This window comes from Curtobacterium sp. MCPF17_001 (genome assembly GCF_003234615.1).
Lineage (GTDB): Bacteria > Actinomycetota > Actinomycetes > Actinomycetales > Microbacteriaceae > Curtobacterium.
Genome location: NZ_QKSL01000003.1, coordinates 167983 through 224685 on the forward strand (window position 1 = coordinate 167983; position 56703 = coordinate 224685).

Below are 56703 nucleotides of genomic sequence, written 5' to 3' on the forward strand. Positions count from 1 at the left end.
CGGGGGCTCCTCGCGCCCGGACCGGGTGCGCTGACCCGTGGAACGACCGGACGACCTGGCCGGCCGCGGTGGGCAGCCGGACGAACCGGTCACGGTCCCGGACGCCGTCGCCGAGGTCGCCGACGGCCGGACCCTCGTGCCGGTGTGGGTCAACTCCGCGGGCGGCACGACCTTCCGGATCGGCCCGTCACCCGACCGTGCCGAGGCGTACGTGAAGTGGGTGCCGCCGCACCACGCGCCCTGGATCGCCGCCGAGGTCGCCCGACTGCGGTGGACCGGCCGGTGGCTCACCGTGCCCGAGGTCGTCGACCACGGAGCGGACGGGTCCGGCGCCTGGATGACCACCCGGCCGGTCGTCGGGTGGAGCGCCGTCGACCCGCGGTGGCACGACGACCCGCGCACGGCGGTGATCGCGGTGGGGGAGGGGCTCCGAGCGATGCACGAGACCCTGCCCGTCGCGTCGTGCCCGTTCGTCTGGTCGACCGGGGAACGACTCGACCGTGCCCGGGCAGCCGGACGCGACGTCGACGCGATGGGACCGCAGCCCGAGACCGACCAGCTGGTCGTCTGCCACGGCGACGCCTGCACGCCGAACACCCTGGTCGGCGACGACGGGCGGTGGATCGGGCACGTGGACCTCGGCGCCCTCGGGGTCGCGGACCGGTGGGCCGACCTGGCGGTGGCGTCGATGAGCCTCGGGTGGAACCACGGCCCCGGGTGGGACGACCTGTTCCACGAGGCGTACGGGCTGCCGCAGGACCGGGACCGGACGGCCTGGTACCGCATGATGTGGGAGGTGGACGTCGACGACGTCGACGATCCGCGCGGTGCGGGAGGGGCCTCCCGGCCCTGATCGCAGGTCCGGCGGACTAGAAGCCGACCCCGCGAGCCGCCATGAACCCGACCGGGTTCACGGTGCCGCCGCCGACGTGCGTCTCGAAGTGCAGGTGGCAGCCGGTCGAGTTGCCGGTCGACCCGACGAGCGCGATCAGGGCACCAGCGCCCACCCGCTGTCCGGGGGCGACCCGGAACCCGCCGTCGACGATGTGGCCGTACGCCGTCTTGACGCCGCCGCCGTGGTCGATGCGGACGTAGTTGCCGTAGCCGCCGTACCGGCCGACGTACTCGACGGTGCCGGCGGAGGCGGCGACGATCGCGGTGGAGCAGCCGCTGCCCAGGTCGAGGCCGTCGTGCATGGCGACCGCGCCCGTGTACGGGTTCACGCGGACGCCGTAGCCGCTGGTGATCCAGCCACCGGCCGGGCGGACCCAGCCGGACCCGGAGCCGGAGCCCGGTGCCGCCCCGCCACCACCGGCGGACGGAGCGCCGCCACCGCTGCCACCGCCGCCCTGGTTCGCCGCAGCCGCGGCAGCCGCCGCCTGCTGGGCACGCAGCTGGCGGGCCAGCTCGGCCTCGAGCGCCTTGCGCTTGCGCTCTTCCTCGGCCTTGCGGATCCGTTCGCCCTTCTCGTACTGGGCCTCGGTCGTGGCACGGCCGGACGTCAGCGAGGTGAGCTGCGCCTCGAGCCGGGACTTGTTGTCCTCTTGCTCGTCGTAGGCGGCCTGGGCACGGTCGGACGCGGCCTGTGCTTCGCCCATCCGGTCCTGCGCGGCCTGGGCGAGGTCCTTCAGTGCGACGGCTGCCCGGTCGGCCTGGTCGGTGAGGGAGCGGGCGACGGATGCGTCGGTGGTGGCCGCGGTCTCGACGCGTTCGGCCTGCTCGGACAGCTTGCTCAGTGCTCCGAGGTCGTAGAGCAGATCGCGGGTGCCTTCGCCCCCGGTGATCACGCTGGTCGTGACGTCGCCACCGCCCGAGCGGGCCATCTGCGCGGCGAAGCGGCCGGCCTGCGCGGCGCTGGCGTCGGCGATCTCGGCGTGCTCCTCGGCGTCGTCGCGGAGCGCCTGCTCCTTCTCGGCGGCGCGGAGGGCCTTGCGCTGTGCGGCCTCGAACGCGGCACCGAGTCGATCCGCCTCGGCCTTCGCGGCGTCCGCCTCTTCCGACAGGCTGGCGATGATGCCGCGGATCTCGACGATCTGGGACTGCTTGGCGGACTCCTTGCCCCGGGCCGCGAGGACGTCGTCCCACGACGGGTACGAGGCGGCCTGCGCGACCGGTGCGTCGAGGACCAGCGAGCCGACCAGGCCGGCGATCGCGAGCGCGGTGGCGAGCAGGCGTCGGCGGCCCGCGGAGGCGGAGCGGGGACGGGAGGCGGGGACCACGGTGCGAGACATCGGAACGGAGCCTATACATCCACACAGGTGGAACCCTGCGGCGACGCTCCGCTGTGGACGACACGGGCGCGAGATCGGGATGTGGAGGGTCCGTACCCCGGTGCCCCGGACCGGGCGCGAGGGCTCCCGTCGCGCGGGACCCGCCCGTTCAGAACCCGCGGTCGCGCAGGATCTGCTCGGCCGACCCGACGACCCGCTGCCGCAGCACGTCGGCGCCCCGGGTGCCCGCGTAGTCGTACACGTCGTACCCGGTGCAGTGCGTGATGGTCGCCGGACGTCCGAGCGAGTCCTCGACGGGGGTCGTCCAGACGTCCCCGGAGCCGATCACGACGTAGTCCGGGCGGGCGTCCCGGTAGGCGCCGAGGTCGACGAGCCACGGGTAGGTGTCGAACGAGTCGCGGACCTGCAGCAGTCGGACGTCCTGCTCCGCGTAGGCCGCGAGCGGACGGACCGTCCAGAACTGACCGACGCCGACCGGGTCGCGACCCGCGTTCCGCTGCGCGTCGACCCAGCGGTCCAGGCAGGCCACCGGCGTGTAGCGCGCCGATGCCACGGCCCCGACCGTGCCGGGTGTCACGGCGATCCCGAGGACGAGCACCGCGGCGGCCGCGACCGCCAGCGCGGTCCGGAGACCGCGCACCGGTCGGTGCAGCCGGGTCCGACGGACGGCGGTCCGGGTGAGTTCGCACACGGCGACGACGGCCAGGAGCGGCATCGCGACGACCGGCTCGAGGTAGCGCGGTGTCTCCGAGCCGGCGACGACCACCCCGACCGACACGGCCACGATCGTCACCAGGGGCAGCGCGGTCGCCACGAGCACCGTCCGGGAGGTCCGTGCGCGCCACGCCCAGACCGTCCCGCCGGCGCTCAGCAGCACCCCGAGCAGCATGAGCAGCAGTCCGGCGTCCCCGGCCGCCGACGCCGCCCGGTCGTCGGTGAGCGACGCGAAGAACGCCGCGGTCGCCCCGGCCCGCTCCGGGTGCACGTAGGTCGAGGGGTCGAGGGAGACGAACGGCCGCAGCGGGATCCGCAGGAGGTACCCGACGACGGCACCGAGCGTCAGCGTCACCGAGACCCAGGTCGCCGGTCGCCAGGGCACCCGACGGGCGAGCGCGAGCAGTGCCAGCGTCACGACGACCGGTCCGGCTGACCACGGCACGTACAGCGGGTTGGAGGCCGTGCTCAGCGCCGCCACCAGCCCGAGCGTCACGAGGACGGGGACGGAAGCCCGCCCGGTCCGCGCCGTCCGGAGGACCAGGACGGCGGTCCCGAGCATCGCGAGCACCGCGCCGTAGTAGTAGGTCGTCGTGAGGAGCAGCGAGGCCAGCTCGAGCGAGGTCGCGGTCGCCGAGGACTCGGTCAGCACGAGCATGGTCAGCAGGACGACGGCGACCACGGACACGGCGACCCGAGCCGGGCGACCGGCCGACGGCATGAGTTCGTTCGCCGTTGCCCGGACGAGGGCGTACACGGCCAGCAGGACGAGGACACCGTTCAGCGCCAGGGCCTGCTGCGGTGTCGCGGTCACGGCCGCGGTCGCCAGGTAGACCGGCAGCTCGGGGAAGAAGAACAGCGCCGGGGACATCGCCCACTCGAACGGCTGTCCGAGCGCGATCGACCGCGCCACCAGCGGCAGGAGCACCGAGTCCCCGTCGTACCAGAGGAGCGCCACCCGGGCCGTGGCGAGCACGTGACGCAGGGCGAGGACCGCGAGCACCAGCGCGAGGACCGCTCCGAGGGCCTCCTGCGCGACCGCCCGGACGACGGTGGATCGGGGGCGGCGGTCGCCGGCCTCGATCGGTCGGACGCCGTCCCGCGGACGGGCGAGGGGCATGACCGGAGCGTACCGGCGTCGGCATCGGAGCAGCCGGACAGTGCGCCCGGGTGAGCGCGGAACGGCCGTCGCCGCTACCCTTGACCACCGTGACCCACGCGCGCGAGCAGTTGATCGAGCACATCAAGGCCGATGCGGTCTTCCACGGCGACTTCACGCTGACCAGCGGGAAGCAGGCCTCCTACTACATCGACCTCCGCAAGGTGAGCCTCGACCACCGCGTCGCGCCCCTGATCGGCCAGGTCATGACCGACCTCATCGCGAGCGTCCCGGACGTCGACGCCGTCGGTGGTCTGACGATGGGCGCCGACCCGATCGCGAGCGCCGTGCTGCACCAGTCCGCGGCACGTGGTGGCTCGTACGATGCCTTCGTCGTCCGCAAGGAGCCCAAGGACCACGGCCGCGGCCGTCAGGTCGAGGGCCCCGACGTCCGCGGCAAGCGCGTCATCGTGCTCGAGGACACCTCGACCACCGGTGGGTCCCCGCTCAAGGCCGCAGAGGCGCTCGAGCGCGAGGGCGCGGTCATCGCCGCCGTCGCCGTCGTCGTCGACCGGGACACCGGCGCCAAGGAGAAGATCGAGGCGGCCGGCTACCCGTACCTGGCGGCGATCGGGCTGGCCGACCTGGGGCTGTCCGCGTGACCGAGGAGCGTCCGGAGGGGCGCGACGAGTCCGACCGGTCGGTCGCGCCCGAAGACGGGGGCGACGGACAGGAGGCTCGGCGCGGTCCCGACCCGGACGCTCCGTTCCACGGTCTCCGCAGTGCGGCGGACATCTTCGGCGCGCCGATCACCGAGGAGGAGTGGCCGTCGCGCCGTGAGCGTCGTGAGGCTGAACGTGCCGCTCGACAGGCGGGACAGCCGGAGCCGGAGCCGTTCACGGCCCCCGCGTCGGTACCGGCCTCCGCGCCGCAGGCCGACCACGAGCACGAGCACGACGAGGTCGCTCACGGGCAGGCCGACGACGTGCACGGGCAGGCCGATGCCGCGGCGGAGCCGGACCCCGCGGCGACCCAGGCCATCTCGATGCCCGAGGAGCTGGCGCTGCCGGGCGGTGTCGCGGGCCGGGTGCCGCCGCCCGCCGCCGTGCCGCCGGTGTCGAACGCCCCGGACCCCCGCGCGATCTCGCTGCCCACCGCCCGGTCCGATCGTGACCTCCGTGCTGCCGAGGCCCGGGCGATCGAGGACGAGCGCCGCCGCACCGACCCGGACGGCGTCGGCCGTGATGACGTCGACTGGCTCGGCCGTGCCCGTCCGACCGCGGGCGCTGCCGGCGGGACGCCGGTGCCGCCCGCGTTCCGCGGTGGTCCCGACGCGCAGCCGGTCGGGGTGCAGGGCGCGCTGCCGCCCACGTCCGAGCCGCCGACCTTCACCGAACTCCTGCGTCTCGGGGACGACGTCGATGCCGCTCCGCAGGCCGACCGTCCGTTCGACTGGTCCCTGCTGGACGACCAGACCGGCGAGGTCCCGACGACCCTGACCCGTGACGCGTTCGACACGAACCTCGTCGCGGCGGACTCCTGGGCGACGGGCGCCCCGGTCGGTGCCGATCCGGTCGTCGACCCCGTCGTCGAGCCCGCTGCGGTCGTTCCGACGGAGCCGGCCCGTCAGCCCGGTCGGGGCACGATCCCCGAGCACGACCGCACCGATGACCGCACCGATGAGCGGACGACGCCCTCCGGCTCGAGCTGGTCCTTGAGCGACGACGCGGCCCGCACCGGCGAGGTGTTCCCCGGTGACGTCGAGGTCGTCGTGCACGACACGGCCCCCGGCGACGACGACTTGGCCGACGACGACTTGGCCGACGACGACCTCGCCACCGGCGACGACCGTGACGACGACGACCTCGACGACGACCGCGGCGCGGCCCCCACCGCCGCGTTCTCGCCGCGCTCGGCCGCAGCCGTCCCACCGCCCTCGGTGCTGCCGACGCCCGCGGTCCCGTGGTGGGAAGCCGAGGACGACGACACCGACCGACGCTCGGCCGTCCCGCCGCTCGTCGAACCCCAGCGCCAGCCCGAACGCCAGGCCCAGCGCCACCCCGAACGCCAGGCCCAGGCCGGGCCGCAGCCGCGCGGCCCGGAGTCGTCCGCCCCTCGTCAGGACCCGACCCCTGCGTGGCCGATCCCGGACTGGCAGACGCCCACGCCCGCTCCGACGGACCCGTCGTTCCGGCTCGACGGCGGCGTCGACGGCGCGCACGGCCCGGCTCCCGAGGACATCGACCAGTCCGAGTGGCAGGGCCGTGAGACGAGCGACACCGGCGTCATCAAGGACCTCTTCGGCACCGAGGCGATCCAGCAGCTCCGTGACGCCGACGCCTCCCGCCCGGAGGACACCAGCACCCGGATGATGCCCGCCGTCGTCGCGCCGCACGCCGGTGCCGCCGCGGACGGCCCGGGAGCAACCGGCGCCGACCGCGACAACTTCATCAACGAGGGCTTCGCCCGCCTGCAGAACGAGGGGCGCCGCGGCAAGCAGCTCCTGGTCTACGGCTCGATCGCGATCATCGTGGTGCTCCTGCTCCTCGTGCTGCTCATCACCTCGTGGATCCGCGGCAACACGATCGACGAGCACCCGGCCTCGCCGTCGAGCAGCCCGGCCGCGGCGCTCTCGGTGCAGCCACCGGCCGCACCACCCGTCACCGGAGACTGACCGCACGCACCACGTCACGGACGGGAGGCTCCCCACCCGCTGGTGGGGAGCCTCCCGTCCGACGGTCGGTCGCAGGGCGCGACCGTGACCCGGTCAGGACGCCGCGGGGACGGCCGCCGAGACGTCGGTGAGCGTCTGCAGCTCCTCGGTGCTGAGGTCGAGTTCGGCCGAGGCGAGGAGCGCCGGCAGCTGCTCGGTGTTGCGCGCCGAGGCGATCGGAGCGACGACGTCCGGCTGCGCCTGCAGCCAGGCGAGCGCGACCGTGGCGATCTCGGCGGAGTGCGCCGCCGCGATCTCGGACAGGGCGTCCACGACGGCCAGACCCTGGTCGGAGAAGTAGCCGGAGACCTGGCGCTCGCGGTCCTTGCCGGCGAAGTCCTCCTTCGTCCGGTACTTGCCGGTCAGGAACCCGGCGGCGAGGGCGAAGTACGGCACGACGCCCAGGTGCTCCCGCGCCGCGAGCGGTGCGATGTCGGACTCGTACGGCTCGCGGTTGACGAGGTTGTAGTGCGGCTGGATCGCGACCGGCACGGCCAGGTCGTGCTGCTTCGCGATCCGGATCCACTCCGCGGCGCGCTCGTCCGAGTAGTTCGAGATCGCGGTGTGGCGGACCAGGCCCTCGCGGACGAGCTGGTCGAACGCGCGGACGGTCTCCTCGAGCGGGGTGTCCTGGTCGTCGGCGTGCGCGTAGTAGAGGTCGATCCGGTCGGTACCGAGCCGCTGCAGGCTCGCACGTGCGGCCTTCGCGACGTTGTCCGCCGACAGCCCGGGGAACTGCGGGTGCTGCGACACCTTCGTCGCGATCGTCACGTCGTCGCGCTTGCCCGACGCGGCGAACCACGATCCGATCACGGTCTCGGACTCGCCGCCGGAGTTGCCCTCGCCCCACGCGGAGTACACGTCCGCGGTGTCGACGAAGTCGCCGCCGGCACCCGTGTAGGCGTCGAGGACCCGGTGCGAGGCCTCCTGGTCCGCGGTCCAGCCGAAGACGTTGCCGCCGAGGGCGAGGGGGAAGACGGTGAGGTCGCTGGAGCCGATACGGGGCATGGTGGAGTCCTTCCAGGTCGGTACGATCTCGTCCACGGTATGCCCCTCGCCGGGCTGCCACTCAGGTGCGCGGGGTGAGGTGGAGGAGCCATGCCGACGCTCGCCTCGTACCTCTCCGACCCCCGTCCCGCCGTCCGACTCCGGGCGGTGATGGCCGCCGGGACCACGCCGTCCGTGGACGAGCTCGACGTCCTCGTGGCGCAGTGCGCGGTGGAGCCGGACCTGCAGGTGCGGGAGATGCTCACGTGGGCGCTGGTGCGCCTCCCGGCCGACCTGGTGGTCCCGCGGCTGCTCGACGAACTCGACCGTCCGGAGGCGCAGGCGCGGAGCCAGGCGCTGCACACCCTCTCCAAGATCCGCGACGGGTCGGTGTACCCGGAGGTGGCGCAGCTGCTCGGCGACGTCGACCCGGGTGTCGCCCGGACCGCGTGGCGTGCCGCGGTGTTGCTCGCCCCCGAGGACGCCCGGCCCGCACTCGCCCGCACGCTCGCGGTGCAGCTCGGGCACGGGGACGCGGAGACCCGCCTGGCGCTGAGCCGTGCGCTCGCCGGGCTCGGGGCGGACGTCGCGTCGCCGGTGCTGGCCGCGGGGGCGGAGCACCGGAACCCGGACGTGCGGGAGCACGCGGCGGAGACGGCGCGGCTGCTCGAGGACCCGGACGCGGGGTCGGCGCTGGCGCTCGCGCGTGCCCGGCGCGAGGTCGCCCTCGGGCGGACGCGGTCCGCGAAGGGCTGACCGGGCGGTCCGGCGGGACGGGCGGTCCGGCGGGACGGGCGGTCCGGCGCGGCGGGCCGTCCGGCGCGGCGGGCGCGGCGGGCGCGACGGGCCGGAGCACGTGCCTCCCGAGATAGCGCAACACGCCGCAGGCACCCCGCCGCGGATGCAGGATTCGCGCATCTCGGGTTCCGAGATGCGCGGATCGCGGCATCTCGAGGGCCGCCGCCCGCGCGCGTCAGCGCGGCGGGCGCGTCAGCGCGACGCGCGTGTCAGTGGGGCGCGTCGGGAGTCAACCAGATGGCGGTCGCAGCGGCGGCCGGGAGGTCCACCATCGCCTCCGCCCCGCCGGCGTCACGCCGCGAGACCGCCACCACCCCCGCGTAGTCCCGCACCTGCTCGACCCGCAGGTGTGTCCCCAGCCCGACACCGAGCTCGTCGAAGTAGCGCAGCAGCGCCGGGTCGTCGTCCGAGACCCGCTCGACGGTTCCGCAGACGCCCGGGTCGACCGTGCCGAGGAGCGCCCCGGGGGAGTCCGGCACGACGCCGTCCGCGCTGGGGATCGGGTCGCCGTGCGGGTCGTGCGTGGGGTGCCCGAGGTCGGCGTCGACGCGGTCGAGGAACGTCTCCGACACGGCGTGCTCGAGTGCCTCGGCTTCGGTGTGCACCTCGTCCCACGAGTAGCCGAGTCGTTCGACCAGGAACGTCTCGATGAGCCGGTGCCGACGGACCATGGCGACGGCGGCCTGCTGCCCCAGCGGGGTGAGGACCACGCCGCGGTACAGCGTGTGCTCGATGAGCCCGTCGCGGTCGAGCTTCCGGAGGTTGCCCGACACGGTCGAGGCGGACACGTGCAGGGCGGCCGCGATGTCCCGCGTGGCGAGACCCCCTTCGCCGCCGCGTTCGCCGGCCTTCCAGACCAGCTTGACGTAGTCCTCCGCCATGGTGCTGAGGGAGGGCAGGCGCATGCGCCAATGCTACGGCCGACCCTGGTACAACCGTGAGGTGACCCCCGTGCAACCTCCCGCCGTCCGTCGCCGTCGACGGTGGTGGCCGGTCCCGCCGTCGCTGCTCGTCGGCATCGCCCCGCTGGTCCTCTTCGCCACCTACAGCATCGTCCGCTCGCGCCCGAGTGACGACTACGACTCGCTCGGCCTGACGACCGACAGCGTCCTGCACGACCTGGTGGTCCCGGAGTCGATCGTCGCAGCGGTCCTCGTGGTGGTCGTCACCGCGCTCGGCTGGTGGCGGATCGCGACGGTCGACCCGACGCATGGTCGACCGCGCTGGACGATGCTCGCACCGATCCTCGTCCTCGCGGTGTGCATCGGACGGCTGCCGCTGGTGGACTGGGCGGGGAAGTCCGCGGACTACTTCCTGCTCCTCACCGTCGGCGTGCTGCTCGTCGGGGTGTTCGAGGAGCTGCTGACCCGCGGCGTCCTGATCGTCGGACTGCGGTGCCGACTGCCCGAGGTCGGAGTGTGGCTCGCGTCGTGCGCCCTGTTCGGGCTGCTGCACTTCGTCAACGTCCTGGCCGGGGCCCCGGTCGGCCAGACGGTGGTGCAGGTGGTGTTCGCCGCTTCGTTCGGGTCGACGCTGTACCTGGCGCGACGCCTGACCGGCAACCTGCTCGCCCCGGTGCTGCTGCACGCGTTCTGGGACTTCGGGGCGATCGCGGTCAGTGCCTCGCGGGGCGCTGGGCTCGACTTCTTCCTCGTCGGGCTGCTCGGTCTGGCGGCGTTCGCGGTGCTGCTGTTCGGCGTCGTCGCCGGCGCGCTCGTCGCCTGGCGGGACGACCGCGCCTGGCGGTCGCGCCGACGGTGGCGGACCGTACCGGCGATGGACCGGCTCTAGATCTCGACCTCGTACGGCTCCGTGTGCAGGAGCTCGTGCACGCCCGCGATGACCTCGCTCGGCCGGAACGGGTACTTGTCGATCTCGGCCTGGTCGCTGATCCCGGTCATGACCAGGACGGTGTGCAGCCCCGCCTCGATGCCCGCCTGCACGTCGGTGTCCATCCGGTCGCCGATCATGCCGGTGTTCTCGGAGTGGGCACCGATCCGGTTCATCGCCGAACGGAACATCATCGGGTTCGGCTTGCCGACCACGTAGGGCTGCTTGCCGGTGGCCTTCTCGATCATGGCGGCGATCGCCCCCGTCGCGGGCAGGACGCCCTCGGCGCTCGGGCCGGTCGCGTCCGGGTTCGTCACGATGAAGCGCGCGCCGTCGCGGATCAGGCGGACGGCCTTCGTGATCGCCTCGAACGAGTAGTTCCGGGTCTCGCCGACGACGACGTAGTCGGGGGCGGTCTCGGTCATGATGAAGCCCGCCTCGTGCAGGGCGGTCGTCATACCGGCCTCGCCGATCACGAACGCCGAGCCGTTCGGCATCTGCGACGCGCAGAAGTCGGCGGTCGCCAGGGCCGAGGTCCAGATGCGCTCCTCGGGCACGTGCAGTCCCGACTGGCGCAGTCGGGCGCTGAGGTCACGCGGGGTGAAGATCGAGTTGTTCGTCAGGACGAGGAACTCGGTGCCCTGGTCCTGCCACTGCCGGATCAGCTCGGGGGCGCCGGGGAGCGCCTGGTTCTCGTGGACGAGCACGCCGTCCATGTCCGTCAGCCAGCACTCGACCTCGTCGCGGGATGCCATGGGGTCAGCGTAGTGCGGTGGACTCGCCCGGTCGGGCGTGTGCGTCCGGGCGTGTGCGGCCGGGCGGCGTCCGCACGGGAGGCGCGGCGGACGCACCGTACGCTGGTCACGTGACCCAGGGCCTCCCGTCCGGCGACCTGCCGGAGCCGACGCCGGCGCTCCCACCCACCCACGAGGCGACGACGCACGGCGTCGGACCGCACCCGCGGCCGTGGCCCGAGGGCCCGCAGTACGACCCGGAACTGCTCGAGCACGGCGACACGCGCAACGTGGTCGACCGCTTCCGGTACTGGAGCATGGCGGCGATCGTCGCCGACCTGGACACCCGCCGACACAGCTTCGACGTGGCCATCGAGAACTGGCAGCACGACCCGAACATCGGGTCCATCGTCCGGACCGCCAACGCGTTCCTGGCGGGGACCGTGCACATCATCGGGCGTCGCCGCTGGAACCGCCGCGGGGCGATGGTGACCGACCGGTACCAGCACGTGCGGCACCACGAGGACGTCGCCGCGTTCCTCGCGGTCATGCGCGCCGAGGGGCGTCCGGTCGTCGCGATCGACAACACACCCGGGGCATCGCGCATCGAGACGGCGTCGATCCCGGCGCGGTGCGTGTTCCTGTTCGGGCAGGAGGGGCCGGGTCTGACCGACGAGGCCGTCTCGGGCGCGGACGGACACCTGGAGATCACGCAGTTCGGGTCGACGCGGAGCATCAACGCCTCGGCGGCGGCGGCCATCGTCATGCACAGCTGGGTCGTCCGGCACGCGGAGCTCCCCGCCTGAGGGGGTGGCGGGGCGGCGGGGCGTCGGGGTGTCTCGCCGCTCGCGTCCCGTCGAGGTCGCACGACTCGCCGCTCGCGTCCCGTCGAGGTCGCACGATGTGCGCATTTCCGGCCGCGAGAGCGCACGATGTCGCGACCTCGGCGAACGGGGCCGGGCGTGGCGAACGGGGCCGGGTGCTCGGGCGTCCGGGCTAGCGGCGCGCGGTCGTCCGACGGGCGACGAGCCTCGGCTCGACGAGCACCTCGGTCGTCGGCAGCGTCGGGTCCGCGATGCGCTCGAGCAACCGGGCGCCGGCACCCCGGCCGATGTCGATGCTCCGGTCGTCGATGCTCGTGAGCCCGACGTACCGAGAAGCCGCGATCGGGGTGTCGTCGTACCCGATCACCGAGACGTCCTCGGGGACGCGGAGGCCTCGATCGGCGATCGCGGACATCGCGCCGAGGGCGGTCACGTCGTTCGCCGCGAACACGGCCGTCACGTCGGGGTGCTCGTCGAGCAGCCGGTGGGTGCCGCTGACGCCGGTCTCCTCGGTGACGTCGGCAGCCAGCACGACGGCCACCCCGGTCACGTCGTCGCCCACTCCGGCGGCGACGTCGATCCCGGCGCGCCAGCCCTCGAGTCGGGCGTCACTCGCGGCCGACCGTCCGCCGACGAAGCCGAGCCGGACGTGTCCGAGCTCGACGAGGTGCCCGGCAGCCATCCGGCCACCGGCCAGGTCGTCGTTCGCCACGGTGTCGGCCCGCGGCAGCGCTGCCCGTCCGCCGGCGACGACGACCGGGGTGCCGGCAGGGACGACGAGGTCCGGGTCCGGTTCGCCGGCGATCACCAGCCCCTCGACGCGCATGGACAGGAACCCCTCGACGGGGGACACGTCGAGCCCGGTGTTGAGGAACCGGTCCGCGACGACGAGTCGGTGTCCCTGGTCCTGCAGCGACTCGCGGAGGCCGGTGAGCAGGTCGACGAACCACTGGTTCCGGAAGTCGTCGAGCACCACGCCGATGGTCCGCGAGCGCGTGCCGGCGAGTGACACCGCCGCCGTCGAGGGGCGGTAGTCGAGCTCCTGGATCGCCGCGAGGACCGCTGCCCGACGCTGCTCGCTCACCCGCGGGGAACGCTGCAGCACGAGGGACACGAGCGACTTCGACACCCCCGCGCGAGCGGCGACGTCGTAGATCGTCGCGGGCTTGGTGTTCCCCATCGTCATCCTCGACCTCCGGCTGCGCACCCGCCGGGTGCGTCCCCTCGATCGTACCGCTGTCGCGCTCCACGCCCGGGGGCGGGCAGCGCGGGCCCGGTCGCGAGCAGAGGGGCTGTCACCTCACCATCGCCGTACGCGAGGGGGCACCGGAAAGCGATCGCTCGCAAGCTGTGGGGTTTCACATGGTGTTGTCCGGGTCGCCCGCTCTAGGTTCATGTCCGTAGGGAGAACAAATGCAAAAGCACTACAGAATTGCGACTGCAACATTCTTGTCAGTTGTCGCGATCGGGGGGGGTGGTGGGTTGCTCGGGTCATCCTGGAGCAACTGCTCACACGACATTGAGCGCGAAGGCCCCGATCGATCCGTTGGTCCGGATCACCGACAAGTCGGACGACTTCTACAGCGACGCACAGCCCGTGGTACACGAGCTCGGCCGCGGAACGAAGACGTTCGACATCGGCGGGCTCCCGGCTGGCACGAAACGCATCACGTTCTACGTCTCGTGCGCCCCGGACAGTCACTACGAGGTCACCATGGGGAAGACGTTCGCCGGTCCGTGTGAACGGATCGTCGGGAACAGCGGCGGCATTCCTCTCGACGGTGGGGGCGACGCACACGTCACCGTGAAACTGCCGGCCCAGACCCAGTTCTGGCTGGTTGGTATTCCTGACGAAGATTGACTGGAAAAAACAGGGGGAACAATTGAAGAAGATCATTGCAGTGTCGGTCCTGGCGGCTGCGCTCGTGGGTATCGGTGGGACGGCTGCCCACGCGGACACGACGGACGGAACGGACACGCCCGTGTCCACCGACACGACGGACGGAGCGGTGTTCTCCGAGTCGGGTGACGAGCAGACGCTGACCGATCCGCCGACGACGGGCACGGGGTGGACGAGCCCGGTGACGCATCCGGGAGACACGACGAACAGTCAGTGCGAGGGCGGCGTCACGTTCTACAAGGCGACGAACAACTCGACGACGTTCACGCAGGCGAGCGGTCGGGACTCGTCCGTCACCGGGAACAGCGGCATCACGCTCACCATCAGTCGGTCGACGACCTTCGGGGTGACCGGGACGTTCAGCGCCACCACGAGTGTGTCGGTGACCGCCGGCATCGCGGCGGTGAAGCAGGACTACGGCTGGTCCGTGGCCGTCAACAAGTCGGGCACCTCGTCGTCGAGCGGGGCGTGGAAGGTCCCGAACAGCTACAAGATCGGACGTCTGTCGATCGGCGCGCTGAAGCACCGCGGCTCCGTCCAGCAGTTCGTGCAGAACCGTGCGTGCAAGAACGTCGCCACCGGCAGCGCGGCGACGTACAACGTTCCCGAGAACGGCTGGAGCTTCCAGCACAGCAAGGTCTCCTGACCGCTGCACACGACGGGTGCCGCACCCCGGAGGGGTGCGGCACCCGTCGTGTCCGGGTCGCCCGGGAGCCCGCCCGGGTCAGCCGATCAGGCTCGGCCGCAGGTCCCGCAGCGTCCGCGTCCGCGTCTGCCGCGCCGTGACGACGTACGACACGAGCAACGCCCCGAGCAGCCAGCAGAGCAGGACGCCGGCGTCGCTCCAGGCCGTGGCGAGCGACCCGCCGTACATCGTCTGCCGGATCGCGTCGACGGAGTACGTCATCGGCAGGGCGAAGTGCAGCGCGGCGAGCGGCCCCGGCAGTGTCTGCCACGGGAACGTGCCGCCCGCGGTGACGAGCTGGATGAGCATGAGCACCAGCCCGAGGAACTGGCCGACCGAGCCGAGCAGCACGTTGAGCGTCATGATGATCGCCGCGAACGTCGCGGATGCCAGGACCATGATCCCGACCGTCCCGCCGGCGTGCACCACGTCGAGGTCCAGCGCGTACCGGACGATGAGGAACAGTGCCGCCATCTGCACGACTCCGAGGAGCGCCGGGGTCAGCCAGCCGCCGAACACGACACGCAGCGGGCGTCGGACGGCGGTGATCGCGCGCTTCGAGATCGGCTTGAGGATGAGGAACAGCGCGTACATGCCGATCCAGGCGGCCAGCGAGATGAAGAACGGAGCCAGGCCGGCGCCGTAGTTCGACGCGGCGGCGACGTTGTCGTCGCCGACCTTCACCGGGTCGGAGATGACCTTCGCCTGCGAGGCCCGCTGGGACGCGGTCGACGCCGGGATCTCGGTCCGTCCCTCGTCCAGCTGGGACGCCAGTTCCGAGGCGCCGGACTCGAGCGAGTGCAGGCCGGTGGCGAGGGACTTCGCACCGGCGTCGGCCGACGCCGCTCCGCTGGCGAGCTGCGACGCTCCCGAGGACAGCTGCGGGGCCGCTGCGGCGAGCTCCTGCGTCCCGCCGGCGACCTGCGCGGCGCCGTCGGACAGGGTCGACGCCCCGGAGGCGGCGGTCGCGATCCCGGAGGAGAGCGCCGGTGCCGCGTCCGCCAGGGTCGCGGCTCCCGCCGACACCTGCTGCGCGCCGGTGCTCAGCGTGTCGATCTTCGCCGTGGTGTCGCCCAGCTGCTGCTTGGCGTCCGTCCCGGCGCTGTTCGCCTGCTGCACGGCCGACGTCACGGTGGCGGTGAGCGCCTGCTCCTGCTCCGGCGTGAGGGTGACGCCCTCGGGCAGGTTCGACGTGATGTCGGAGATGACGGTGTCCACGTCGAGTGGCTGGATCGCCTGCACGGTCGTGTTCGCCGCGTCCACCTGCTCCGCGAGCTCGGCGTTGCCGGCCGCGACCTGCGCCGCTCCGTCCGCGAGCTGCCGGGTCTGGTCCGGCAGCGCGGCGGTCTGCTGCTGCGCGGACCGGAGGCCCGTGGCGAGCGAGGCGGCACCGCTCGCGACCTGCTGTGCGCCGGAGTCCAGCGTCGCGGTCTGCGCGGGCAGCGCGGCCGTGCTCGACGCCAGGGTGGAGGCACCGGAGGAGAGCTGCGCGGTACCGGACTCGAGGGTGTCGGCCCCGTTCGCGGCGGTCGTCGCACCGGAGGCGAGCTTGCCTGCCCCGTCGACGGCGTCGCCCAGACTGTCCCGCACGTCGGCGAGCCCGACGAGCAGGGTGCTGGCGGCCTCCTTCCCGACACGTTCGGCGACGGCCGTCCGCATGGTCTTGCCCGCCTGCTCCGCGATGGTCGAGGCGAGGTAGGAGTTCGTGTCCGCCGTGGTCATCACGAGTTCGGCGCGCTTCGGGTGGTCGGACTGCGCCGAGGCCAGGGACTCCGAGAAGTCGTGCGGGATCGTCACCACGAAGTCGTAGGTGCCGTTGCGGACACCGGAGCGGGCGTCGGCGGCGGTGGTGCGCTTCCAGTCGAAGTCACCGCCGTCGATGGCCTGCTCCGCGACGTCCTTGCCGTAGTCGACGTGTTGGCCGTCGAGGGTGGCGCCGGCGTCCTGGTCGACGATCGCGGCCGGGACCTGGTCGAGCTTGGCGTAGGGGTCGCGGTTGGCCCAGAGGTAGGCGCCCCCGTACAGCAGCGGCACGCACATCAGTGCGATGAACGCGAGGCGGGCGAGCGGGGTGGCGGTCAGGCGCGCGAGTTCGGCGCGGACGAGCGAGGGGATGGTCACGAGCGGGTCTCCAGGGGAGCGGTGGCGTCGGTGGTGTCGGTCGGCAGGCCGGTGTCGGGCCCGCCGGTCCGGGTCGCGTCCTCGGGACCCTCGGTGGTGCTGGTGCTGGTGCTGGTGTCGTCGCTGGCGTCGAGCGGGTCGTCGGCGATCGTGTCGAGCAGGGCCGAGGCCGTTTCTGCCGCGGCCTTCGAGGTCACGAGCACGACGGTCACCCCGCGTCGGGCGATCTCGCGGACGACGGCGAACCAGTCCGCGACCGCCCCGCCGTGCCGCTCCGGCGACGTGACCACGAGCCCGGTGACGTCGGGCCGCAGGAGTGCCAGTTCGGCGAGCAGCCGCACGCGGACGTCCGTCGGCACGCGCTGCACGTGGGTGTCGGCCCAGCTCGTCATGCCGAGCTCGTCGAGCACGGTCGCGACGTCGCCGCGCGAGGGCCGGCGTCCGGCGAACGCGAGCTCTTCGTGCACGATGCGCTTGAGGCTCATCACCGGGAACGGCTCGGCGACGCCCGGGGTGTCGACGAGGGCGAACGCACGGCGGATGCCCGCGGGGTCGTCGTGTCCGTCGAGCAGGACCCGTCCGGTGTCGGGCTTCATCCGGCCGCCGGCGACCAGGGACGCCAGCACGGGTGCCTGCTCGGTCTCGACGGCGACGATGCCCGGGTGACCGGGGGCCGCGACGGCGCTGACGGCGGGGAGCGCGGCGCCGGGTCCGGTGCCGATGCCGACGGCGGCGAGTTCGAGCGTCATGCGGGGTCCTCCGGGAGGGTGGCGGGGAGAGCGAGCAGGGCGGTGCGCCAGTCGACGCCCGCCATGCCGAGGGCGGAGAGGACGACCATCCGGCGGCCGGCGTCGTCCGGTGTGGCGGAGCGGGTGGCTTCGTCGAGGACCGCCAGGCACGCACCCTCGACCAGGCGGCCGAGGGTCGCGGCGTCGACGTCGTCGCGCATGGTGCCGTCGGCGATGCCGAGGGCGCACGCGTCGCGCACCTGCTCGCGGAGCGGGGCGAACACGGCGGCGACGGTCTCGACGAGGGGTCCGCGGACGGCGATGACCGCCATCGAGCGGACGTGCGAGACCTCGGTCCAGAGAGTCACCGCGATCGCGGCCAGCCGGGAGGCCGGGGGCAGGTCGGCGAGGGCGGCTCGGCTGGGCATCGCGGCCAGGATGCGCTCGGCTCCGCCGGTGACGACCTCGCGCATGAGGTCGTCGCGGGAGGGGAAATGTCCGTAGATCGCACGTCGGGACAGTCCGGCGTGCGCGGCGATCGACTCGAGCGACGCGTCCGGATCCGCCTGCAGGAGGGTCCGGGCAGCCTGGACGAGGGCGGCCCGGTTCTCGGTCGCGTCCCGTCGTGGCGCGCGTGCGGGCCGGTCGGTGGTGGTCATGCACCCATCGTAATAACCTGCACACCCGTGTGCAACTTCGGAGAACCACAGGTTCTGTCCTCTGAACTGCCGACTCCCTGCGCTGGGAACGAGCACATAGCTTCATCTGGACTTCACCCGGAGTTCGGACAACCCAGGAGTGTGCTGCGTGCCACGTGCGACACCACCCACCATCCCTTCCCGTCGGTACCGCTCCCCGCGACTGCTGACCTCGATCGTCGCCGTCGCGGCGCTGGCCTGCGGCGGACTCGCCGTCGGCGGTGCGGCCTCCGCGGCACCGGCCACCGCCGCCTCGGTCGGCCTCAAGCTCTCCGCCCCGCTGCGGAACGCGTCCCCGACCACGACGGTCAGCGCGTTCGTCCGCACGACCGGCGCCGGCGCGCTCGAGGTCGACGCGCAGGCCAAGGGCGGCGACCTCACCCGCTCGAGGACCCCGTCGTCCGCCGCGAAGAGCCGGCTCGCGACGATCCGCTCGACCAACGCGAAGGTCCTCAGCGCCGTCAAGGGCGCCGACCGGAAGGCGGCCGAGCTGTACTCGACCGAGTACACCGTCCCCGGCGTCGCGGTCGTCGCCGACGTCGCGGCCTTCAGCGAGCTCGCGAAGCGCTCCGACGTGCTGAGCATCGCCCCGCTGCTGCCGAAGAAGGTCGTCGAGCCCGAGCAGCGCACGTCGGCGGGCGCCGCACCCTCGGGCGTCGACCCCGACCTCGCGAAGCCCGGTGCCGACGGCGTCGCGCCGAAGAACGCCGCGAGCGACCTGTACACGAAGGCCGTCGACGCCTGGACCCAGACCGGGCACACCGGCAAGGGTGTCAACGTCGCCGTGATCGACACCGGCCTGGACTACACGCAGGCCGACTTCGGCGGTCCGGGCACCACGGCCGCCTACCAGGAGGCCCTCGCCAGCACCGGCGCCCCGGCCTCGAGCTGGTACGACCCCTCGAAGTTCCTCGGCGGCTACGACTTCGCCGGCCCCACGTACAACGCGGACCCGACGGACCCGGACGCCTACGATCCGGTGCCCGCGCCGGACGCCAACCCCATCGACGGCAAGGGCGGCGACCACGGCACCCACGTCGCCGGTACCGCCGCCGGCTTCGGCCTGGACGCGGACAAGACGACCTTCCGCGGTGACTACTCGACCCTCACCCCGCAGCAGGTGCAGGACATGTGGGTCGGTCCGGGCAGCGCCCCGCAGGCCGGTCTCTACTCGCTCAAGGTTTTCGGCGACCAGGGTGGGTCCACCGACCTGACCGGTGCCGCGCTCGACTGGGTCGGGCAGTCCCTCACCGAGGGCAAGAGCATCAACGTCATCAACCTGTCGCTCGGTTCCGACTACGGCGCAGCCGACGACCCGGACAACGCCAAGATCGACGCGCTCACTGCCCGCGGCGTGCTGCCCGTGATCGCTGCGGGCAACGCCGCCGACTTCGCCGACATCGGGGGTTCGCCGGGCAACTCGGCCGGCGCCCTGACCGTCGCCGCTGCCGCGACCGGACAGAGCCTCTTCGACGGTGTCGAGGCGACCGCCCCGGCGGACGTCGCGAAGACCTGGCGCGCGCAGTACTCGCAGAACCACCAGGGCCCGCTCCCCGTCGAGGGCGACGTCGTCGTCCCCACCACGGACATCGACGGCTGCACGGCCTTCAGCGCCGACCAGGCCGCCGCGATCGCGGGCAAGGTCGTCTGGCTGAAGTGGACCGACGGCGCCCTCGAGTGCGGTTCCGGTGCCCGCTTCAACAACGTCCAGGCGGCAGGCGGCATCGGCGTCCTCCTCGCCGGCACCGTGAACACCTTCGACTCGGGCATCGCGGGCAACGCGACCATCCCGGGTGCGGAACTGACCCGTGAGAGCGTGACGGGCCTCCAGGCCGCGGCGAAGGCCGGGACCCTGCACGTCCGGTTCGCGGACGAGCTCAAGGGCTTCCAGCTCGCCACGGACGCCGAGACGGTCAACACCCTGGCGTCCTTCAGCAGCCGCGGTGAGCACGGTTCCTACGGCGACGTCGTCAAGCCGGACATCGCCGGCCCCGGCGTCAACGTGATCTCGGCCGCCAACGGCACCGGCGACGACCGTCTTTCGCTCAGCGGCACCTCGATGGCCACCCCGCACGTCGCCGGCGTCGCCGCGCTGGCGTTCGAGGCCCACCCCGGCTGGACGGCACCGGAGATCAAGGCAGCGCTCATGAACACGGCCACGCACGACGTGCGCCAGAGCGCGAAGGACGGCCAGTCGGCGACCCTGCTCCGCCAGGGCACCGGTCGGGTCGACGCCCTCCAGGCCGTGCAGGACGGCACCACCGTCCGCAGCCAGGAGAACGGGCAGCTCGTCACGGCCTCCTTCGGCGTCGTCGAGGTCGGCGCGGCGACCACCGAGAAGCGCACCCTGCTGGTGCGCAACACCTCGGCCACCGCGCACACCTACCGCGTCGCGTACGAGTCGCGCATCGCGCAGCCCGGCGTCGTCTTCACGCTGAGCACCGACACGGTCACCGTCCCCGCCAGCGGCACCGCCACCGTCACGGTCACCATGACGATCGCCGACCCGACGCTCCTGCGGAAGGTCATCGACCCGACGCAGGTCGCGGTCGAGGGCGGCACCCCGCGGGAGTTCGTCCCGGCTGCCACCGGCCTGGTCACGTTCACCCCGGCCGCCGACGGCGTCACGCCGCTGCGACTCGGCGTCTACGCCGCGCCCGAGCCGGTCAGTGCACTGCACGCGGACGACGTCGTGTTCTCCGGCAAGGCGCGCACCAGCACCATCACGATGGAGGGCCGCGGCCTGTCCCAGGGAACCGGCACGACCGGCTACCGGGCACTCGTCGCACCGTTCCAGCTCGGTGGCACGGACCCGCAGGAGTCGTTCCCGGACGGCACCGCGAAGCAGACGCTCCGTGGCGCGGACATCCGTGCCTACGGCGCCAACTCCACGGCGCTCGGCCTGGCCGACAAGTCGAAGGGCCTGGTGTCGTTCGGCGTCCAGACCGACGGGGCCGAGTCGAACCCCGGCCAGTCGAACACCGTCGACGTGCTCATCGACACCAACCGTGACGGTGACCCCGACTACCTGACCTACGACACCAAGTCGGCGACGGCGGACGTGACGGTCGTGACGACGCTCGACCTGCACCAGAAGGACCCGAAGAAGCAGGTCGTGGACACGCGCCCCCTCGGCGGTGTCGCAGCCGGCGTCGACGTCAACACGTTCGACTCCGCGGTCAAGGTGCTGCCGGTGTCGCTCGCGGCACTCGGGTACACGGCGAAGTCGAAGACCGCGGTGTTCGACTACTCGGTCGTGACCGAGTCGTCCTACTCGCCGACGCTGCCCATGGCTGCGTCCTCGGTGGTCGACGAGACGAAGGTCGCGACCTACAACGCCTTCCAGCCGGCGGTGTCGTTCACCGCGAACGGGACGTCGAGCCTGACGTACCCGGACACGGCGATCAAGGTCATCCGGGCCTCGGCCACCTCGACCTCGGCGAAGGTGCTGCTCCTGCACCTGCACAACGCGCCGGGCGACCAGGCGGACCTGCTCAGCACGACCTCGGTGACGCCGAAGCTCGCGCTGGTGTCCGGCCGTGTGGTCGTCACCGGCTCGCTGAAGATCCGGGCGAACCTGAAGTCGCACACCGGCACCTGGAACGCGGACGGCGTCACGTTCACGTACAAGTGGCTGCGTGACGGCAAGGACGTCGGGGTGTCGCGGTCGACCTACAAGACCGGGCCGAAGGACGTCGGGCACAGGATCTCGTTCGTCCTGACCGCGAAGAAGTCCGGGTACGAGACCGCTTCGGTGACCTCGCCCCAGACGGGCAAGATCACGAAGTAGCACCGACAACAGCACAAGTGCGAGACGAGCGGGCGGTCCGGGAACGGGCCGCCCGCTCCGTCGTGTGACGCGGTGTGCCGTGGACCACCGGTGGGAAGTGCGCCTACAGGACACGTAGTTAGACGAACTAGGTACTTCGTGCCAGTGTTGCAGCATGCGAACGAACAGCCTGGCGCAGCTCCGGCAGAACCCGATGGAGTGGCGTCGCCGCGGCCTGACCCCGCCGGACGTCATCCGGGCCATGGTCGAGGAGCGCCTCGCCGAACCCGGTCACACCCAGGTGGTCGGAGACCCCTCGTACGCGGACTTCTTCCGCGGCTGACGCCGCTCGGTCGCGACGCGACCACACGACGGACGGGAGGCCCGGTACCAGCTGGTACCGGGCCTCCCGTCATGCAGGTGCTGACTCGTCGTCAGTTGCCGATCTTGTCGTCGGCAGCCTTCTCGGCCTTGTCGATCTGGTCGCCGTGGCCACCGCCGGTGGCCTTGTCGGCCGCGCCAGCGGCCTTGTCCAGGCCGGAGTCGCTGGCCTTCTCGCCCTTGTCGCTGTTCGCGAAGTCCTTGGCCTTGTCGCTGAGGTCGCTCATGGTGTTCCTTCCGTTCGTCGGATCACTGACGGGGTCGAGCGTGCTCGGACGGCCATCCGTGCACGTCCAGGCGTGCGCTGGCCGGATGCCGTCAGCGGCTCAGGCGTCGGGACGCTCGTCGGCGGCCTCGCGCCCGCGGTCGGTCTCGGGCATGACGTCCTGCGGGGCGCTCTCGACCGAACCGATGCCGCCGTCGGTGAGCTCCTCGGCCTGCTGGGTGTCCAGCAGGCGGTTCATGTCGTCGATGGGGTCGCTCATGGTGGTTCCTCTCGTCGGGGCGGTCGTCGTGCTCCTCCAGCGTGCTCCGGAGGGCCACCGCTCTCCACAGCTGGCGTCATGCCGGTGACGTGGAGATGACCAGTCGATAGACTCGGGTGGACCACCGGCCCGGACGGCCGTGTGCGGTCCTCCGCCAACGTGAGGAGAACCAGATGCCCGCAGCAGTCATCATCGGCGCCCAGTGGGGCGACGAGGGCAAGGGGAAGGCCACCGACCTCCTCGGTTCCCGCATCGACTACGTCGTGAAGTTCAACGGTGGCAACAACGCCGGACACACCGTCGTCGTCGGCGGCGAGAAGTACGCGTTGCACCTGCTGCCCTCGGGCATCCTCACGCCGGGCGTCACCCCGGTGATCGGCAACGGCGTCGTCGTCGACCTCGAGGTCCTGTTCCAGGAGCTCGACGCGCTGAAGGCCCGCGGTGTCGACGTGTCGAAGCTCCGCGTCTCGGCGAACGCCCACGTCATCACGCACTACCACCGCACCATCGACAAGGTGACGGAGCGCTTCCTCGGCAAGCGCCAGATCGGCACCACCGGTCGTGGCATCGGCCCGACCTACGCGGACAAGATCAACCGCGTCGGCATCCGCATCCAGGACATCTTCGACGAGAACATCCTGCGGCAGAAGGTCGAAGCGGCCCTCGACCAGAAGAACCACCTGCTGGTCAAGGTCTTCAACCGCCGTGCGATCGACGCCGAGGAAGTGGTCGAGTCACTGCTGTCCTTCGCCGACCGCCTGCGTCCGATGGTCGCCGACACGGCGCTGGAGATCCACCGGGCCCTCGAGCGGGGCGAGACCGTCCTGTTCGAAGCCGGCCAGGCCACCATGCTCGACGTCGACCACGGCACCTACCCGTTCGTGACGTCGTCGTCCGCCACGGCCGGTGGCGCCGCCACCGGGTCGGGAATCGGCCCGGGCAAGCTCGAGCGGATCATCGGCATCGTCAAGGCGTACACGACCCGCGTCGGCGCCGGCCCGTTCCCGACCGAGCTGTTCGACGAGTCGGGGGAGTTCCTCCGCGCCAACGGCTTCGAGTTCGGCACCACGACCGGCCGCCCACGTCGCTGCGGCTGGTACGACGCCCCCATCGCCCGCTACACGGCACGCATCAACGGCGTGACGGACTTCGTGCTGACCAAGCTCGACGTCCTCACCGGCCTCGAGACGATCCCCGTCTGCGTGGCGTACGAGGTGGACGGTCAGCGCGTGGACGAGGTGCCCGTGTCCCAGTCGGACTTCCACCACGCCAAGCCCGTGTACCAGGAGTTCCCCGGCTGGTCCGAGGACATCACCGGCGTCCGGACCTTCGAGGACCTGCCGAAGAACGCGCAGGACTACGTGCTCGCGGTCGAGGCCATGTCCGGCGCGCGGATCTCCGCGATCGGTGTCGGCCCCGGGCGTGACGCGATCGTCGTCCGGCACGACCTGCTCGGGCAGGGCTGAGCGTGCGGATCCTCTTCGTCTGCAGCGGCAACATCTGCCGGTCGCCGCTCGGTGCGCAGGTGCTGCAGGAGCGTCTCGGTCCGGCCGCCTCGGTGCACGTCATCGAGTCGGCCGGCACCATCGCCGACGACGGCGCCGTGATGGACGGTGCCGCCGCCGAGCAGTCCGTCCGGCTGGGCGGACATCCGGAGGCACACCGCTCCCGCTACCTGACCGAGCAGATCGCCCGGTCCGCGGACCTGGTGCTGACGGCCGAACGCTCCCACCGAGCCGCGGTCGTGCAGCTCACGCCGCGGGCCGCCAAGCGGGCGTTCACGATCAAGCAGTTCGCGCGGGTGCTCGGCGGCCTGGAGCCCGGGGACCTGACGGACGTGCATTCGCCGGAAGCCCTGGTCGAACGGGTCGCCCGGCTGCGCGGGACCGTGCCGCCGCCCGCTGACCCGGCAGACGACGACGTGGACGACCCCTACCGTCGCTCGGAGTCCACGCACGCGCGGGTCGCTGACGAGATCGACGCTGCGCTGACGACCATCGCCGACGCCCTGCGCGCGGTGTCCTGAGGCCCGGCCGCCCCGAGACGCCCCGGACGCCCCGGACGCCCCGGTACGCCCGAGACACCGCCGTGTGCCCGAGACGCCCCCGTACGCGCGAGACGCCGCCGAACTCCGCGGCGTCTCGGCCCTTCGGCGGCGTCTCGCGTCGACGCGGGCGTCTCGCGTCGTACCCCGTTCCGCCGTCGTCCGGATGACGAGTACCCCGATCGGCTCTGCTGTACCCCGAACGCCGGGGGACGAAGCCCGGAGTTCCGGGCTTCTCGGATGAACATCCGGGGCTGAACCCGTGAATCGACGGGCCTCGCTGTCGATCGGCGCGATCGGTGTCGTAGCGTTCACGTACTGCACCACGTACCCCGAACACGACAGGAGAGCGCGATGACCACGACCATCAACCGGACCGCAACCGGGACCGACGTCACCCTCGACACCGAGACCGTCGACATCGTCGCCGTCCTGGAGGCCGAGGCCGCCACCAGCGCCCGTGCCGCCCGTGCGAAGCTCACCTGGACCCTCGAGGGCGACGACGAGTGGGTCGCCAACTACGGCGGGTACTTCGGCGGCTCCGTCGACAAGCGCGACGGCCGCTACGTCGCCTCGGACACCTTCGGCCTGGTCGTCGGCGACTTCACCTCGCTCGAGGACGCGCAGACCGCGCTCGCCGGGCACCTGCACGTGATGCTCCCGTCGGTCATCCGCCCGACCGCGTAGCGCTCCCCGCTCCACTGACGACGCCCCACCCGCTGCGGCCGGTGGGGCGTCGTCGTGTCCGGAGCGTGTCCCGGGTCACTCCGGCAGGCGGTAGCTCCCGACCGTGATCGCGTGGGCGCCCTGTCCGGCGAGCACCCGGACGACAGCGTCGGCGCGGGCGCGGTTCGGCACCGAGTCCTTCGCCGCCCAGGACGCCAGAGCCGACTGCAGTTCGTGGTCGTTCGTGACGATGCTCGTCGTCACGGTGCCGCTGCGGTCCTCCGGCTGCACGAACGTCGCCGCCGAGGGTGCCGAGTAGAAGACGCAGGTGTCGAACCAGGTGCGGGACACCCCGGTCTGCTCGTCGACGAAACGGGCGAGCCGTCGGGCCTGCTGCCGCACCTGCTGCGCCGGCGACGCCCCCTTCGCCTGGACCCGGACCTGCCACCAGTTCTCGGCCTCCTCCTCACCGTTGAGGACCGTGCGGCTCCGCACCTGCACGGCGAACGGTGGCACGAGGGACGATTCGTCGACCAGGTTCCGGAACGCCGGGTGCACCTCGCTCGGACGGCGTCCGTCGAACACGATGCCGCCCCAGCGCTTGTTCTCGATGACCAGACCGCGACCGGACTCGGACACGAGCACGTGGTCGGCCTGCGCGACGAACTTCCGCCACGGACCCTGCTCGGTCTCACCGACGGGGACGAACACGACGTTCGTCATCAGCACCCCGCTCACCCCGGCGGCACGGCAGGCCCGGAGGACCGCCTGCTCGGACGCCTCCTCCCACTTCATGCCTCGGCGGGCGAGCGCGCGGCTCTCCTCCGCCTCGGTGAGGGCATCGCGCCGAGCAGCGTCGGCCGCCGCGACCTGCGCCGCTCGGTCGGCCTCGAGCCGCGCGGTGGCGTCCCGGTGCTCCGCCTCGCGCTGGGCGAGCTCCGCGGCACGCGCCCGTTCGGCGGCGTCGAGCTCGGAGCGGGCAGAGGTCTGGTGTCGCCGCAGGAGGACCACCAGGACGACCACCACGACGGCGAGCCCCCCGGCGACCAACCACGGCACGAGGTCGCTGGTCATGGCACCACCCCACCACGGGCCACGGCCTGGAAGCGCGTGGTGCGTCGGCGCGTCCTCGTCACCTCCGCCGTCAGTACGGTGGGCGCATGACGCAGCGGGGTTCGACGTGGGGGTTCTGGCTCTGGGCGATCAGCGGCGTCGTCGTCTCGATCGCGGCCGGGGTCCTGCTCGGCGCGTGGTTCCGCATCGCTGCCGCCGTCACCATCGGATGGGGTGTGTTCGCCGTCACCGCCTTCCCCACGCGAGCGCGGTTGGACGTGCGGCAGCCGTGGCTCTGGGGGTTCTCGGCCGCGATGCTGGTCCTGCTCATCGGGGTCTCGCTGCTGCTCGGTGCCGTCGGTCTCAGCAACGACGAGCGGACGGACAGCCCCCTCCCGGGCGCAGTCCTCGGTGGGGTCCTGACGGCAGCGGGCGCCCTGTCACTCCTCCTCGGTCGGGCCTGGCAGCGTCGCAGGGCGGTCGACGCCGAGGTCGAGCGGCACCGCACGGAACAGCGGATGGCGGACCCCGCCGACGACCCGGCCTGACCCTCAGTCCGCCGAGGCCGAACCGGCGAACCGGTCCGTCGTCTCGAGCAGCGCGTCGAGGATCCCCGGCTCGTCGAACGCGTGCCCGGCGTCGTCGATGAGTCGGAACTCCGCCGACGGCAGTGCCCGGTGCAGGTCCCACGCGGTGACGGCCGGCGTGCACATGTCGTAGCGCCCCTGCACGATGACGGTCGGGATCTCGCGCAGCCGGTCGGCGTCGCGGATCAGCTGGCTGTCCTCGAACCAGCCGTCGTGGGTGAAGTAGTGGTTCTCGATCCGGGCGAACGCCAGCGCGTACGTCGGGTCCGCGTACCGGGCGACCAGGTCCGGTCGGGGCAGCAGCGTGATCGAGGCAGCCTCCCAGCTCGCCCAGGCGACCGCGGCGGGTCCGTGCACGGCTGGGTCCGGGTCGGCCAGCAGCCGTTCGAACACGCGGACCAGGCCGCCGGGCTGCCGTTCCTCGGGTGCCAGGGGAGCGAGGTACCCCTCCCACAGGTCAGGCAGCACGTTCGCGGCCCCGCCCTCGTAGAACCAGTCGATCTCGCTCGGCCGCAGGGTGAAGATCCCGCGGAGCACGAGTTCCGTGACCCGCTCCGGGTGCGTCTCGGCGTACGCCAGGGCCAGGGCTGACCCCCACGACCCGCCGAACACCTGCCACGCGTCGATCCCCAGGTGCGCACGCAGTCGCTCGATGTCGCCGACCAGGTTCCAGGTCGTGTTCGTGGACAGGTCGGTGGCCGGGTCGCCGGCGTGCGGCAGGCTGCGGCCGCAGTTGCGCTGGTCGAACAGGACGATCCGGTAGCGCGCCGGGTCGAACAGCCGGCGGTGGTCGGGGGAGCAGCCGGCACCCGGTCCACCGTGCAGGAACACGACGGGCTTGCCGTCGGGAGCGCCGCACTCCTCCCAGTACACCTGCTGGCCGTCGCCGACGTCGAGCATCCCGGAGCGGTTCGGTTCGAGCGGCGGGTACAGCTGGCGCATGGCGGTCCTCTCGGCGGTGGGGCGACGGTCGCTGCCACCGTACCGCCGCCCGTGACGCGACCGGGCGGCGGACGGGAGGCCCGTGGCGGGCCGGGCGCGGGCCTCCCGTCCGGCAGCCGGACCGCCTGTTCCACGGGGACGTGCCGAGGCGGGCTCGTGCCGAGGCGGGCGCGTGCCGAGGCGGGCGCGTGCCGAGACGGGCGCGTGCCACGATGGGCGCATGCCCGTCGTCGAGTCCCGTTGCGTCGTCCCGGTCGAGGTGGACGTCGCGTTCGCCGTCTCGCAGACGCAGGGCGCCATCCGCAAGCGGTGGGACCCGTTCATCCGGCGTCAGCACCTGGTCGGCGGCGCGACGGTACCCGGCAAGGGCGTCCGGACGTGGACGGTGCAGCGCTTCGGGTTCGCGATGGAGAGCGAGTACGTCTCGTACAACCCGCCGTCGAACGTGGGCATGAAGATGACGAAGGGCTCGTGGTTCTTCGAGCGGATGGGCGGCGGATGGCGGTTCAGCCCGGCGGAGGGGCAGCCGGGACACACCCTGGCGGTCTGGCGCTACAACTTCACCTGCCGGCCGAAGTGGCTGGCGCCGCTCGCCGAACGGATCGGCGTGGTCGTGCTGCAGCGGGACATCGACCGGCGCATCGCGGGGTTCGCGGGCGGCTGCTCCGACCCCGTGGTGCTGGCGCACGTCGCGGGCAGCTCCGCAGCCTGAGGAGGGATGCCCGTCCGCGGCCGGTCCGTCAGAACCAGCGCAGGACGAACTGCTCGAGCACGTTGCGGGCGACGGCGACCGGGCCGCTCGCCGGCTCGCCGCTGTCCTTGCCGATCGCCCGGAGCAGTGCGGTCTGCGCCTTCTCGTAGTCGTGCCGCTGTTCACCGGAGTAGTCCGCGGGCGGAGTGGTCCGGCTCGTGCTGACCGACTCGAGCTGCCGAAGGCCGTACCGGTGCCCGACCGGACGCGGGGCGGACTCGATCAGCTGCGCCAGCCGCATGTGGGTGTACCGCTCCGGGGCGCCGGACGCGGCCGCGATGCAGTCCGTGAGCCCACGGAGCCCCGCTTCTGCGCCGCCGGTGCGGAGCTGCACCAACCGGGCTCGGCTGCACAGGTCGTAGAGCACTGCCTCGTCCATCCCGTCCCCTCCCGGTCCTCGGACAGCGTGGCACAACCCCGGGGACAGTGGGGCTCCTCCTTTGGATGCAAGTCCGGCAGGTGCCTCCCTCCGCCGGTCGTTCCGGAGCAGCGGAGTTCCTAGCGTCGATGTCATGACGAACACCATCGAAGCCCGGTCCACGACCGGCACCGCGCAGCAGGACCGCCGCGGCGTCCGGGGCGTCATCACCCGGCACCCGCTGTCAACCTTCTTCACCCTCGCCCTCGGCCTGAGCTGGCTCGCCTGGGTGCCGTACATCCTGTCGCCGCACGGCCTGGGCGTGTGGCACCTCCACTTCCCCGAGGTCCTCGGCAGTGCGCAGTTCACGGGCGTCCTCCCCGGCGCGCTCCTCGGCCCGTTGGGCAGCGCGTTCATCGTGACCGCGGTCGCCGACGGTCGCGCCGGCCTCCGCCGCTGGGTGGGGCGGCTGTTCCGCTGGCGGGTCGCCTGGTACTGGTACGCGCTGGCGCTCGTCGTCGTCCCGGCCCTGATCGTCCTGTCCGCGGTGCCCTTCGCCGGCGGCGACGTGCACGCCCCCTCCGCCCTGGCGCTCTCGGCCCTGGTGCCGGGGCTCGTCATCCAGCTGTTCTCGACCGGCCTCAGCGAGGAGCCCGGCTGGCGCGACTTCGCCCTGCCCCGCCTGCAGCACCGCTTCGGCGCACTCGGCGCGGCCGCGATCCTCGGCCCGGTCTGGGCGCTCTGGCACATGCCGCTCTACCTCAGCGACTGGGGCGGATGGCCGAACGCGCACTGGAGCGAGCCGGTGGTCTTCGCCCTCTTCACGATCACGTTCAACGTCGTGATGATCCAGGTGTTCAACAAGACGGGTGAGAGCCTGCCGCTGGCCCTGCTGCTGCACGTCGGCGTGAACAACACGATCTCGTCGCTGTTCCCCGAGATGTACCCGAGCATGACCGCCGGCACGCTGATGATCGGACTGACGATCATGTCGACCGTCGCCGCCGTGGTGCTGCTCGTCGTCACCCGCGGCCGGCTCGGCTACGACCCGGCACGTCGGGCGCTGCCGATCGACGCCCCGATCCCGGCTGCGGGACGCAAGGGCCTCGTAGGATCGCACGATGGCACCCGCTGAGCCGCGCCCGAGTGCGCCCGCCCCGGACGCTCCCGCGCCGAAGTCGGGACGCGCTCCCGCGTCGGACTCGGGACGCGCGCCCGTACCGCGGGGCGGGCACGCTCCGTCCGGGTCCGGGTCCGGGTCCGGGTCCGGGTCCGGGCCCGCGGCACCCGCCACCGCCCGCCAGCGCCGCACGGATCTGGTCGTCGCACTCGGTACGGCCGTGGTCGCCCTCGGCCTGATGCTCGGCCTGCCGCCGCTCGACGCCGCCGACCCCGACCCGATCGGCCCCGCCTCCCACTTCCCGGCCGTCGCCAGCACCGCGTGGACGCTCCTGTTCGTCGGTCTGGTCGCGCAGTCGGCCGTCCTCGTCGCTGTACGAAGGGCACCGCGGACCGCGCTCCTCGCCGTCGCTGCGATCCCGGTGCTCGTCGCCGCACTGGCCCCGCAGGCGGCCGAACTCTTCGGCCTCACCGCACTGCCCGTCGTGGTCGCCGTCGTCCTCGCCACGCTCCGCGTCCCGCTCGCCCGACTCTGGCCGGCGCTCACCGCCGCGTCCGTCCTGGTCGTCGTCGGTGGCGCAGTCCTGTTCGGCGTCGCGTCCGGCGCCTTCCGGGGGGACTTCGTGCAGGGCCTGACCGGGTCCATCGGCCAGGGCGTCCTGCAGGCCGTCGGTGCCGTCGGCCTCCCGCTGCTCATCACCCTGGTCGTGATGTCCCGCCGCGAGGTCCGCGTCGCACGCACCGCCGAGGCCACCGCGGTCGACCGGGAGCAGGACGCCCTGATCGACGCCGCCGTCTCCCGCGAACGGGCTGCGATGGCCCGGGAGCTGCACGACATCGCCGCCCACCACCTGTCCGGCATCGCCCTGATGTCCGCCGTCATCGACCGCCAGATCGACACCGACCCGGAGCGTGCCCACGAGGGCGTCCGACAGGTCCGGGAGCAGAGCACCGCCGTCCTGGAGGACCTCCGCCGCCTGGTCGGCCTGCTCCGCGACGACAGCCCCGCCGAGCGCGCGGTCGAGACCGTCGCCGGCATCGTCGACCTGGTCGAACGGGCCCGGCTCCGCAGCGACGTCCGACTCGAGGTCCTGCCGGCAGCCGGAGCCGGGGCGTCCCGCCCACTCGGTGACGGCGTCGGCCCGCTCGCCCAGCTCGCCGCGTACCGCACCGTCCAGGAGGCCCTCGCCAACGCCGCCCTGCACGCACCCGGGTCGCCGTGCACCGTCACCATCGACGACCGCGCCGACGACCACCTCGCGATCCGCGTCGAGAACGGGCCGGCCACCGTCCCCGCACTCGGCAGCACGCCGGCCGGGGGGAACGGACTGCGTGGCATGCGTGAGCGGGCGGAACTGGTGGGGGCGAGCCTCCAGGTCGGCCCGAAGGACGCCGGCGGCTGGACGGTCAGCCTGCGTCTCGGCCGGGAGGCCCTGCCCACCCCCGCCCCGCCGGCCGCGACCGCGGACCCCGACACCACCACGGAAGGCCCCCGATGACCGACAGCCCGGCCGACGGCCGCACCATCCGCGTCCTGGTCGCCGACGACCAGCCCCTCGTCCGCGCCGGCGTCTCCGCGCTGCTCGACGCGGAACCGGACATCGAGGTCGTCGCCGTCGCAGCCGACGGTGGACAGGCGCTGGAGCTCGCCCGGAGCACCCGTCCGGACGTCGCGGTCCTCGACATCCGGATGCCGGTCCGGAACGGCATCGAGGTCGCCCGCGAACTCTGCCGTCCCGACGCCGACCCGGCCGTACCCGCGCTGATGCTCACCACGTTCGACATGGACGACCTGGTGTTCGGCGCACTCGAGGCCGGAGCGTCCGGGTTCCTCCTCAAGGACGCCGAGCCCGACGTGATCATCGGCGCGGTCCGCCAGGTCGCCGCCGGCAACGGCACCCTGGACCAGGCGCTCACCCGCCGGGTGCTCCGCGAGTTCGCCTCGCGCCGGAGCCTGCAGCCGGTCACCGGGGACCGCGTGGACGGCGTCCTCACCGCCCGTGAACGCGACGTCCTGCTCCTGCTGGCGCAGGGCATGTCGAACGAGGAGATCGCCGCGGAGCTGGTCGTCGAGGTGTCCACGGTGAAGTCACACCTGGCACGCATGCTGCCGAAACTCGGCGTCCGGTCCCGCCTGCAGGCCGTGGTCTGGGCGTACCAGAACCGGATCGTGACGGTGCCGGAGCAGGACCGGTAGAGCCGTTGGGCGCAGGCGCGGATGCTCCCGGCGCTCCGCTGTCACTCCGCGGGTGCATGATGGGCGCGGCCGTCACACCCGTACGGCCCGGACTGGAGTACCTGCTGTGACCGAGACCCGCGCATCGTCGCAGTCGTCCGACCGCCCCTCGGGTGGGCGCGATGCCCAGCCCGGTGACGCCGGTCCCGGCGACGACGCCACGCACCCCGCGAAGGCCGCGCAGCACCCCGCCGGCCGGGAGGCCCGTGGGCACCGTGGCAAGGCCGGCCTGGCCCTCGCTGCGCTCGGCGTCGTGTTCGGCGACATCGGCACCAGCCCGCTCTACTCGATGCGCACCGTGTTCTCCGTGGACGGCGGCATCGTCCGACCCGTCCCCGAGGACGTCTACGGCGTCATCTCGCTGCTCTTCTGGTCGATCACCATCATCGTGTCGATCAAGTACGTGCTCGTGCTCATGCGCGTCGACAACCACGGTGAGGGCGGGGTGATGGCGCTCGCCGCACTCGCCCGACGGCTGCACGCGCACCGTCCGGGCGGCACGACGGTGTTCCTGGTCATCGGCATCGTCGGGGTGGCCCTGTTCTACGGCGACTCCGTGATCACCCCGGCGGTGTCGGTGCTGTCCGCGGTCGAGGGTCTGGGCACCGCAGCCCCGTCCGTCGAGCACCTGATCGTGCCGATCGCCGCCGTGATCCTCGTCGGGCTGTTCATCGTGCAGAAGTTCGGCACCGCGAAGGTCGGCGCCTCGTTCGGTCCCGTGATGATGCTCTGGTTCATCGTCATCGCGGTCGCCGGCATCCCGCGCATCGTCGAGCACCCGGGCGTCCTGCAGGGGCTGTCCCCGACGTGGGCGATCGCGTTCCTGTTCGCGCACCCGTTCATCACCTTCATCGCGATGGGCGCCGTCGTCCTCGCCATCACCGGCGCCGAGGCGCTCTACGCCGACATGGGCCACTTCGGGCGCATGCCGATCCTCCGGGCCTGGTTCTTCGTGGTGTTCCCCGCGCTCGTCTGCAACTACCTGGGCCAGGCGGCCCTGGTGCTCGAGGACCCGACCGCGACGAAGGACCCGTTCTTCCTGCTGTTCCCGAACTGGGCGCAGCTGCCCGTCGTGATCCTGGCCACCGCCGCGACCGTGATCGCCAGCCAGGCCGTCATCTCCGGCGCGTTCTCGCTCACCCGTCAGGCCGTGCAGCTCGGGCTCCTGCCGCCGCTGACCATCCGGCAGACGTCGAAGCGCGAGGGCGGCCAGGTCTACCTGCCGGCCGTCAACCTGCTGCTGTTCATCGGTGTGATGGCGATCATGCTCGCCTTCCGCTCCTCGGCCGCACTCGCCACCGCGTACGGCGTCTCGGTCACCGGCGCACTGGTCGTCGACACCCTGCTGCTGCTCGTCGTCGTGAAGCCGCTGTGGCGCTGGGCGACCTGGAAGCTCGTCACCGTCGCCGTGGTGTTCGGCGGCCTCGAACTGACCTTCCTCGCCGGCAACCTGTCGAAGGTCCTGCACGGCGGATGGGTGCCGCTGCTCATCGCCCTCGCCGTGATCACCCTCATGACGACCTGGCACCGCGGCCGGCAGCTCGTGCAGATCGAGCGCCGGAAGCGTGAGGGCTCGCTGGCCGAGTTCATCGAGACCGTCAACGCCGACCACATCCCGCGCGTCCCGGGCATCGCGGTGTTCCCGCACCCGAACAAGGAGACGACGCCGCTCGCGCTCCGGGCGAACGTGGAGCACAACGGCGTCGTCCACCAGCGGGTCATCATCGTGTCCGTCCTGACCGCGAACGTGCCGCACGTGGCGTTGGAGGAGGCGTTCCGACGCGACGAGCTCGGCTACGACGACGACGGCATCGACCACATCACCATCACGTTCGGGTTCTCCGACGACCAGGACCTGCCCGCCGCGATGCGTGCCGCGTGTGCCGGGGGTGTGCTCGACCTCGCGCAGGAGGACATGTCCACGGCGTCGTACTTCATCTCACGCGGAGCACTCCGGACCGGCGCGGGCAAGGGCGGCATGGTGTCGTGGCGGCGGAAGCTGTTCGTCGCGATGGCGCACAACGCTGCCGACCCGGCGGCGCGCTTCGGGCTGCCGCTCCGCCGCACGGTGACGATGGGCAGCGACGTCGAGGTCTGAGCCGCGGCGGTCAGCCGTCGAGACGCTCGGCGGCACCCGGCACGACGAGCTGCCACGGGCCCCCGCCCCGGACCCGCGTCAGGGACAGGCGGTAGCTGCCGGGCTCGGCGAGCGGGTCGCCGTCGACGTACTCGACGGGCTGGCCGCTCGTCGTGCACTGGTCGGAGGTCGCGATCACGTCGATCCGGTCGTGCAGCTTCCCACCCTTCCGGGACGCGGTGACCGTGGCCTCGTACACGTGGTACCGGCCGGAGGCCTCGACCGTGCGGTCGGTCGACCGGACGTCGGCGTCGACGACCAGGGTCGCCCGCCGTGCCTGCTCCGCCGGGGTCATCGAGACGTAGTCGACGCAGCGTCCGACCGCGGCCACCGAGCAACCGGCGGCGCCGGCCCCGATCGCGCACACGATCCCGATCGCCAGCGCTGTCTTCCCCCATGTCATCCGGCCAGTGTGCGGCACGTGCCGGCCGCCGGTGCCGATCGTGACCGGATCGTGCCGAGCCTCGTGGTGGGCGACACGGCTCGCACGCCGGCAGCCGCGCGCGCCGCCGCACTCACCGCAGCAGGCGCGCCAGCTCACTCCGGTAGTCACCGAGCTGCCGGACGAGCCCCTCGCTGGCACGGGACCCGCCGAGGTCCCCGAGCAGCCGGTCGACCCGCCGGAGCACCGCGTGCTGGTCCGACCGCGAGAGCGTCCGGAAGCGGTCCGCGTCCGGCAGCTGTCCCGGCCATCCGTCGTCGTCCGAGGTCGCGACCGTGGTCTGCACGACGGTCGACGTGGTCGCGGGACGTACGACGTCCGACGAGGCGTCCGGCCCCCCGATGGTCGCCGCCGCGGCACCGGTCCCCGCGATGGCCAGGATGAGGGCCAGGGTGGCCAGGCTGACAGCGGTCTTCTTCTGCATCAGGTGCTCCGTTCGACGGCCGCGGACTGCGGCGGGCCGCGCACTGCGGCAGGTCCAGCCTCTGACGAGGCGGGCGGGAGGCGCATCGGCGGAAGGTGGTGGGCCTCCCGTCCGTTCGACTGATCGTCCGGACCCGGCGCTTCCGTCGTTCGGGGGAGGCGCGGAGCCGCTTCGGGCGGCTAGCCTCACGCCATGCGTCCTCTCTCGATCCCGCCGTGGGTGCGTTCTGCCCTGGCCGGGGTCGCGTTCCTCGCCGTCGCACTCCTCGCGATGGAGGGGCTGCACCGCGCCGGCTGGTACCCGACGCGCCTCGACGACTACCGGGTGACGGCGGCGCTCGTCGCGCTCTGCATCGTCGTCGGTCAGCGCCTGCCGTACCCGCTGCTGGTGGTGGTCGGGCTCGTCGTGGCGTGGCCGACGTGGGCGTTCGACGTGCTGACGGTGCGACTGATCCCGCTCGTCATCGCCGTCTACCTGGCGTGCGCCGCCGGGCGTCGGGTGGTCGCCGTGCTGACCGTCGCGGCGGTGCCGACGTCCATGGCGATGTTCCTGCCCCTCCGGTACGAGCCGGTCAGCGCGTGGCTGCCGGCCCTCGGCGCGTGGCAGGTGTGGTCGAGCGACGCGGACTGGTCGACCATCGTCCTGATGGGGATCCTGCTCGTGGCGTGCGCGGTCCTGGGCCGTGCCACCGCCCGTCGTCGTCGTTCCGAGCTCGTGCTGCAGCGCCGCAACGAGGAGCTCGTCCGCCTGCGGGAGTCCGATCAGGCCCGCATCGCGTCCGAGGAGCGGACCGCCGTCGCCCGCGAGGTCCACGACGTCGTGGCCCACCACATGGCCGCCATCGTCGTCCGTTCGCAGGCCCTGGTGCGGGTCGGCGTCGCAGACCAGGCCGAGTTCGCCGAGTACGCCTCGTGGGTCGCCGGCACCGGGCAGCAGGCGCTGTCCGAGATGCGGAAGGTCGTGCGTGTCCTCCGCGCGGGCGGTGACGGCGGCACGACCGACGCCCCGGTGTCGCTGCGGAGCGCGCTCGAGGACGCCGTCGACCGCGTCCGCGCGACCGGCGTCCGCGTCGAGGCCGACCTGCGTGTGCCCGAGAGCCTGGGCGTGATGCAGGACTTCGCCGTCCTCCGCGTCTGCCAGGAAGCCCTGACGAACACCCTCGTGCACTCCGACGGCTCGTCGGTGCGGATCAGCCTGGCCGCCTCCGAGGACCGCATCCGCCTGGAGGTCCTGGACGACGGGGGCTCCGAGGGCAGCCCCCGGGTGCCGGAACTCGCCGCCGGTGGCGCCGGGATCCGCGGGATGCGCGAGCGCGCCGCCTCCATCGGCGGTGTCCTGGACGCGGGTCCGGCCGAGGGCGGCGGGTGGCGCGTCACGCTCGAGGCGCCCCGGGAGGCCCGTGGTCAGACCGCGGGCAGCCTCCGGCCCGTCACGGAGTCGGGGTCGGGTGCGGCTAGCGCTGCGGCTGGCGCTGCGACTGCTCCTCCGGCTCCTGCTCCTGCTCCTGCTCCGGCCGGTCGTCAGGCGGTCGCGTCGTGATCCGCGTGGTGATCGTCGACGACCAGGCCGTGGTCCGCACGGGTCTCGGGATGATGGTCGACGCCGAACCCGACCTGACCGTGGTCGGCCAGGCGCCGAACGGGGCCGAGGCGATCGCCGTCTGCGCCGAACTCCGCCCCGACGTCGTGCTGATGGACGTCCGGATGCCGGTGCTCGACGGCATCTCGGCCACCCGGTCGATCGTCTCCGAGGGCACCGCGGGCGCGGTCGTCATCCTCACGACCTTCGACGACGAGGAGTACCTGCTCGATGCCGTGCAGGCCGGGGCGCTGGGGTTCCTGCTCAAGGACGCCGGCCCCGACCTCATCGCCGCCGGGGTCCGCGCGGCGCACACGGGCGACACCCTCATCGCGCCGTCGATGACCCGCGCGCTGCTCGAGAACCGGTTGCTCGGCGCCCGGTCCGGCGGGGGCACGACCGGCGGCGCTGCCGGTTCGCCCGCGGTCCCGCCAGCCGAGCACGAGCCGGTGCTGGCGTCACTGAGCGCTCGCGAGCGGGAGGTCCTGACCGCCCTGGTCCGCGGGGCCAGCAACGCGCAGATCGCGAAGGACCTGTGGATCAGCGAGGCCACCGTGAAGACCCACATCAGCAGCGTGCTCGGCAAGGTCGGGGCCGCGAGCCGGGTGCAGGCCGTCGTGTTCGCCTACGAGAGCGGCTTCGTCCGTCCGGACTGGTCGGCGTAGCCCGGCCCGGCAGCCGCCCGTCAGACGGCGCGGGAGCGGGACAGCGGCGCGGCCGTGACTTCGGTGACTCCGGCGGCGGCGGCCTCGCGGCGGATCGCGATGACGGTCACGTCGTCGTCGTGCGGCACCTCGGCCGCACGGTCGGCGAGGGCCGCGACGATCGCAGCCGGCGTCCGGTCGGCGCGCGCCAGCTCGGCGACCGAGTCCACGGCGTCATCACGCCCGCCGAACAGGTCGAGCACGCCGTCGCTGAACGAGATGAGCAGGTCGCCCGGCTCGAGGGTCCCGGTGGTGGTCGCCCACTCGTCCCGGAGGCCCATCCCCAGCGGCAGGTCGACCGAACGCAGGCGCTCCACCCCTCCGGCAGCACGGAGGATGAAGCTCAGCCCGTGCCCGGCGTCCGCCCACTGCAGCGACCCGTCGTCGTCGATGCGGGCGTGGAACAGCGTGGTGAAGGTGACGTCGGTGCCGGCACCCTCGGCGGCGAGGCCGTCGGAGGCACGGCGCAGGGCCTCGGAGGCGTCGTCGACCGTGCGGGCGCTGCGGATCGTGGCTCGGACCGCGGCGGCGATGAGTCCGGCACCGACGCCCTTGCCCATCACGTCGCCGAGCCCGACGGCGATGCCGTTCTCGGTGCGGTACCAGTCGAAGAAGTCGCCACCGACGCTCTTCGCCGGCAGACAGGTGCCCGCGACGGTGACGAAGTCGCCCAGGCCGTCGCTGGAGGTCGGCAGCAGGGAGCGCTGGACGTCGGCGGCGCGGCTGATCTCCTCGAGGACCTTGTCCTCGCGGGCCTGGGCGGACCGGACCGAGCGGCGTGCGCGCCGGGAGAGCTCGTGCACGATGACGGCGACGGTGCCGAACACCACGACGGTGATGCCGAGGCGCACGAGTTCGCTGACCCTCGGCGCGTTGTCCGGCAGGAGCACGTACGGAGCGAGGATCACGAGCGTGACACCGAGGACCGAGTAGACGATCGTGCGTCGTCCGTCGAGGGAGGCCCACCACACCACGGGCAGGACGACCAGGGACGTGAACACCGACGCTCCGGCACCGGTGCCGGTGCGGAACAGGGCGAGGGACACGAAGTCGACGGCCAGCAGGATCGGGATGAGTGCGATCGCGCGCGGGAACCGCAGTGCGAACGCAGCGAGCAGGGTCGCGACGGCGGCGGCGACCAGGCTGGCGAGGAACAGCCCGGGATGGCTGATCTCGAGCGACGGGAGCACCAGGCTCAGCAGCGCACCGAGGGCCAGCAGACCCGTGATCGGGGTCTGCCGGACGAGGGGGTTGTCGATGACGCTGGTTGGGCGAGACATGTTCAGGGAAGGCTACTGGTTCGCGGTCGGCTGCGCCGGTGCGTCGACCCGAAGAGGGGCGGACAGTTCCGTCTGCCGCCGGTGACGCCGAACGGCGGGGCACCCGTTCCCGGGTACCCCGCCGTTCCAGCGTTCAGGAGCGCAGCGCTCCCGCGTCTCCTGCGCTACTGCGCGCGGCGGCGACGCATCCGCTGTGCCAGGAGCAGTCCGCCCGCGGCGAGGAGCACCACGGCGAGGATCCCGATCGGCACGACGTTCGCACCCGTCCAGGCGAGGGCGCCGTCACCGGCGGAGGACGAGCCTCCCGGCTGGTCACCCGCACCGTCACCGGCACCCGGTCCGGCGCCCGCGCCGGCACCCGGCGCAGGCGAGCCCGGCGCAGGGTCACCCGGTGTGGGTGTGGGGGAGCCCGGCGTGGGCGACGGCGATGCCGTCGGGGGAGCCGCGGTCACCGTGAACGCGACCCGGGCCAGCACGACGCCGCCCACCGAAGCGGACACCGTCACCCGACCGGAGGCCGTGGCCGGCACCGCCAGGTCACTGCTGAACGTGCCGTCGGCGTCGGTGCGCACGGTGACCTCGCCACCGAGTGCCGGCGTCGTCGACAGCGTGACCGTCGCGTTCGCCGGGAACCCGGAGCCGGTCACGGTCTGCGTGCCACCGGCGGTGACCTGCGGGGACGCGACCTGGAGGCTCGGCACCGCAGCAGCGACGCTCGAGTACCGCACGACGGTCCGGTCCGTCACCGAGCGCTCGGCGACCGGCACCGTGATGGTGCGGCTGTCGGCGTCGTACGTCCAGTCGGACGCGGCGACAGGGGCGCCGTCGATGGTGACCGACACGGGACGCTCGGCGTTGGTGAACGTCGCCGTCCACGAGCGGTCGCGCACCTGGCCGGTGAACGAGCCGTCGGCGGGGGCGATGTCCAGCGTGCCGCCGTCGGCCTGCTGCGTGAACCGCATCGAGGTCGACGCGGAGTCGCCAGCCGCACGGGCCGTGGCCTTCGTCGGCTGGCCCTCGCCCGAGTCCTCGTGCAGGGCGAAGGTGCCGTCGGCGCCGGTCGCGACCGTCACCGTGACCGCGTCGAGCGGTGCGGCGTCGTTCGCGACGTGGTGCGAGCGGGTCGGGACGATGCCGCCGCTGCGGACGAACACCGGCATGGTGGTCAGGTCCGTCGTGACGTCGGCCGTCGTGCCGCCCTCGTACGTCTTGCCGGTGAACCAGTCGGTCCACGAGTCGCCGGCCGGGAACCACACGGAGCGGGTGGCGGTGCCGTCGTCACCGTTGCCGGTGGTGACGGGCGCGACCAGCACGTCCTTGCCGTAGAGGTACTCGGAGCCGGCCTGGGCGTAGGACTCCTGCGCCTCCGGGTACTGCAGGTAGAGCGGCTGCAGCATCGGGGTGCCGGTCGCCGTGGCGTCGGCAGCGAGCGTGTACGTCAGGGGGAGCAGGTCCTCGCGGAGGTTGAGGAACTGCTTCGCCGACGCGTTCGCCGCGGCCGGGTACTGCCAGGGCAGCCGGTCGCTGTGGTTGCTGTGCAGGCGGTCGATGGGCTGGAAGGCACCGAACTGGACCCAGCGGGCGTACATGTCCGGCGGGAGCTGGGTCGTGCCCGGCTCCTTGCCCTCGATGCCGTACTGGCCGCCGTTGTGGCCACCGATGTCGTGGCTGATCGCGGACAGGCCGGTCGCAGCCGACTCACCGGGCGTGTACCCGACCTGGGCTGCGAGTTCCTGCCAGGTCGACGTGGTGTCGCCGGTGAAGTGCACGGTGGTGCGCTTGTCGGCCCACGGTCCGGTCGGGACGGCCTGCGGGTTGCCGTAGCCGCCCGCGGTCAGCGAGCCGTACGCGCGGGAGAACGCCAGACCGCGGCCCTTGAGCTGCTCGTCCGTGTACTTCGCGTACTGCTGGTTGATGAACGCGTCCGGGGTGACACCGTTGGCGGAGTACTTCGAGTTCTCACTGCAGCACCAGTCGAGCCACCACATGTCGACGCCCTCCGGCTGCAGCGACGTGTGCAGGTCGAAGTAGGCCTTGAGCTGGTCGGGGTCCGACCAGTCGAACAGGTAGCGGTCGCCGTCGCCCTTGGTGAGCTTGCCCTTCGCCGTGTCCCACGCCTGCGCGAACTTCGGGTCCTGGCTCGAGATCGACGGGTGGATGTTGAGGGTGTTGTGGATGCCCTCGGCGTGCCAGTCGGCGAGCAGGCCCGTCATGTCCGGGATGCGGGCCGGGTCGACCGACCAGCCGTCCCACTTGCTGTCGCCCTCGTTCGTCGGGCTGCCGATCTTGTAGTCGGTGTCGATCGCCATGACGTCGACGGGGACGCCCTCGTCCTTGAACTTCTTCGCGATGTCCAGGTAGTCCTGCTGCGAGCGGTCGTAGTACTCGGAGTACCAGACGCCGTACGCCCACTGCGGCAGGAGCTTCGACGGCCCGGTCAGGGTCGCCAGGTCCTTCAGCGCGGTCGTGTACTCGGTGCCGTACCCGAAGACGTAGCCGTCCTGGTAGCCCTCACCGCCGTGGTCACCACGGGGCGTGGTCTTCTCGGTCGCGGTGTCGTACAGCGCCGAGGCGGTGTCGTCGAGCAGCGACCAGCCGTCCTGGTAGAGCAGGCCCGGGTTGGTCTTGACGGAGCCGTTGGCGGTGTCGAGGTCACGACGGTAGCCGCCGAGCGGGGCGTGCGCGGCGAGCACCGGCGACGCGGTGTCGACGACCGCGATGGTGTCGAAGTTCACGTTGCAGTTGTTCGCCACCGTCGGGCAGCCGATCGCGACGTCGTTGGCGCCTGCGGCCAGGTGCACGGGGACCGTCACCGTGTTCCAGTAGTCCCAGCCGCTGGTGCGCGGGAGCTCGGCGGTGGTGGCGTCCTGGCCGGCGGGGGCGGCGGTCAGCGTGGGCGTGCCGGCGGAGCCGTTGGCGTACCGGACCTGCAGCGCGTAGTCGCCCGCCGCGGGGACCCCGGTGACGTGTGCGGTCAGCTGTGCACCGGCGCGTTCGAACCCGGCGGCGAAGCCGTCGCCGGAGAACCCGTTGTGGTCGGTCGCGACCGTGGCGCTGCCGGCCTTGCCGGCGTCCTCGGCCTCGCAGACCGCGCCGAAGGCGCAGTCCTGACCGGCGTTCGCGGCGGTCGGTGCCGGGTAGGCGGCACCCGAAGGGACGATCGCCAGGCTGTCGACGTTCACCCGACCGGAGTCGCCGTCACCACGGACGACCTTGACGGTGTGCTGGCCGGCGGTCAGGTCGAGGGCTGCGGTGGTCTGCTTCCACTCGTCCCAGTTCTTGCCGGCCGGCAGGCGCAGCGTGACCGGTGCCCCGCCGTCGACGACGATGCTCAGCGTGCGGGTCTCGACCTTGCCGTCGCCGCCCTGGTTGTTGGCGTAGCGCATGGCGAGGTCGTACGACCCGGCCTGCTGCACGGTCGTGCGGAACGTCATGGAGTTGCCGACGTTCTCGAACCCGGCGGCGAAGCCCGATCCGGTGTACCCGGCGTGGTCCTTGGCGGACGCCAGGCCCTGCAGCGCGAGTGCCTCGCCCTCGCAGAGCGTGCCCACCGCGCAGGAGGGCGTCTCGGCGGTGACCCAGGGCGAGCCGGTGACGGCCTGGCCCAGGGAGGTCGTGAGCTTCACCCGGAGGTTGTCCTGGCTGAAGTCGCCGGTGCCCTCCCGGTACTGCACGGTCATCGAGCCGGTGTCGAGCGTCAGCCAGCCGTCCTGCACGGTCTTGGTGAACGGGGTCGCGGCGAAGTCGTCGCGCCCGACCACGTTGAACGTGCCCTGGTCGGTGAACTGCCCGTCACCGGCGTACTCGGTGCGGATCAGGGTGGGGGAGAGCACCTGGAAGCGGGCCTCTCCGGACACCACTGTGCGGGCGTCCGGGGCGGCTGCTGCCGGCAGTGCGGAGATACCGAGCCCGCCGAGCGCAAGCGCTCCGACCAGGGCTCCGGCGAGGGACGACCCGAGGACGCGTCTGCGCCTCCGGGTCTGCGTGGGGTTGGGACGCAAGGGTGTGTGCTCCTCGTGGACGGCGTCGTCCGGTCATTCGTCGGCGGTCTGGCCGCCTTGTGCGGGTACGTGTCCCGCGGCCACCCCCCTAGAGGGCCGCGTTACAACGTGGAAACTGTAGGGCCTCATAGCTCGTACATGGAAGCCCGCAAGGAGAACGCGTCCCTCGAGCGGCGCTCAGCGGACCAGCCGGGAGGCCCGGATCGCCTCCCGCAGACCGGCCCGCCCCTGCGCGGGGGAACGACGACGGGCCGCCCGGCGCGACCGAGGTCACACCGAACGGCCCGTCGATGATCGGACGCTCCGGAGCTCACTTCCCCAGGGCGGTGAGGAACCGGTTCGTGTACGACAGGGCAGCGTCCGGTCGGGAGCTGCACGTCGCCGAGGCGGTGCTCTGCGCGCACGGGGTGTCACGGTCGAGCGACCAGTAGTGCACGCCCGCCAGTGCGTTCGCCCGCGCGTACGCCGAGACCGTGTCGACGTCGGCGAGGGTGAACACGTTGCTGACGACGTCGTTCACGCCGATCATCGGCGTGACCTCGATCTTGTTGGACGGAGTGCCGTACGTGTGCTGCAGGTTCTTGACCGCCTGCACCGTCGAGGCACCCATGTCACAGGCGCCGTTCGTGACGACGCACACCGCCGAGGACGCCCCGCCGAAGTCCATCGTCATGAGGTTGATCGTGTAGTTCGTCAGCCCCGAGGCCTTGATCGCCGTGACGGTCGTGTCCCCGGTGCTGTTCAATCCGGCGAAGGACCCGTTCGACGCCGCGAGGGTGGCGAGGGTGAACGAGAACCGGAGCTTCGGGTACTGCGCCTGCGCGGCCGCTGCCGAGCTGACGAGCGACCGGATGTCCGCCGCCGACTGACCGCTCTCGATGTCGAAGTCGATGCCGACCAGGTGCGGCGAGGCGTAGCGGGCGATGAAGGCGTTCATCGCTGCCCCGGAGGTGCACTTGAACGACCCAGCCGCGCCTCCCGTCGAGACGACGTAGTCGACACCCGCGGCGTCGAGCGCCAGCACGTTCGCCTTCGCGAAGGCGTCGCCGGCCACACCGCCCCAGTTCTCGCTGCCACACGTCCCGGTCGCGAAGGCGAGCGAGAGCGCCCGGAGCTTCGGGACCTTCGTCGCGAGGCTGTTCGACCCGCCGGCCACCGGGATCGTGCTGCCGGTGATCGCGGTCTGCATCACGTTGGTGTTCCAGTTCAGGTTGACCGTGACGTCCTTGTACGGGCTGAACAGGGTCCCGGTGGTGGCGCCGGTCCCGGTGCCGCCGCCGGTGCCGCCTCCGCTACCACCGCCACCGGTGCCCCCGCCGCCGGTGCTGGCGGGGGTGCAACTCCCTGCCGAGGTCCACGGCTGCCCGGAGCCGGTGGCTCCGGAGTGGGTCGCCGGGTCATCGCCCTGCGTCCACCAGTTCGCGGTGTAGTTCGTGCTGCCGGTGCTCACGCTCGCGCCGCCGGAGTACGCGGTGGACGCACTCCAGGTCGGTGCGCAGGTCGTCGCGGCGCTCGCCGGTCCGGCGGTGACGAGCGCTCCGCCGAGCACGAGCCCGGCGATCGACGTGACGAATCCGAGACGCCTGATCCGACGTCCGATCGATGGTGTTCTGGTCATGACAGATCCTCCACGATGGGCGGCCCGGGCGACGCTGCCCGAACTCGCGGGAGGTTTTCGAAACCTCCTTGCGTATTCGTACTGCGATCGCCGGCGGATGTCTGTCCGCATTTCGCTGGACGAACAGCCGGGACGTCGACCGCCACCTCGGTCTCGCGGCGGAGATCGTCCGACACCTGCGGACCTCGGGCGCCCCGGCCGCCCGGGCACTCCGCCAACCGGCCGCGCCGAGCGGTCACCCCGGGAACGGGGGCGTCGTCACGGAACAGGTGACGGGCCTCCCGGGCTGCCCCTGTCGTTCTGCGATCGCGCGCTTGCCGTCCAGCAGCACCCGACAGGTGGCGGTCGTTTCCGGCGGCGGCGTGACGGCGACGCGTGCGCGGTCGCCGGTCAGGACGATCGCCTTCTGCTGCCACCGCGATCCGGCCGTACCGGCTGACAGCGCGGTCGTCGTCACCTGCGGGTACCGGTGCGCGGTCGGTGCGTCGCCCCGCCGCTCGGCCCCGCGGACGGACACGTCGGTCAGTGCGGTTCCGGCAGGGGCGTCCGTGGTGACCTGGTAGGTCACCGACCAGGCGTCCGCCGTCTGCTGCCGGATCATGGCGCAGCCGGTCGTCGCCGCGACCAGGGCGGCCGCGATCGTGAGCATGCCGATGGCGCGTGTGGTGGTCGTGGTGGAGTGGCTTCCGTTGGACATGCGTCCAACATCTCCTCCGCCCGGTGCTGGGCGCGACCGCTGCGGGGATGACCGGGGTCATCCTCTGGTCGCGGGTCCGATCGCGGCTGTCGCTGTCGCTGTCGCTGTCGCTGTCGCGTGCCGGGAGGCTCGGCTCGGCTCAGCGAGGCCAGGTCGCGATGACCGCGACCGCGTTGAACAGCACGTGCGCCAGGATCGCGCCGCCGATGCGGTTCGTCATCGCGACCAGGGTGCCGGTCAACGACCCGAGGGCGAAGATCGTCAGGAACACCCGGAAGCCCTCGAGCTGGGTCCCGCCGGCTCCGAGCAGGACGTGCAGGACCGCGAACAGGAACGCGGTGAGCAGCACGGCCAGGAAGCGGGTCCGCGGCGTCAGCTCAGCGGCCATCCGGCGCTGGAAGAGCCCGCGGAAGAACACCTCTTCCAGGAACGGGCTGACCAGGACGATGCCGATGGCCGACACGACGAGCAGGCCGATGTCGGGCGTCCCGAGGGTCGGCGCCGGCGCGAGACCGGTCGAGCCGGTGAACGCCAGTCCGAGGAACACGTCGAAGACCCGGCAGAGGATCACGATGCCGATCGCGAAGATCGCGTCGCCGAGTCCCAGTCGCAGGCGCGCCGCGTGGTCCGTGCCGGCCGATCGTCGCAGCACCCAGACGATGCCCGCGACGAGCGGCAGCCAGACGGCGAAGTCGGCGACCAGGACCTGCATCACGGGCGGTTGGATCTTCCCCGCGGTGCTGAAGCCGGCTGCGACCCGGGCCAGGATGACCGCCACGCCCAGCGCGACCAGCAGGATCACGAGGTCCCGCTGGCGACTGGTGTCGGGCTCGGCGTGGGTCACGTCGGACTCGGTGCTCATGGGCTCACCGTAGAGGACGGGAGGCCCAGAACGGCCGATACAGCCGAGCGTTGCTCGATCATGTGGCACTATTTGAATGCCGTACACCGGGACATCCCCGGGCACTCGTGTTGGGACCACGGGAGAGCGGCGGGATCGTCGGGGAAGGCGGGCCGCGTGGAACTACGCGACTACATCACCGTGCTACGTAAGGGATGGGTCCTCATCCTGGTCTTGGCACTCGTCGGGGTCGCCGCTGCCGCGGGCTTCTCCCTGCTGAAGAAGCCGGTGTACTCCGCTTCGGCGCAGGTCTTCGTCTCGACGGAGACCTCCGGCAGCGCGAGTGACCTGGCGCAGGGCAACACCTTCACCCAGCAGCGCGTCCTGACGTACTCGAACCTGGTGTCGACGCCGATCGTGCTCCTGCCGGTCATCTCGAAGCTCCAGCTCGACATGAACGCCGACCAGCTCGCGACGATGGTGTCCGCGACCGCGCCGACGAGCACGACCCTGATCTCGATCAGCGTGAACGACACGGACCCGGTCCGGGCCGCGGACATCGCGAACGCGACCTCGCAGAGCCTGACCAACGTCGTCGAGGACATCGAGGCCACCGACGCCGAGGGGACGAGCAGCGTCAAGCTCACCCGCGTGAAGCAGGCCGACGTGCCGAGCAGTCCGGTCAGCCCGAACGTCCCCGTGAACGTGGCCCTGGGCCTCCTGGTCGGCCTCGCACTGGGCGTCGGCATCGCCGTCCTCCGGGAGACGCTGGACAACCGCGTCCGCACCGAGCAGGACGTCGAGAAGATCAGCGACAAGCCGGTCGTCGGCGGCATCGCCTTCGACAGCAAGGCGTCGGAGCGTCCGTTGATCGTGCAGGTCGACCCGCGCAGCCCGCGTGCCGAGTCGTTCCGCACGCTCCGCACGAACCTGCAGTTCCTGGACATCGGCACCGGCGCCCGCACCTTCGTGATGACGTCGTCCGTGCAGTCCGAGGGCAAGAGCACCACGGTCGCCAACCTGGCGATCGCGCTCGACAGCGCCGGCTTCCGCGTCATCCTGATCGACGCCGACCTCCGACGTCCCCGCGTCGCCGAGTACATGGAGGTCGAGACCAACGCGGGCCTGACCGACGTGCTCATCGGGCGTGCCGAGCTGGAGGACGTCGCCCAGCCCTGGGGCCGTGGCAACCTCGTCGTGCTGCCGGCCGGTCAGATCCCGCCGAACCCGTCCGAGCTCCTCGGTTCCCGCGCCATGCAGGACCTCATCGAACGCCTGGAGGGCGAGTTCGACTACGTCCTGTTCGACGCCCCGCCGCTGCTGCCCGTCACCGACGCGGCGATCCTGGCCAAGAAGGCCTCCGGCGCGATCGTGGCCGTGGCCTCGGGCAAGACGCACAAGGGCCAGTTCGCCGCTGCGGTCTCCGCACTCGAGAGCGTGGGCGCGCCCATCGCCGGCTTCGTCATCACGATGATGCCCGTCCGCGGCCCGGGCGCCTACGGCTACGGCCGGTACGGCTACGGGTACGGCTACGGCATCGAAGAGGACGAGAACACACCGAAGGTCAAGCCGCCGAAGCGCGGCGGGAAGAAGCTCGGCGCGCTGAGTCGCGCCGAGCGCTGAAGCGAGGTCGGGGGACATGAACGCACGCCGGGGGACCCGAAACCTCGGCTCGACGCGTACACGAACGACCCTGATCTGGGTCGCCATCGTGATCGTCGTGCTGGTCGTCATCGACATCGCACTCGTCACGCTCGCCCTGGGACGCACCGCACCGAACTCCGGTGACCCGGCGGGCCCCATCCCGACCTTCTCCAGCTCACCGCGCTCCAGCACGAGCCCATCACCGAGCCCCACCGCTGACGCCGCCGGCGCACGTCGGTCCCTCTCCGCGGTCGACGGCCAGGAGGCATGGCGCGCGACCGGCGGCACGTGCGGCGGTCCCGCCCCCACCCTCGAGCACACCCTCGACGCCGGAGCGACCTGGGAGCCGGTCACGCTGGGAAGCGACGTCTCGTCGGTCATGGCGATCCGCGCCTCCAGTGCGAGCCTGACGGTCCTGGCCGGTGTCGGCGACGACTGCACCCCCACGGTTCGTTCCAGCACCGACGACGGCGCCACCTGGAGTGCCGCCGGTGACGGCGCCGCCGGGGCCGGAATCTCGACCGCGGGTGTCGTCCTGTCGACCGGTGTCGTCGACCCGCCCTGCAGCGACCCGATCGAGGCCTTCCAGGGCAAGCAGACCTCCGTCGTGATCTGCGACGGTCAGCTCGACTGGCGGTCCGGCACCGGCGACTGGGTGGACGTGCCGCTCGACGGCGTCCGCTCGATTGCCGACGCCGGCAACGACTACTCGCTCGCCCGCATCGGCACCGACACGTGCGCCGGCGTGCAGATCGAGTCGATGCCCGCCATCGCCGTGACGCCCGCGACGACGACCACTCCGATCGGCTGTGACGCGGACGCCGCCACCGAGGGGTCGATCAGCCTCGACCGATCCGGGAACGACGTCTGGCTCTGGGCCGGCGACACCGTCGCGGTCTCGACCGACGGCGGAGCCACGTGGTGAGCCGGTGGCTGACATGACGGCGGGCGCGGTGCGGGTCTCCCCGTCGACGGGCTCCACGGAGGAGTGGAGCCGGTCGTTCTCGCGCCGCGTCCTGATCACCGACCTGCTCGCCCTGTTCTGGGTCGTGTTCGGCGTGCAGATCGCGTGGCTCGGTCTCGACTCGAACCTGGCCACCAACACGGCTGACCTGCGTCTGAGCTACACGGGGATCTCCATCGTCGTGATCGCCGTGTGGATGACCGCCCTGGCCCTCTACGACACCCGCGGCCACCGCGTGATCGGCGTCGGCAGCACCGAGTACCGCCTGGTAGCGGACTCCAGCGTGCGCGTCTTCGGTGTGCTCGCGATCGCTGCCTACCTGCTCCACGTCGACCTGGCACGCGGCTACATCCTCATCGCGTTCCCGGTCGGCATCGTCGTGCTGCTGCTGTCGAGGTGGATGTGGCGCCAGTGGCTGGTCGCCGAGCGCAAGCGTGGCAACTACTCCGCCAAGGTCCTGCTGGTCGGCTCGACCGCCAGCGTGCTGCACCTGGCCCGCGAACTCGGACGCTCGCCGGAGGCCGGCTACCGCGTCGTCGGCGCAGCGGTGTCGGCGGGGACCCGCGGAGTCCTGCCCGGGTCGACCGTGCAGAGCTTCGGTGGCTTCGACGACCTGACGGACGCCCTCGCCGCCACCGGTGCCGACACCGTCGTCATCACCAGTGCCGACGACCTGCCCCCGGAGCGCGTCCGCCAGCTCAGCTGGTCGCTGGAGCCCGGCCGACAGCACCTGGTCGTCGCCCCGAGCCTGACTGACATCGGCGGCCCGCGCATCCACACGCGTCCGGTCCAAGGTCTGCCGCTGATCCACGTCGAGACGCCGACCTACTCGGGGCGCAAGCTCTACACGAAGCGTGCCTTCGACCTGGTCGGGTCCGCCCTGCTGATCATCGTCCTGTCGCCCGTCCTGCTGATCCTGGCGCTCGTGGTGAAGACCACGTCCCCGGGCCCCGTGTTCTTCCGTCAGGAACGCGTCGGCCTGAACGGTGCCACCTTCCGGATGATCAAGTTCCGGTCGATGGTCGTCGACGCCGAAGCCCGCCTGCAGGAGCTCAGCCAGCTGGACCGCGCCGAGGGCAACGACGTCCTGTTCAAGATGAAGAACGACCCCCGTGTCACCCGTGTCGGGGCGTTCATGCGGCGGTACAGCCTGGATGAGGTGCCGCAGCTGTTGAACGTCCTGGTCGGCGACATGTCGCTGGTCGGACCGCGGCCGCCGCTGGCCAAGGAAGTGGCGCTGTACGACACGCACGTGCACCGGCGGTTCCTGGTGAAGCCCGGCATGACCGGCCTGTGGCAGGTGAGCGGCCGCTCGAATCTGTCGTGGGAGGATTCAGTCCGACTCGATCTGTTCTACGTGGAGAACTGGTCGATCATCGCCGATCTTCTGATCCTGTGGAAGACGCTGAAAGCAGTAACCGCAAGCCAAGGGGCCTACTGAACATGATCTCGGAAGATACGCACTCGCAACCGAGTGAAAGCAGCCAAGGGAGGGCCCTGATTGACCTCCTGCCGAGGATTCGCGTAGCAGGCGTTCCACTGGTCGCAGTTCCTGCAGATGACCTTCTCAAGCGCCTCAGCCTCGTGGCGGGGGACCTGCGTGGCGAGGGGGTAGCCGTTCACTTCGTGAACGCGTACACCGTGTCGTTGACCCATGACGAGCGTTACCTCCGTTTGTTCAACTCCCGTGCAGTGAACCTTGCGGACGGCACTCCGCTCGCGTGGCTCGCTACGAGGCAAAGGTCAGACGTCGCCCACGTTCGCGGGCCAGACGCCTTCCGCGCGATCCTCGCTGCTGGTGACGGCGGTATGCGCCACTTCCTCCTGGGAGGAACGGAAGAATCATTGGGTCGGCTTCAAGCCACAGTCGCACGAGAGTTTCCTTCGGCGAGGGTCGTTGGTGCGTTCAGTCCGCCTTTTCGTGAACTCACAGGAATAGAACTGCGTGCCGTCGACGACAAGATCACCGCGTCGGGGGCGAACATGATTTGGGTAGGAATCGGCACTCCCAAGCAGGACTACGAGGTTGATCGACTTGCTCGTGAACACGCAGCAGTAGTTCTGGCCGTAGGCGCGGCGTTCAACTTCTTGTCAGGTGACGTCGTCGAAGCGCCAGCGCTGGTCCGACGTACAGGTTTGGAGTGGCTGTTTCGCCTGGTCCGAGAGCCACGTCGACTCTGGCGGCGGTACTTGATCGGCAACCTGGGCTTTCTTGCGCTTGCCTGGAAGAGACGGAATGAGTGACCAGCGAGCAGTCGAACCCGGTTCTGCGGCCTGAGAAGTTGACTGATGAACCGAAGTTCGAGCCGTTGTCAGCAGAGGGTTGGAGCTTCCGATGGTCGGGAAAGATGAACGCATGTTCTCCGCATTGAAGAGCAGATTGCTCATGGCTCTCGCGGTCCGGGCAAATGTGCGGGTGGGGAAGAACTTCCATGTCGGCATGGGCTCGATCATTTGGGCGCCAACTCGACTTGAGATCGGGAACGACGTCTACGTCGGCAAAAATTGCACCTTGCAATTCGATGGTGAGATCGGCGATGGTGTGCTGATAGCCAACAACGTGGGTGTTGTAGGACGGCGGGACCACGACATTCGTCAGATCGGTGTGACGATCAGGCGTGCTCGCTGGGTCGGTGATTCTCGAGCTCTGAGTTCACAAACCCGCATCGGGGACGACGTATGGATCGGGTTCGGAGCCATAGTGCTCTCCGGGATATCCATCGGCCGCAGTTCGATCGTGGGGGCGGGAGCATTGGTGACTAAGGATGTCCCAGAGAACTCGATAGTCCGCGGCTCGCCTGCAGTTGTGGTGGGACGTCGATTCGACGAAGATGAGTACCGCGAACACTTGCGCCTGCTCGCCGACGAAACGGATTGACACGTGGCGAGGATCGCGATCATTCACCCATGGCTCCCGCAATACCGTCTGCCGTTCTTCTCTTCGCTGCGCGAGCAGGGTGCCGCGGCAGGACACGATGTAGAAATCTTTTACGGCACAGTGCCCCCTGAGTGGGAGGCCCGAGGGGACGCCGTCGAGGCTCCGAAGATCGCGGAGGAGCTCTCCACTAAGTGGCTGAAGATTGGTCCGCTGAGCCTCGCACTTCGTAGCCTCCGGCCGCTCCGCAGGAACGGCCCGTTTGACCTGATCATCGTCGAACAAGCAGTGCGAAACCTCGAGACGTACCAGCTAGCTGTTTCAGGACTTGCCCCTCGGATCGCCATGTGGGGTCATGGACGTACTTACACTAAGCCGACGCCCGCCTTCCAGGAAAAGCTCAAGCATACGCTGACCCAGCGCTCTGACTGGTTCTTTGCGTACACTCAGGGTGGCGCTGATCACGTGGTATCGGGGGGGTACCCCTCTGAACGCACGACGGTCGTGCTCAACACGATCGACTCTCGCGGGCTTGCAGAAGCGGTGGATACGGTCGCGGAAGATGCGGTACACGCGTTCAAACACCTGCACAACCTAGGTGACCGGAATGCGGTGTTCATCGGCGGACTCGACGAGTCAAAGCGCTTGAACTTCTTGCTTGCCTCAGGCGACGCCATCGCTGCGCAGCACTCGTCCTTCCGGCTACTGGTGATCGGGGATGGGAATCTCAAAGAGTGGTTGTCGCGCGAAGCAGTGAATCGGCCCTGGCTGACGCTGCTCGGGCACGCGACCGGCGAAGTGAAAGCACTGGCATTGTCGGTGTCTCGTGCGATCCTCATGCCAGGTCGGGTCGGGCTGGTGGCCGTCGACAGCTTCGCCGCAAAGGTGCCGATCGTCACCACCCACTATCCCTGGCACGCGCCGGAGTTCGAGTACCTCGAAGATGACCGTAACGCTGTCGTCACTGACGATGACGTGCAATCCTACAGCGAGGGTGTAGCACATCTCTTCGATAGCGACGATCTTCACCGCCGTCTCGTCCAACAGTGCGGTCAAGATTCGGAGCGTTACTCGGTCGATGCGATGGCGGCTCGTTTCCTCGGGGGGATAGAGCTTGTGTTGAAGACCCCGGCGCGACGCGGGCCACTGTGGTGTAACAAGCTCAGGATCGTGAGGTGAATTGCCATCGCGCTTTTCGCCGGATCCGGGGGTGCCGGATTGCTTCGATCTCGACGAACGGTGGTGGGGTGAGTGTCAGAGATTGATGCAAGCCATGCACGGACACGTCTTGACTTCGTTGACGGGTTGCGCGGAATTGCCGCCCTCGCTGTCGTCCTGAGCCACGCCATAGGCATGGTGCCCCCGGATCATCCAGTGCTGCCCATATGGCGCGCTAGTCCTGATCTTCTGCTGCAATGGCCCTTTCTCTTCGGCAAGCAGATGGTTTGGCTGTTCATCATGTTGAGCGGCTTTGCCTTGTACTGGAGTGAAGAGAGTCGGCGTGCACGTGGTAAGGGTGCGACGGGGCTTGGGTTGTTTCTGAAGCGTCGAGTTTGGCGGATTCTGCCTACCTATTACATCGCCCTGGTGGTCGGCGCTGTTGTTGTAGTGCTCTTCGCCAGGTATCTGTTAGAGCCCTCTGCAAGCCTGGCTACATCGGCGCCGGTCACAATAGGGGGAGTGATTTCTCACCTCACGCTTGTGCACAACTTGCGGCCTGACTGGATGTACCAGCTGAACCCACCTCTCTGGTCCATCGCTGTGGAAGCGCAACTCTACTTGCTTTTCCCGTTGTTCCTCGTTTTGCGCACTCGGCTGACGATCTACGGTTCCGCTGCTCTCATCGTGGGCGCAATCTTCGCAGCCAACAAATTCCTACCATTTGCTTTCTTCTCTTTGGTCGAACTTTTCGCTGTCGGAGTCATCGTGGCGCACGTGGTTCGCCGTTGGGCGGCACCACCCGCGCCCATCTGGACTGTGGCCCTGCTGGCCGTCGCCGTCGGCCTGGTGCGCCCCGGTCTGCCGGCCAAGGTAGAGGAGGCGTTGTGGGCGGTAGCGTTCGCGGCTGTCATCCTCGGGTTGGTCAACGCGCCTCGACGGTGGTGGAACGCGGCCACTTGGACAGGCGCTCGGTGGCTCGGCGCTCGGTCGTACAGCTTGTACGTGCTGCATTTTCCCGTTGCACTTCTGATTTGGGCGGCAGTCGGGAGACTGGGACTCAACCGCCCAGCAGAGATCGTTGCCGTTGTACTCGGCACACTTCTAGGTGCGCTCGTCGCAGCCAACCTGGTGTGGAGGTGGATCGAGGTCCCGTCCCAGGAACGGTCGAAGAACGCTACTACGAGTACCACAAAGAGGATCGGATAGGGGGCTCCCCGAGCCGTTGTAGATCGAGGGTGAGGGCCGAAGAACTTCCCAAGAGGGTTGAGTTGAAGTCCCGACACGTCAGTGACGGCGCATGAATCGTGGAAGACGAACGTTCCGGCGCGCCAGCAGCGCAGCGATGGGTTGCCAGCGGAGCGTGACGAGCCATGTCAGCCCGCCTGCGGTTCCGCCGCTGAGACACGCTGCGACTTCAGGGGAGATTACGAGGTTGACGGGCAAGAAATGAACTGCTTGTGCACCGAGGAAAGCACCGCCGCCGATTAGGATCGCCCATCCTGCGGGTACGGCAGCGCGAAGGAGCAGGGTGAAGAAGTCGCGGACGCTCGAGCCTGCGACGGTCGTCATGAGTGCAAGCAGACCGATCCCTTGCGTCACGGCTACGCCAACTGATGTGAGGATCGGATCGCGGGTCACCAACAGAGTGATGATCGTCAACGCCGCTCCGAGGGCGAGCCCGACCTGTCCGAGCCGCACCTTCCGGAAGAAGCCGCGCATCTCAAGGCTCGCTGCCAAGAGACTGAATGGAACTTGTAGCGCGGCCGCCACGGCAAGTCCAGGAACCAGAGCTCCGACTTGTCCCCAGCCTGCGCCTAGCCACACGGACGTGAGCTGCGGCGCCAAGGCAATCAGCATGGCAAAGAGTGGGAAGGCGACGCTAGAAGAAACAAGCGTTGCATCACGCATCGCAACCACCGCGCCCCTCGGATCTCCGATGAGTCTGCGCCAGTGCGCTTGCGTGGCGCGGTTGAGCGCGGTGGTTAGAGGCGTACTCAACGAAGCAGCGAGCGAGTTCGCCCGGTTGAAGGCCCCAAGGCTTCGTGCGCCAACAGTTGAACTCAGGGCCCAGGCAGGGGCTTGTCCCATCACAAAGAAGACGACGTTCTGTCGGCTCACGTTCCACGAGAACGCCAGGAACTCGCGGTGCGACGTCGGCGCCCCTGCCCTGTACCGCTGTTTGCGAGCGAGGTGGGACAGGATTCCGAGCACGGCGGGGTTGAGGACCGGGACGAGCGCGAGCGCCCAAGGATGCCTCGACGTGACGGCGACGATCAGGGCGGTGACGGCTGGTACGACGAAGGCGCTCAGGATACTGAGCGCGTCAGCGGTGGGTCGACCTTCTCGCCGCAGGAGTGCCGACTCGACGCTCGCGATGGGGAAGATCAGCAGCGACAACGTGAGGAGCGGCCGGTACTGGTACTCGTCGAGGGCCCTCAGCAAGTCAGCCCACAGAGGAGTCGCAAGGTAGAAAGCTGCGGCTGCGAGCGCTCCTCCTACGAGCGCGTAGAGGCGGATCCAACCGAGGTCCCGATTCGTCAGAACATCGCGGTGCATGATGAGCGAAGGCAAACCAGTGGTCGTCACAAGGATCAGCAGCGCCTGGAGACCCAGGATGCCAGTGAAGGATCCGAACTGCGTGGGTGTGAAAACTCGGGCCGTTGCTCCTGAGTAGACGAACTGTCCGACACCGATCAGCAGCTGTGAAACGAGGAGCACACGTGCACCCCGGAACGCTAGAGAGAAGGTGGACATCAGATTGCTGCGACGTTGCCGACAATGACCGCGAGCACTCGGTACCGCGCATCGATCTTGCCTCTAATCATGAGGACCGTGCCGCGCATGCACCCGGCGCGTTCGCTCATGCCGGTGCCTCCCCGCCAGGCAACTGCGCCTGGCGGTGCTTCCGATCACCGGCTACTAGCCGCTCGTATTCACCGACGTAAGCGTTCGCCACCGACGCAGGGCTGTAGCGCGCAGCGGCTAGGGACTTGGCGCGGATAGTCCGAGCTTTCGAGAGGGAAGGATTGCTGTGAACAGACACGATCGCGTCTGCGATGGCGGCGGTGCGACGCACATCGACTAAAACGCCCGCCTCTCCATCGAAAAGTGTCCAGCTGACCGCACCGGACTTCTTACCTGCGATGATCGGCAGCTCGAACTGAATCGCCTCCAGCAGTGCTATTCCCTGCGACTCTTCTCGAGAGGGGTGGCAGAACATCGAAGCACGGGAGTATTCGCGCGCCAATGCGTCTCGCGGGAGAGTGCCAAGAAAGTGGACATTCGTGTCGAGACCCTGCCTTGCTGCCCATCTGTGGAGACTGGCGCCACGCTCGAGTCCGGGGCCAACCAATCGAAGTTCAGCTTTGGGAACCCGTTTCAGAACAGTCGAGAATGCGCGCACAAGTCTCCGTACGTTCTTCAATCGAGAGCCATTGGCTACGTCGAGGATCACGAGATCTGACGGCGGCATGTCGCTTCGCGACCCCATGTCGGGAGTCGGGTTGGTGACGACTCGGATCGGCCGTCGATAAAGCATCTCTGTTCGCCATCTGTCGGCTAGGTAGGGCGTTACCGCCGTGAGTTCGTTGATCCGGCTGCGCACGGCGACAGCCATGATCGTACGTACGAGGCGATAAGGGTCTGGCATACGCTTCAACACCGTGAGCGGTGCGTCATGGGCAGTGACGAGCAACGGAGTGCTTCCCGCATCTAAGCATGCAAGGGCAAATTCGTACGTCCAGTGTGCGTGGTACACATCGGCGTCGAAAGACTTCAACTCGCTCTTCAGAGCCGCCCGTTCAGCAGAGAAGAAGTCGAGCGCACGAGTCCGAGCACGTAAGCGGTACGGGACGACACTGACGCGGAGGAGCGGCCCCTGCGCG

General features: G+C 70.9%; 52 protein-coding genes (2 of these 52 cut by a window edge). 29 read left to right on the forward strand and 23 right to left on the reverse strand.

What is annotated here, in order from left to right; genetic code table 11:
• Together DEJ24_RS04725 and DEJ24_RS04730 are read left to right on the forward strand one after the other, a co-directional pair.
• Positions 1-34, forward strand: partial view of a hypothetical protein gene (locus DEJ24_RS04725; protein ID WP_111077500.1) — the 3' portion only. It extends 548 nt beyond the left edge of the window; the window shows 34 of its 582 coding nt (coding positions 549-582); its start codon lies beyond the left edge, outside the window; its stop codon occupies positions 32-34.
• Between the two features lie 3 nt (positions 35-37).
• Positions 38-853, forward strand: coding sequence for an aminoglycoside 3'-phosphotransferase (locus DEJ24_RS04730; RefSeq protein WP_258374726.1), 816 nt, complete (start codon positions 38-40; stop codon positions 851-853).
• 16 nt (positions 854-869) lie between these two features.
• Here DEJ24_RS04730 and DEJ24_RS04735 read toward each other — a convergent pair whose 3' ends face one another.
• Positions 870-2231, reverse strand: a complete 1362-nt coding sequence (locus DEJ24_RS04735) for a M23 family metallopeptidase (RefSeq protein ID WP_111077501.1) — start codon at positions 2229-2231, stop codon at positions 870-872.
• A 148-nt stretch (positions 2232-2379) separates the two neighbouring features.
• Positions 2380-4065, reverse strand: a complete 1686-nt coding sequence (locus DEJ24_RS04740) for a hypothetical protein (protein ID WP_111077502.1) — start codon at positions 4063-4065, stop codon at positions 2380-2382.
• An 89-nt stretch (positions 4066-4154) separates the two neighbouring features.
• Here DEJ24_RS04740 and pyrE point away from each other — a divergent pair, with 89 nt between their 5' ends.
• Positions 4155-4706, forward strand: coding sequence for an orotate phosphoribosyltransferase (gene pyrE / locus DEJ24_RS04745; protein WP_110903816.1), 552 nt, complete (start codon positions 4155-4157; stop codon positions 4704-4706).
• Positions 4703-6718 (forward strand): hypothetical protein, encoded by a 2016-nt coding sequence (locus tag DEJ24_RS04750; RefSeq protein WP_111077503.1) that lies wholly within the window; start codon positions 4703-4705, stop codon positions 6716-6718. The genes pyrE and DEJ24_RS04750 overlap by 4 nt, the downstream gene beginning before the upstream one ends.
• 93 nt (positions 6719-6811) lie before the next feature.
• Here the strand turns inward: DEJ24_RS04750 and DEJ24_RS04755 are convergent, their stop codons facing one another.
• A complete protein-coding gene (locus tag DEJ24_RS04755) occupies positions 6812-7765 on the reverse strand; it encodes an aldo/keto reductase (protein ID WP_111077577.1) in 954 nt (317 codons plus the stop codon).
• Between the two features lie 90 nt (positions 7766-7855).
• Here DEJ24_RS04755 and DEJ24_RS04760 point away from each other — a divergent pair, with 90 nt between their 5' ends.
• Positions 7856-8500: a HEAT repeat domain-containing protein gene (locus tag DEJ24_RS04760; RefSeq protein ID WP_111077504.1), complete on the forward strand. Its 645-nt coding sequence runs from the start codon at positions 7856-7858 to the stop codon at positions 8498-8500.
• Between the two features lie 251 nt (positions 8501-8751).
• Here DEJ24_RS04760 and DEJ24_RS04765 read toward each other — a convergent pair whose 3' ends face one another.
• Positions 8752-9447: a metal-dependent transcriptional regulator gene (locus tag DEJ24_RS04765; RefSeq protein ID WP_111044906.1), complete on the reverse strand. Its 696-nt coding sequence runs from the start codon at positions 9445-9447 to the stop codon at positions 8752-8754.
• Between the two features lie 46 nt (positions 9448-9493).
• On the opposite strand from DEJ24_RS04765, the gene DEJ24_RS04770 reads away from it, so the two are divergent.
• Positions 9494-10333, forward strand: a complete 840-nt coding sequence (locus DEJ24_RS04770) for a CPBP family intramembrane glutamic endopeptidase (protein ID WP_181436521.1) — start codon at positions 9494-9496, stop codon at positions 10331-10333.
• On the opposite strand, the gene DEJ24_RS04775 is transcribed toward DEJ24_RS04770, so the two are convergent.
• Positions 10330-11127: an HAD-IIA family hydrolase gene (locus DEJ24_RS04775; protein ID WP_110905264.1), complete on the reverse strand. Its 798-nt coding sequence runs from the start codon at positions 11125-11127 to the stop codon at positions 10330-10332. The two genes, DEJ24_RS04770 and DEJ24_RS04775, sit on opposite strands and share 4 nt — an antisense overlap.
• 110 nt (positions 11128-11237) lie before the next feature.
• On the opposite strand from DEJ24_RS04775, the gene DEJ24_RS04780 reads away from it, so the two are divergent.
• The gene (locus tag DEJ24_RS04780) at positions 11238-11912 is read left to right on the forward strand and encodes a TrmH family RNA methyltransferase (RefSeq protein WP_375334692.1); all 675 of its coding nucleotides are present in this window, start codon (positions 11238-11240) and stop codon (positions 11910-11912) included.
• A 190-nt stretch (positions 11913-12102) separates the two neighbouring features.
• Here DEJ24_RS04780 and DEJ24_RS04785 read toward each other — a convergent pair whose 3' ends face one another.
• Positions 12103-13110, reverse strand: a complete 1008-nt coding sequence (locus DEJ24_RS04785; RefSeq protein ID WP_111077506.1) for a LacI family DNA-binding transcriptional regulator — start codon at positions 13108-13110, stop codon at positions 12103-12105.
• 339 nt (positions 13111-13449) lie between these two features.
• Here DEJ24_RS04785 and DEJ24_RS04790 point away from each other — a divergent pair, with 339 nt between their 5' ends.
• Both DEJ24_RS04790 and DEJ24_RS04795 read left to right on the forward strand, forming a co-directional pair.
• On the forward strand, positions 13450-13791 hold the full coding sequence (locus DEJ24_RS04790; RefSeq protein WP_111077507.1) for a hypothetical protein: 342 nt from the start codon (positions 13450-13452) through the stop codon (positions 13789-13791).
• A gap of 22 nt (positions 13792-13813) precedes the next feature.
• Positions 13814-14476, forward strand: a complete 663-nt coding sequence (locus tag DEJ24_RS04795) for a hypothetical protein (protein ID WP_146242559.1) — start codon at positions 13814-13816, stop codon at positions 14474-14476.
• Positions 14477-14554: 78 nt separating this feature from the next.
• Here DEJ24_RS04795 and DEJ24_RS04800 read toward each other — a convergent pair whose 3' ends face one another.
• From DEJ24_RS04800 to DEJ24_RS04810, 3 genes are read right to left on the reverse strand one after another with little or no spacing between them, the layout of a single operon-like run.
• Complete coding sequence (locus DEJ24_RS04800; RefSeq protein ID WP_111077509.1) at positions 14555-16636, reverse strand: YhgE/Pip domain-containing protein; 2082 nt, start codon at positions 16634-16636, stop codon at positions 14555-14557.
• On the reverse strand, positions 16633-17385 hold the full coding sequence (locus tag DEJ24_RS04805) for a hypothetical protein (RefSeq protein WP_111077510.1): 753 nt from the start codon (positions 17383-17385) through the stop codon (positions 16633-16635). Before DEJ24_RS04805 ends, DEJ24_RS04800 begins: the two co-directional genes overlap by 4 nt.
• Complete coding sequence (locus tag DEJ24_RS04810) at positions 17382-18023, reverse strand: TetR/AcrR family transcriptional regulator (protein ID WP_111077511.1); 642 nt, start codon at positions 18021-18023, stop codon at positions 17382-17384. Before DEJ24_RS04810 ends, DEJ24_RS04805 begins: the two co-directional genes overlap by 4 nt.
• 148 nt (positions 18024-18171) lie before the next feature.
• Between DEJ24_RS04810 and DEJ24_RS04815 the strand changes: the two genes are divergently transcribed.
• A complete protein-coding gene (locus DEJ24_RS04815) occupies positions 18172-21852 on the forward strand; it encodes a S8 family serine peptidase (RefSeq protein WP_146245927.1) in 3681 nt (1226 codons plus the stop codon).
• Positions 21853-22006: 154 nt separating this feature from the next.
• Complete coding sequence (locus tag DEJ24_RS16535) at positions 22007-22174, forward strand: acetyltransferase (RefSeq protein WP_146245928.1); 168 nt, start codon at positions 22007-22009, stop codon at positions 22172-22174.
• Between the two features lie 91 nt (positions 22175-22265).
• On the opposite strand, the gene DEJ24_RS04820 is transcribed toward DEJ24_RS16535, so the two are convergent.
• Both DEJ24_RS04820 and DEJ24_RS16790 read right to left on the reverse strand, forming a co-directional pair.
• Positions 22266-22439: an Rv0909 family putative TA system antitoxin gene (locus DEJ24_RS04820; RefSeq protein ID WP_111077513.1), complete on the reverse strand. Its 174-nt coding sequence runs from the start codon at positions 22437-22439 to the stop codon at positions 22266-22268.
• Between the two features lie 99 nt (positions 22440-22538).
• A complete protein-coding gene (locus tag DEJ24_RS16790) occupies positions 22539-22697 on the reverse strand; it encodes a hypothetical protein (RefSeq protein WP_181421707.1) in 159 nt (52 codons plus the stop codon).
• A gap of 173 nt (positions 22698-22870) precedes the next feature.
• On the opposite strand from DEJ24_RS16790, the gene DEJ24_RS04825 reads away from it, so the two are divergent.
• The 3 genes from DEJ24_RS04825 to DEJ24_RS04835 all read left to right on the forward strand — a co-directional run bounded on the left by DEJ24_RS04825 (position 22871) and on the right by DEJ24_RS04835 (position 25428).
• Positions 22871-24163: an adenylosuccinate synthase gene (locus tag DEJ24_RS04825; RefSeq protein WP_111077514.1), complete on the forward strand. Its 1293-nt coding sequence runs from the start codon at positions 22871-22873 to the stop codon at positions 24161-24163.
• A 2-nt stretch (positions 24164-24165) separates the two neighbouring features.
• On the forward strand, positions 24166-24723 hold the full coding sequence (locus tag DEJ24_RS04830) for a low molecular weight phosphatase family protein (RefSeq protein WP_181436522.1): 558 nt from the start codon (positions 24166-24168) through the stop codon (positions 24721-24723).
• Positions 24724-25095: 372 nt separating this feature from the next.
• Positions 25096-25428 (forward strand): hypothetical protein, encoded by a 333-nt coding sequence (locus tag DEJ24_RS04835; RefSeq protein WP_111077516.1) that lies wholly within the window; start codon positions 25096-25098, stop codon positions 25426-25428.
• A gap of 75 nt (positions 25429-25503) precedes the next feature.
• Here the strand turns inward: DEJ24_RS04835 and DEJ24_RS04840 are convergent, their stop codons facing one another.
• Entirely contained in the window at positions 25504-26481 is a 978-nt protein-coding gene (locus tag DEJ24_RS04840) for a hypothetical protein (RefSeq protein WP_111077517.1), read from the reverse strand.
• An 86-nt stretch (positions 26482-26567) separates the two neighbouring features.
• Here DEJ24_RS04840 and DEJ24_RS04845 point away from each other — a divergent pair, with 86 nt between their 5' ends.
• Complete coding sequence (locus tag DEJ24_RS04845) at positions 26568-27008, forward strand: hypothetical protein (protein WP_111077518.1); 441 nt, start codon at positions 26568-26570, stop codon at positions 27006-27008.
• A gap of 3 nt (positions 27009-27011) precedes the next feature.
• Here the strand turns inward: DEJ24_RS04845 and pip are convergent, their stop codons facing one another.
• Entirely contained in the window at positions 27012-27989 is a 978-nt protein-coding gene (gene pip / locus DEJ24_RS04850) for a prolyl aminopeptidase (RefSeq protein WP_111077519.1), read from the reverse strand.
• A 220-nt stretch (positions 27990-28209) separates the two neighbouring features.
• Between pip and DEJ24_RS04855 the strand changes: the two genes are divergently transcribed.
• Positions 28210-28701: an SRPBCC family protein gene (locus DEJ24_RS04855; protein WP_111077520.1), complete on the forward strand. Its 492-nt coding sequence runs from the start codon at positions 28210-28212 to the stop codon at positions 28699-28701.
• Between the two features lie 28 nt (positions 28702-28729).
• Here DEJ24_RS04855 and DEJ24_RS04860 read toward each other — a convergent pair whose 3' ends face one another.
• Positions 28730-29119 (reverse strand): hypothetical protein, encoded by a 390-nt coding sequence (locus tag DEJ24_RS04860; protein ID WP_110904912.1) that lies wholly within the window; start codon positions 29117-29119, stop codon positions 28730-28732.
• Positions 29120-29252: 133 nt separating this feature from the next.
• On the opposite strand from DEJ24_RS04860, the gene DEJ24_RS04865 reads away from it, so the two are divergent.
• The 4 genes from DEJ24_RS04865 to DEJ24_RS04880 all read left to right on the forward strand — a co-directional run bounded on the left by DEJ24_RS04865 (position 29253) and on the right by DEJ24_RS04880 (position 34551).
• On the forward strand, positions 29253-30233 hold the full coding sequence (locus DEJ24_RS04865) for a CPBP family intramembrane glutamic endopeptidase (RefSeq protein ID WP_111077521.1): 981 nt from the start codon (positions 29253-29255) through the stop codon (positions 30231-30233).
• Entirely contained in the window at positions 30220-31716 is a 1497-nt protein-coding gene (locus DEJ24_RS04870; protein ID WP_111077522.1) for a sensor histidine kinase, read from the forward strand. Before DEJ24_RS04865 ends, DEJ24_RS04870 begins: the two co-directional genes overlap by 14 nt.
• Entirely contained in the window at positions 31713-32414 is a 702-nt protein-coding gene (locus tag DEJ24_RS04875; RefSeq protein WP_111077523.1) for a response regulator transcription factor, read from the forward strand. Before DEJ24_RS04870 ends, DEJ24_RS04875 begins: the two co-directional genes overlap by 4 nt.
• A gap of 106 nt (positions 32415-32520) precedes the next feature.
• Positions 32521-34551, forward strand: a complete 2031-nt coding sequence (locus DEJ24_RS04880; RefSeq protein ID WP_258374727.1) for a potassium transporter Kup — start codon at positions 32521-32523, stop codon at positions 34549-34551.
• Positions 34552-34561: 10 nt separating this feature from the next.
• On the opposite strand, the gene DEJ24_RS04885 is transcribed toward DEJ24_RS04880, so the two are convergent.
• Positions 34562-34993 (reverse strand): hypothetical protein, encoded by a 432-nt coding sequence (locus DEJ24_RS04885; protein WP_146245929.1) that lies wholly within the window; start codon positions 34991-34993, stop codon positions 34562-34564.
• A 112-nt stretch (positions 34994-35105) separates the two neighbouring features.
• The gene (locus DEJ24_RS04890; protein ID WP_111077525.1) at positions 35106-35456 is read right to left on the reverse strand and encodes a hypothetical protein; all 351 of its coding nucleotides are present in this window, start codon (positions 35454-35456) and stop codon (positions 35106-35108) included.
• A 192-nt stretch (positions 35457-35648) separates the two neighbouring features.
• Between DEJ24_RS04890 and DEJ24_RS04895 the strand changes: the two genes are divergently transcribed.
• Together DEJ24_RS04895 and DEJ24_RS04900 are read left to right on the forward strand one after the other, a co-directional pair.
• Positions 35649-36995, forward strand: coding sequence for a sensor histidine kinase (locus DEJ24_RS04895; RefSeq protein ID WP_146245930.1), 1347 nt, complete (start codon positions 35649-35651; stop codon positions 36993-36995).
• Positions 36992-37699 carry a response regulator transcription factor gene (locus DEJ24_RS04900; protein ID WP_111077527.1) on the forward strand — a complete coding sequence of 236 codons (708 nt, stop codon included), beginning with the start codon at positions 36992-36994 and terminating at the stop codon, positions 37697-37699. The genes DEJ24_RS04895 and DEJ24_RS04900 overlap by 4 nt, the downstream gene beginning before the upstream one ends.
• Positions 37700-37719: 20 nt before the next feature.
• Here the strand turns inward: DEJ24_RS04900 and DEJ24_RS04905 are convergent, their stop codons facing one another.
• The 5 genes from DEJ24_RS04905 to DEJ24_RS04925 all read right to left on the reverse strand — a co-directional run bounded on the left by DEJ24_RS04905 (position 37720) and on the right by DEJ24_RS04925 (position 46196).
• A complete protein-coding gene (locus DEJ24_RS04905) occupies positions 37720-39018 on the reverse strand; it encodes a PP2C family protein-serine/threonine phosphatase (RefSeq protein ID WP_111077528.1) in 1299 nt (432 codons plus the stop codon).
• A gap of 164 nt (positions 39019-39182) precedes the next feature.
• A complete protein-coding gene (locus DEJ24_RS04910) occupies positions 39183-43019 on the reverse strand; it encodes a TIM-barrel domain-containing protein (protein WP_111077529.1) in 3837 nt (1278 codons plus the stop codon).
• Between the two features lie 310 nt (positions 43020-43329).
• On the reverse strand, positions 43330-44637 hold the full coding sequence (locus tag DEJ24_RS04915; RefSeq protein ID WP_111077530.1) for a carbohydrate-binding protein: 1308 nt from the start codon (positions 44635-44637) through the stop codon (positions 43330-43332).
• 235 nt (positions 44638-44872) lie between these two features.
• Positions 44873-45334 (reverse strand): hypothetical protein, encoded by a 462-nt coding sequence (locus DEJ24_RS04920; RefSeq protein ID WP_111077531.1) that lies wholly within the window; start codon positions 45332-45334, stop codon positions 44873-44875.
• Between the two features lie 139 nt (positions 45335-45473).
• On the reverse strand, positions 45474-46196 hold the full coding sequence (locus tag DEJ24_RS04925) for a CPBP family intramembrane glutamic endopeptidase (protein ID WP_110904924.1): 723 nt from the start codon (positions 46194-46196) through the stop codon (positions 45474-45476).
• Positions 46197-46352: 156 nt separating this feature from the next.
• On the opposite strand from DEJ24_RS04925, the gene DEJ24_RS04930 reads away from it, so the two are divergent.
• The 7 genes from DEJ24_RS04930 to DEJ24_RS04960 all read left to right on the forward strand — a co-directional run bounded on the left by DEJ24_RS04930 (position 46353) and on the right by DEJ24_RS04960 (position 54025).
• Positions 46353-47798, forward strand: a complete 1446-nt coding sequence (locus tag DEJ24_RS04930; RefSeq protein ID WP_111077532.1) for a polysaccharide biosynthesis tyrosine autokinase — start codon at positions 46353-46355, stop codon at positions 47796-47798.
• Between the two features lie 16 nt (positions 47799-47814).
• A complete protein-coding gene (locus tag DEJ24_RS04935; RefSeq protein WP_111077533.1) occupies positions 47815-48744 on the forward strand; it encodes a hypothetical protein in 930 nt (309 codons plus the stop codon).
• 13 nt (positions 48745-48757) lie between these two features.
• Complete coding sequence (locus tag DEJ24_RS04940; protein ID WP_111077534.1) at positions 48758-50224, forward strand: sugar transferase; 1467 nt, start codon at positions 48758-48760, stop codon at positions 50222-50224.
• 2 nt (positions 50225-50226) lie between these two features.
• Entirely contained in the window at positions 50227-51027 is an 801-nt protein-coding gene (locus tag DEJ24_RS04945; RefSeq protein WP_111077535.1) for a WecB/TagA/CpsF family glycosyltransferase, read from the forward strand.
• 112 nt (positions 51028-51139) lie between these two features.
• Positions 51140-51661: a DapH/DapD/GlmU-related protein gene (locus tag DEJ24_RS04950; RefSeq protein ID WP_258374728.1), complete on the forward strand. Its 522-nt coding sequence runs from the start codon at positions 51140-51142 to the stop codon at positions 51659-51661.
• Positions 51662-51664: 3 nt separating this feature from the next.
• Positions 51665-52837 carry a glycosyltransferase family 4 protein gene (locus DEJ24_RS04955; RefSeq protein ID WP_111077536.1) on the forward strand — a complete coding sequence of 391 codons (1173 nt, stop codon included), beginning with the start codon at positions 51665-51667 and terminating at the stop codon, positions 52835-52837.
• Between the two features lie 72 nt (positions 52838-52909).
• Positions 52910-54025: an acyltransferase gene (locus tag DEJ24_RS04960; RefSeq protein ID WP_111077537.1), complete on the forward strand. Its 1116-nt coding sequence runs from the start codon at positions 52910-52912 to the stop codon at positions 54023-54025.
• A 78-nt stretch (positions 54026-54103) separates the two neighbouring features.
• Here the strand turns inward: DEJ24_RS04960 and DEJ24_RS04965 are convergent, their stop codons facing one another.
• Both DEJ24_RS04965 and DEJ24_RS04970 read right to left on the reverse strand, forming a co-directional pair.
• Positions 54104-55573, reverse strand: a complete 1470-nt coding sequence (locus DEJ24_RS04965; protein WP_111077538.1) for an oligosaccharide flippase family protein — start codon at positions 55571-55573, stop codon at positions 54104-54106.
• 106 nt (positions 55574-55679) lie between these two features.
• Positions 55680-56703 carry the 3' portion of a glycosyltransferase family 4 protein gene (locus DEJ24_RS04970; protein ID WP_181436523.1) on the reverse strand. Its footprint extends 74 nt past the window's final position, so the window shows 1024 of its 1098 coding nt (coding positions 75-1098); its start codon lies off the right edge, out of view — the gene reads right to left on this strand; it ends in the stop codon at positions 55680-55682.

Excerpts from the sequence above, each read along its gene's own strand:
- DEJ24_RS04885 (WP_146245929.1), bottom strand. The coding sequence starts at position 34,993 with ATGACATGGGGGAAGACAGCGCTGGCGATCGGGATCGTGTGCGCGATC.
- DEJ24_RS04895 (WP_146245930.1), top strand. The coding sequence starts at position 35,649 with ATGCGTCCTCTCTCGATCCCGCCGTGGGTGCGTTCTGCCCTGGCCGGG.
- DEJ24_RS04915 (WP_111077530.1), bottom strand. The coding sequence starts at position 44,637 with ATGACCAGAACACCATCGATCGGACGTCGGATCAGGCGTCTCGGATTC.
- DEJ24_RS04925 (WP_110904924.1), bottom strand. The coding sequence starts at position 46,196 with ATGAGCACCGAGTCCGACGTGACCCACGCCGAGCCCGACACCAGTCGC.
- DEJ24_RS04870 (WP_111077522.1), top strand. The coding sequence starts at position 30,220 with ATGGCACCCGCTGAGCCGCGCCCGAGTGCGCCCGCCCCGGACGCTCCC.
- DEJ24_RS04905 (WP_111077528.1), bottom strand. The coding sequence starts at position 39,018 with ATGTCTCGCCCAACCAGCGTCATCGACAACCCCCTCGTCCGGCAGACC.
- DEJ24_RS16535 (WP_146245928.1), top strand. The coding sequence starts at position 22,007 with ATGCGAACGAACAGCCTGGCGCAGCTCCGGCAGAACCCGATGGAGTGG.
- DEJ24_RS04765 (WP_111044906.1), bottom strand. The coding sequence starts at position 9,447 with ATGCGCCTGCCCTCCCTCAGCACCATGGCGGAGGACTACGTCAAGCTG.
- DEJ24_RS04920 (WP_111077531.1), bottom strand. The coding sequence starts at position 45,334 with ATGTCCAACGGAAGCCACTCCACCACGACCACCACACGCGCCATCGGC.
- DEJ24_RS04945 (WP_111077535.1), top strand. The coding sequence starts at position 50,227 with ATGATCTCGGAAGATACGCACTCGCAACCGAGTGAAAGCAGCCAAGGG.
- DEJ24_RS04740 (WP_111077502.1), bottom strand. The coding sequence starts at position 4,065 with ATGCCCCTCGCCCGTCCGCGGGACGGCGTCCGACCGATCGAGGCCGGC.
- DEJ24_RS04775 (WP_110905264.1), bottom strand. The coding sequence starts at position 11,127 with ATGGCATCCCGCGACGAGGTCGAGTGCTGGCTGACGGACATGGACGGC.
- DEJ24_RS04940 (WP_111077534.1), top strand. The coding sequence starts at position 48,758 with ATGACGGCGGGCGCGGTGCGGGTCTCCCCGTCGACGGGCTCCACGGAG.
- DEJ24_RS04735 (WP_111077501.1), bottom strand. The coding sequence starts at position 2,231 with ATGTCTCGCACCGTGGTCCCCGCCTCCCGTCCCCGCTCCGCCTCCGCG.
- DEJ24_RS04805 (WP_111077510.1), bottom strand. The coding sequence starts at position 17,385 with ATGACGCTCGAACTCGCCGCCGTCGGCATCGGCACCGGACCCGGCGCC.
- DEJ24_RS04835 (WP_111077516.1), top strand. The coding sequence starts at position 25,096 with ATGACCACGACCATCAACCGGACCGCAACCGGGACCGACGTCACCCTC.
- DEJ24_RS16790 (WP_181421707.1), bottom strand. The coding sequence starts at position 22,697 with ATGAGCGACCCCATCGACGACATGAACCGCCTGCTGGACACCCAGCAG.
- DEJ24_RS04860 (WP_110904912.1), bottom strand. The coding sequence starts at position 29,119 with ATGGACGAGGCAGTGCTCTACGACCTGTGCAGCCGAGCCCGGTTGGTG.
- pip (WP_111077519.1), bottom strand. The coding sequence starts at position 27,989 with ATGCGCCAGCTGTACCCGCCGCTCGAACCGAACCGCTCCGGGATGCTC.
- DEJ24_RS04950 (WP_258374728.1), top strand. The coding sequence starts at position 51,140 with ATGTTCTCCGCATTGAAGAGCAGATTGCTCATGGCTCTCGCGGTCCGG.
- DEJ24_RS04760 (WP_111077504.1), top strand. The coding sequence starts at position 7,856 with ATGCCGACGCTCGCCTCGTACCTCTCCGACCCCCGTCCCGCCGTCCGA.
- DEJ24_RS04755 (WP_111077577.1), bottom strand. The coding sequence starts at position 7,765 with ATGCCCCGTATCGGCTCCAGCGACCTCACCGTCTTCCCCCTCGCCCTC.
- DEJ24_RS04825 (WP_111077514.1), top strand. The coding sequence starts at position 22,871 with ATGCCCGCAGCAGTCATCATCGGCGCCCAGTGGGGCGACGAGGGCAAG.
- DEJ24_RS04840 (WP_111077517.1), bottom strand. The coding sequence starts at position 26,481 with ATGACCAGCGACCTCGTGCCGTGGTTGGTCGCCGGGGGGCTCGCCGTC.
- DEJ24_RS04935 (WP_111077533.1), top strand. The coding sequence starts at position 47,815 with ATGAACGCACGCCGGGGGACCCGAAACCTCGGCTCGACGCGTACACGA.
- DEJ24_RS04820 (WP_111077513.1), bottom strand. The coding sequence starts at position 22,439 with ATGAGCGACCTCAGCGACAAGGCCAAGGACTTCGCGAACAGCGACAAG.
- DEJ24_RS04810 (WP_111077511.1), bottom strand. The coding sequence starts at position 18,023 with ATGACCACCACCGACCGGCCCGCACGCGCGCCACGACGGGACGCGACC.
- DEJ24_RS04785 (WP_111077506.1), bottom strand. The coding sequence starts at position 13,110 with ATGGGGAACACCAAGCCCGCGACGATCTACGACGTCGCCGCTCGCGCG.
- DEJ24_RS04890 (WP_111077525.1), bottom strand. The coding sequence starts at position 35,456 with ATGCAGAAGAAGACCGCTGTCAGCCTGGCCACCCTGGCCCTCATCCTG.
- DEJ24_RS04875 (WP_111077523.1), top strand. The coding sequence starts at position 31,713 with ATGACCGACAGCCCGGCCGACGGCCGCACCATCCGCGTCCTGGTCGCC.
- DEJ24_RS04845 (WP_111077518.1), top strand. The coding sequence starts at position 26,568 with ATGACGCAGCGGGGTTCGACGTGGGGGTTCTGGCTCTGGGCGATCAGC.
- DEJ24_RS04865 (WP_111077521.1), top strand. The coding sequence starts at position 29,253 with ATGACGAACACCATCGAAGCCCGGTCCACGACCGGCACCGCGCAGCAG.
- DEJ24_RS04965 (WP_111077538.1), bottom strand. The coding sequence starts at position 55,573 with ATGTCCACCTTCTCTCTAGCGTTCCGGGGTGCACGTGTGCTCCTCGTT.
- DEJ24_RS04855 (WP_111077520.1), top strand. The coding sequence starts at position 28,210 with ATGCCCGTCGTCGAGTCCCGTTGCGTCGTCCCGGTCGAGGTGGACGTC.